The sequence below is a fragment of the Nostoc sp. TCL26-01 genome, from assembly GCF_013393945.1.
In the GTDB taxonomy this organism is placed as follows: Bacteria; Cyanobacteriota; Cyanobacteriia; order Cyanobacteriales; family Nostocaceae; genus Trichormus.
This window is the reverse complement of the sequence record NZ_CP040297.1, coordinates 3,013,915-3,071,585: the sequence shown is the minus strand read 5'-3', so window position 1 is coordinate 3,071,585 and position 57,671 is coordinate 3,013,915. Positions and strand designations below refer to the sequence as shown.

General features: G+C 43.8%; 47 protein-coding genes, 20 tRNA genes, 4 pseudogenes and 2 CRISPR repeat arrays (2 of these 73 only partly in view). Of the genes and pseudogenes, 29 read left to right on the top strand and 42 right to left on the bottom strand.

Translation table 11 applies throughout. The features are described from left to right. The 4 genes from FD725_RS13260 to FD725_RS13245 form a co-directional block, all read right to left on the bottom strand. Positions 1–56: the start of a hypothetical protein gene (locus tag FD725_RS13260; protein WP_179048557.1), read on the bottom strand. It extends 400 nt beyond the left edge of the window; 56 of the gene's 456 nt are visible here — the first part of the coding sequence; the start codon lies at positions 54–56; its stop codon lies beyond the left edge, outside the window. Between the two features lie 37 nt (positions 57–93). Beyond that, positions 94–787: a CRISPR direct-repeat array (repeat unit 36 nt; unit sequence GTTTCCAATTATTCCGAATTAACCCAATCGGTGGGG). A gap of 218 nt (positions 788–1,005) precedes the next feature. Further along, on the bottom strand, positions 1,006–1,281 hold the full coding sequence (gene cas2 / locus FD725_RS13255; protein ID WP_179048556.1) for a CRISPR-associated endonuclease Cas2: 276 nt from the start codon (positions 1,279–1,281) through the stop codon (positions 1,006–1,008). Positions 1,282–1,445: 164 nt separating this feature from the next. Then, the gene (gene cas1, locus FD725_RS13250) at positions 1,446–2,639 is read right to left on the bottom strand and encodes a CRISPR-associated endonuclease Cas1 (RefSeq protein WP_256871904.1); all 1,194 of its coding nucleotides are present in this window, start codon (positions 2,637–2,639) and stop codon (positions 1,446–1,448) included. A gap of 17 nt (positions 2,640–2,656) precedes the next feature. Beyond that, positions 2,657–3,592, bottom strand: coding sequence for a reverse transcriptase domain-containing protein (locus FD725_RS13245; protein ID WP_179048555.1), 936 nt, complete (start codon positions 3,590–3,592; stop codon positions 2,657–2,659). Positions 3,593–3,734: 142 nt separating this feature from the next. Here FD725_RS13245 and FD725_RS13240 point away from each other — a divergent pair, with 142 nt between their 5' ends. After that, a complete protein-coding gene (locus FD725_RS13240; RefSeq protein WP_179048554.1) occupies positions 3,735–4,769 on the top strand; it encodes a M48 family metalloprotease in 1,035 nt (344 codons plus the stop codon). 219 nt (positions 4,770–4,988) lie between these two features. On the opposite strand, the gene FD725_RS13235 is transcribed toward FD725_RS13240, so the two are convergent. The 7 genes from FD725_RS13235 to FD725_RS13205 form a co-directional block, all read right to left on the bottom strand. Beyond that, positions 4,989–6,461: a TIGR03985 family CRISPR-associated protein gene (locus tag FD725_RS13235; protein WP_179048553.1), complete on the bottom strand. Its 1,473-nt coding sequence runs from the start codon at positions 6,459–6,461 to the stop codon at positions 4,989–4,991. Positions 6,462–6,644: 183 nt separating this feature from the next. After that, positions 6,645–7,910: a CRISPR direct-repeat array (repeat unit 37 nt; unit sequence GTTTCCAATTATGCGCCTCCACATTGTTAGTGAAGAC). 327 nt (positions 7,911–8,237) lie between these two features. After that, positions 8,238–9,749, bottom strand: a complete 1,512-nt coding sequence (locus tag FD725_RS13230) for a hypothetical protein (RefSeq protein WP_179048552.1) — start codon at positions 9,747–9,749, stop codon at positions 8,238–8,240. A gap of 7 nt (positions 9,750–9,756) precedes the next feature. Then, positions 9,757–11,553, bottom strand: coding sequence for an RAMP superfamily CRISPR-associated protein (locus FD725_RS13225; RefSeq protein WP_179048551.1), 1,797 nt, complete (start codon positions 11,551–11,553; stop codon positions 9,757–9,759). A gap of 13 nt (positions 11,554–11,566) precedes the next feature. Further along, positions 11,567–11,953 carry a hypothetical protein gene (locus FD725_RS13220; RefSeq protein ID WP_179048550.1) on the bottom strand — a complete coding sequence of 129 codons (387 nt, stop codon included), beginning with the start codon at positions 11,951–11,953 and terminating at the stop codon, positions 11,567–11,569. A gap of 3 nt (positions 11,954–11,956) precedes the next feature. Next, the gene (locus FD725_RS13215; RefSeq protein ID WP_179048549.1) at positions 11,957–12,829 is read right to left on the bottom strand and encodes an RAMP superfamily CRISPR-associated protein; all 873 of its coding nucleotides are present in this window, start codon (positions 12,827–12,829) and stop codon (positions 11,957–11,959) included. Between the two features lie 352 nt (positions 12,830–13,181). Continuing rightward, positions 13,182–14,237: a type III-B CRISPR module-associated Cmr3 family protein gene (locus tag FD725_RS13210; protein ID WP_179048548.1), complete on the bottom strand. Its 1,056-nt coding sequence runs from the start codon at positions 14,235–14,237 to the stop codon at positions 13,182–13,184. Then, entirely contained in the window at positions 14,222–15,832 is a 1,611-nt protein-coding gene (locus tag FD725_RS13205; RefSeq protein ID WP_179048547.1) for a type III-B CRISPR-associated protein Cas10/Cmr2, read from the bottom strand. Before FD725_RS13205 ends, FD725_RS13210 begins: the two co-directional genes overlap by 16 nt. A gap of 930 nt (positions 15,833–16,762) precedes the next feature. Here FD725_RS13205 and FD725_RS13200 point away from each other — a divergent pair. The 15 genes from FD725_RS13200 (at position 16,763) to FD725_RS13125 (ending at position 29,095) form a co-directional block, all read left to right on the top strand. Continuing rightward, positions 16,763–17,080, top strand: a complete 318-nt coding sequence (locus FD725_RS13200) for a hypothetical protein (RefSeq protein ID WP_179048546.1) — start codon at positions 16,763–16,765, stop codon at positions 17,078–17,080. 102 nt (positions 17,081–17,182) lie between these two features. Further along, a complete protein-coding gene (locus FD725_RS13195; protein ID WP_179048545.1) occupies positions 17,183–18,760 on the top strand; it encodes a GMC family oxidoreductase in 1,578 nt (525 codons plus the stop codon). 82 nt (positions 18,761–18,842) lie between these two features. Further along, on the top strand, positions 18,843–19,274 hold the full coding sequence (locus FD725_RS13190; protein ID WP_179048544.1) for a cupin domain-containing protein: 432 nt from the start codon (positions 18,843–18,845) through the stop codon (positions 19,272–19,274). 111 nt (positions 19,275–19,385) lie between these two features. After that, positions 19,386–19,643: an SDR family oxidoreductase gene (locus FD725_RS13185; RefSeq protein ID WP_372726734.1), complete on the top strand. Its 258-nt coding sequence runs from the start codon at positions 19,386–19,388 to the stop codon at positions 19,641–19,643. Positions 19,644–19,682: 39 nt separating this feature from the next. Beyond that, a complete protein-coding gene (locus FD725_RS13180; RefSeq protein ID WP_179048543.1) occupies positions 19,683–20,360 on the top strand; it encodes a bifunctional 2-polyprenyl-6-hydroxyphenol methylase/3-demethylubiquinol 3-O-methyltransferase UbiG in 678 nt (225 codons plus the stop codon). Positions 20,361–20,471: 111 nt separating this feature from the next. Further along, a complete protein-coding gene (locus tag FD725_RS13175; protein WP_179048542.1) occupies positions 20,472–20,861 on the top strand; it encodes a DUF302 domain-containing protein in 390 nt (129 codons plus the stop codon). A gap of 199 nt (positions 20,862–21,060) precedes the next feature. Then, a complete protein-coding gene (locus FD725_RS13170; RefSeq protein WP_179048541.1) occupies positions 21,061–21,711 on the top strand; it encodes an MOSC domain-containing protein in 651 nt (216 codons plus the stop codon). Positions 21,712–21,766: 55 nt separating this feature from the next. After that, the gene (locus FD725_RS13165) at positions 21,767–22,636 is read left to right on the top strand and encodes an alpha/beta fold hydrolase (protein ID WP_179048540.1); all 870 of its coding nucleotides are present in this window, start codon (positions 21,767–21,769) and stop codon (positions 22,634–22,636) included. Positions 22,637–22,669: 33 nt separating this feature from the next. After that, positions 22,670–23,236, top strand: coding sequence for a ferric reductase-like transmembrane domain-containing protein (locus FD725_RS13160; protein ID WP_179048539.1), 567 nt, complete (start codon positions 22,670–22,672; stop codon positions 23,234–23,236). Between the two features lie 77 nt (positions 23,237–23,313). Continuing rightward, on the top strand, positions 23,314–24,339 hold the full coding sequence (locus tag FD725_RS13155) for a WD40 repeat domain-containing protein (RefSeq protein WP_179048538.1): 1,026 nt from the start codon (positions 23,314–23,316) through the stop codon (positions 24,337–24,339). A gap of 169 nt (positions 24,340–24,508) precedes the next feature. Beyond that, the gene (locus FD725_RS13150) at positions 24,509–25,582 is read left to right on the top strand and encodes an alpha/beta hydrolase (RefSeq protein WP_218653166.1); all 1,074 of its coding nucleotides are present in this window, start codon (positions 24,509–24,511) and stop codon (positions 25,580–25,582) included. A 111-nt stretch (positions 25,583–25,693) separates the two neighbouring features. Beyond that, positions 25,694–26,152 (top strand): DUF6130 family protein, encoded by a 459-nt coding sequence (locus FD725_RS13145; RefSeq protein ID WP_218653165.1) that lies wholly within the window; start codon positions 25,694–25,696, stop codon positions 26,150–26,152. Continuing rightward, positions 26,149–26,604, top strand: coding sequence for a hypothetical protein (locus tag FD725_RS13135; RefSeq protein WP_256871903.1), 456 nt, complete (start codon positions 26,149–26,151; stop codon positions 26,602–26,604). The genes FD725_RS13145 and FD725_RS13135 overlap by 4 nt, the downstream gene beginning before the upstream one ends. 149 nt (positions 26,605–26,753) lie before the next feature. Beyond that, positions 26,754–28,148 (top strand): mercuric reductase, encoded by a 1,395-nt coding sequence (locus FD725_RS13130; RefSeq protein ID WP_179048537.1) that lies wholly within the window; start codon positions 26,754–26,756, stop codon positions 28,146–28,148. Further along, positions 28,145–29,095: an L-lactate dehydrogenase gene (locus tag FD725_RS13125; protein ID WP_179048536.1), complete on the top strand. Its 951-nt coding sequence runs from the start codon at positions 28,145–28,147 to the stop codon at positions 29,093–29,095. The genes FD725_RS13130 and FD725_RS13125 overlap by 4 nt, the downstream gene beginning before the upstream one ends. Before the next feature lie 21 nt (positions 29,096–29,116). Here the strand turns inward: FD725_RS13125 and FD725_RS13120 are convergent, their stop codons facing one another. Beyond that, complete coding sequence (locus tag FD725_RS13120; protein WP_179048535.1) at positions 29,117–29,278, bottom strand: hypothetical protein; 162 nt, start codon at positions 29,276–29,278, stop codon at positions 29,117–29,119. A 319-nt stretch (positions 29,279–29,597) separates the two neighbouring features. Between FD725_RS13120 and FD725_RS13115 the strand changes: the two genes are divergently transcribed. Continuing rightward, positions 29,598–36,290 carry a filamentous hemagglutinin N-terminal domain-containing protein gene (locus FD725_RS13115; RefSeq protein ID WP_179048534.1) on the top strand — a complete coding sequence of 2,231 codons (6,693 nt, stop codon included), beginning with the start codon at positions 29,598–29,600 and terminating at the stop codon, positions 36,288–36,290. A 113-nt stretch (positions 36,291–36,403) separates the two neighbouring features. Here FD725_RS13115 and FD725_RS13110 read toward each other — a convergent pair whose 3' ends face one another. The 3 genes and pseudogenes from FD725_RS13110 to FD725_RS32455 all read right to left on the bottom strand — a co-directional run. Beyond that, the gene (locus FD725_RS13110; protein ID WP_218653164.1) at positions 36,404–37,483 is read right to left on the bottom strand and encodes a catalase family peroxidase; all 1,080 of its coding nucleotides are present in this window, start codon (positions 37,481–37,483) and stop codon (positions 36,404–36,406) included. An 11-nt stretch (positions 37,484–37,494) separates the two neighbouring features. Then, complete coding sequence (locus FD725_RS13105; RefSeq protein WP_256871902.1) at positions 37,495–37,905, bottom strand: peptidoglycan-binding protein; 411 nt, start codon at positions 37,903–37,905, stop codon at positions 37,495–37,497. 82 nt (positions 37,906–37,987) lie between these two features. Then, positions 37,988–38,236: pseudogene (locus tag FD725_RS32455) on the bottom strand (LuxR C-terminal-related transcriptional regulator); the annotation flags it as partial. A gap of 1,206 nt (positions 38,237–39,442) precedes the next feature. On the opposite strand from FD725_RS32455, the gene FD725_RS13095 reads away from it, so the two are divergent. The 5 genes from FD725_RS13095 (at position 39,443) to FD725_RS13075 (ending at position 46,110) form a co-directional block, all read left to right on the top strand. Continuing rightward, positions 39,443–42,019 (top strand): CHAT domain-containing protein, encoded by a 2,577-nt coding sequence (locus tag FD725_RS13095; protein ID WP_256871901.1) that lies wholly within the window; start codon positions 39,443–39,445, stop codon positions 42,017–42,019. Positions 42,020–42,026: 7 nt separating this feature from the next. Beyond that, positions 42,027–42,806, top strand: a complete 780-nt coding sequence (locus FD725_RS13090) for a DUF928 domain-containing protein (protein WP_179048531.1) — start codon at positions 42,027–42,029, stop codon at positions 42,804–42,806. 17 nt (positions 42,807–42,823) lie between these two features. Then, complete coding sequence (locus tag FD725_RS13085) at positions 42,824–45,085, top strand: CHASE2 domain-containing protein (RefSeq protein ID WP_179048530.1); 2,262 nt, start codon at positions 42,824–42,826, stop codon at positions 45,083–45,085. Positions 45,086–45,091: 6 nt separating this feature from the next. Next, positions 45,092–45,727 carry a response regulator transcription factor gene (locus tag FD725_RS13080; protein WP_179048529.1) on the top strand — a complete coding sequence of 212 codons (636 nt, stop codon included), beginning with the start codon at positions 45,092–45,094 and terminating at the stop codon, positions 45,725–45,727. 245 nt (positions 45,728–45,972) lie between these two features. After that, the gene (locus tag FD725_RS13075) at positions 45,973–46,110 is read left to right on the top strand and encodes a hypothetical protein (RefSeq protein WP_179048528.1); all 138 of its coding nucleotides are present in this window, start codon (positions 45,973–45,975) and stop codon (positions 46,108–46,110) included. A 289-nt stretch (positions 46,111–46,399) separates the two neighbouring features. On the opposite strand, the gene FD725_RS13070 is transcribed toward FD725_RS13075, so the two are convergent. The 23 genes and pseudogenes from FD725_RS13070 to FD725_RS12960 form a co-directional block, all read right to left on the bottom strand. Continuing rightward, positions 46,400–46,482: transfer RNA gene (locus FD725_RS13070), tRNA-Ser, on the bottom strand. Between the two features lie 89 nt (positions 46,483–46,571). Next, positions 46,572–46,645: transfer RNA gene (locus tag FD725_RS13065), tRNA-Ala, on the bottom strand. A 5-nt stretch (positions 46,646–46,650) separates the two neighbouring features. Continuing rightward, positions 46,651–46,723 (bottom strand) — tRNA-Arg (locus tag FD725_RS13060). Positions 46,724–46,729: 6 nt separating this feature from the next. After that, a tRNA-Val gene (locus tag FD725_RS13055) sits at positions 46,730–46,805 on the bottom strand. A gap of 5 nt (positions 46,806–46,810) precedes the next feature. Beyond that, positions 46,811–46,882, bottom strand: a tRNA-Gly gene (locus FD725_RS13050). Positions 46,883–47,004: 122 nt separating this feature from the next. Then, positions 47,005–47,078, bottom strand: a tRNA-Thr gene (locus FD725_RS13045). A 30-nt stretch (positions 47,079–47,108) separates the two neighbouring features. Beyond that, positions 47,109–47,184 (bottom strand) — tRNA-Met (locus tag FD725_RS13040). Positions 47,185–47,283: 99 nt separating this feature from the next. Then, positions 47,284–47,358: transfer RNA gene (locus FD725_RS13035), tRNA-Lys, on the bottom strand. Between the two features lie 4 nt (positions 47,359–47,362). Further along, positions 47,363–47,440, bottom strand: a tRNA-Leu gene (locus tag FD725_RS13030). A gap of 85 nt (positions 47,441–47,525) precedes the next feature. Continuing rightward, positions 47,526–47,599 (bottom strand) — tRNA-Pro (locus FD725_RS13025). Positions 47,600–47,707: 108 nt separating this feature from the next. Continuing rightward, positions 47,708–47,782: transfer RNA gene (locus FD725_RS13020), tRNA-Gln, on the bottom strand. 8 nt (positions 47,783–47,790) lie between these two features. Then, a tRNA-Gln gene (locus FD725_RS13015) sits at positions 47,791–47,867 on the bottom strand. Between the two features lie 5 nt (positions 47,868–47,872). Beyond that, a tRNA-Asn gene (locus FD725_RS13010) sits at positions 47,873–47,947 on the bottom strand. A 9-nt stretch (positions 47,948–47,956) separates the two neighbouring features. Then, positions 47,957–48,033: transfer RNA gene (locus FD725_RS13005), tRNA-Phe, on the bottom strand. A gap of 6 nt (positions 48,034–48,039) precedes the next feature. Next, positions 48,040–48,113, bottom strand: a tRNA-Arg gene (locus FD725_RS13000). A 6-nt stretch (positions 48,114–48,119) separates the two neighbouring features. Further along, a tRNA-Ser gene (locus FD725_RS12995) sits at positions 48,120–48,229 on the bottom strand. Between the two features lie 4 nt (positions 48,230–48,233). Continuing rightward, positions 48,234–48,314: transfer RNA gene (locus tag FD725_RS12990), tRNA-Tyr, on the bottom strand. A gap of 7 nt (positions 48,315–48,321) precedes the next feature. Then, positions 48,322–48,421 (bottom strand) — tRNA-Glu (locus FD725_RS12985). Positions 48,422–48,426: 5 nt separating this feature from the next. Beyond that, positions 48,427–48,497 (bottom strand) — tRNA-Trp (locus FD725_RS12980). Positions 48,498–48,500: 3 nt separating this feature from the next. Beyond that, positions 48,501–48,575: transfer RNA gene (locus tag FD725_RS12975), tRNA-Ile, on the bottom strand. Between the two features lie 308 nt (positions 48,576–48,883). Further along, positions 48,884–49,447, bottom strand: a pseudogene (locus FD725_RS12970) (HNH endonuclease). Between the two features lie 502 nt (positions 49,448–49,949). After that, positions 49,950–50,120 (bottom strand): photosystem II assembly protein Psb34, encoded by a 171-nt coding sequence (gene psb34, locus FD725_RS12965; RefSeq protein ID WP_179048527.1) that lies wholly within the window; start codon positions 50,118–50,120, stop codon positions 49,950–49,952. A 106-nt stretch (positions 50,121–50,226) separates the two neighbouring features. Continuing rightward, positions 50,227–50,394: a hypothetical protein gene (locus tag FD725_RS12960; RefSeq protein ID WP_179046227.1), complete on the bottom strand. Its 168-nt coding sequence runs from the start codon at positions 50,392–50,394 to the stop codon at positions 50,227–50,229. Between FD725_RS12960 and FD725_RS12955 the strand changes: the two are divergent. From FD725_RS12955 to FD725_RS12945, 3 genes and pseudogenes are all read left to right on the top strand, one after another. Further along, positions 50,358–50,822: pseudogene (locus FD725_RS12955) on the top strand (GMC family oxidoreductase); the annotation flags it as partial. The gene FD725_RS12960 and the pseudogene FD725_RS12955 sit on opposite strands and share 37 nt — an antisense overlap. A 26-nt stretch (positions 50,823–50,848) precedes the next feature. Further along, positions 50,849–51,028, top strand: a complete 180-nt coding sequence (locus FD725_RS12950) for a hypothetical protein (RefSeq protein WP_179048526.1) — start codon at positions 50,849–50,851, stop codon at positions 51,026–51,028. 189 nt (positions 51,029–51,217) lie between these two features. Further along, positions 51,218–51,451 carry a hypothetical protein gene (locus tag FD725_RS12945; RefSeq protein WP_179048525.1) on the top strand — a complete coding sequence of 78 codons (234 nt, stop codon included), beginning with the start codon at positions 51,218–51,220 and terminating at the stop codon, positions 51,449–51,451. An 82-nt stretch (positions 51,452–51,533) separates the two neighbouring features. Here FD725_RS12945 and FD725_RS12940 read toward each other — a convergent pair whose 3' ends face one another. Further along, complete coding sequence (locus FD725_RS12940; protein ID WP_179046226.1) at positions 51,534–51,890, bottom strand: hypothetical protein; 357 nt, start codon at positions 51,888–51,890, stop codon at positions 51,534–51,536. Here FD725_RS12940 and FD725_RS12935 point away from each other — a divergent pair. Further along, positions 51,867–52,067, top strand: a pseudogene (locus FD725_RS12935) (WD40 repeat domain-containing protein); the annotation flags it as partial. The gene FD725_RS12940 and the pseudogene FD725_RS12935 overlap by 24 nt on opposite strands. A gap of 66 nt (positions 52,068–52,133) precedes the next feature. Continuing rightward, positions 52,134–52,721, top strand: a complete 588-nt coding sequence (locus FD725_RS12930) for a Uma2 family endonuclease (RefSeq protein WP_179048524.1) — start codon at positions 52,134–52,136, stop codon at positions 52,719–52,721. 284 nt (positions 52,722–53,005) lie between these two features. On the opposite strand, the gene FD725_RS12925 is transcribed toward FD725_RS12930, so the two are convergent. Both FD725_RS12925 and FD725_RS12920 read right to left on the bottom strand, forming a co-directional pair. Continuing rightward, positions 53,006–53,908: a S1 RNA-binding domain-containing protein gene (locus tag FD725_RS12925; protein ID WP_179048523.1), complete on the bottom strand. Its 903-nt coding sequence runs from the start codon at positions 53,906–53,908 to the stop codon at positions 53,006–53,008. 249 nt (positions 53,909–54,157) lie between these two features. Beyond that, positions 54,158–54,907 carry a dienelactone hydrolase family protein gene (locus FD725_RS12920; protein ID WP_179051521.1) on the bottom strand — a complete coding sequence of 250 codons (750 nt, stop codon included), beginning with the start codon at positions 54,905–54,907 and terminating at the stop codon, positions 54,158–54,160. A 295-nt stretch (positions 54,908–55,202) separates the two neighbouring features. Between FD725_RS12920 and FD725_RS12915 the strand changes: the two genes are divergently transcribed. Next, entirely contained in the window at positions 55,203–56,186 is a 984-nt protein-coding gene (locus FD725_RS12915) for a GntR family transcriptional regulator (RefSeq protein WP_179048522.1), read from the top strand. A gap of 195 nt (positions 56,187–56,381) precedes the next feature. Here the strand turns inward: FD725_RS12915 and FD725_RS12910 are convergent, their stop codons facing one another. Continuing rightward, positions 56,382–56,933: an NUDIX hydrolase gene (locus tag FD725_RS12910; RefSeq protein ID WP_179048521.1), complete on the bottom strand. Its 552-nt coding sequence runs from the start codon at positions 56,931–56,933 to the stop codon at positions 56,382–56,384. A gap of 136 nt (positions 56,934–57,069) precedes the next feature. Between FD725_RS12910 and FD725_RS12905 the strand changes: the two genes are divergently transcribed. After that, positions 57,070–57,671 carry the 5' portion of a dipeptide epimerase gene (locus tag FD725_RS12905; protein ID WP_179048520.1) on the top strand. The gene runs 451 nt beyond the window's last position, so only the first 602 of its 1,053 coding nucleotides appear in the window; its start codon is at positions 57,070–57,072; its stop codon lies beyond the right edge, outside the window.

The following is a 57,671-nucleotide window of genomic DNA, read 5'->3' as shown; positions in this document are numbered from 1 at the left end:
CAATGTAGTCTACTTTCGGGGTTTTGGTTTGTAGCTTTAGTGCGTAAATGTGCCATCACAACTATACCGAAGGGATTTATGGAAGAGAAAATCGTTTCCAATTATTCCGAATTAACCCAATCGGTGGGGTATTTACAGGATTTAATGAAACAATAGCAGAGACAGCTGTTTCCAATTATTCCGAATTAACCCAATCGGTGGGGTTTTTATACTGTTTCCGGTAACGATCGTCAATTTTCGTTTCCAATTATTCCGAATTAACCCAATCGGTGGGGAGTTCACGTTAGTGCAATCTCTCCTGCAGGGGAGAGAGTTTCCAATTATTCCGAATTAACCCAATCGGTGGGGGATATTGCCTTTTCTAAATTGCCTGAAGCAATTTCTTGCTTCGTTTCCAATTATTCCGAATTAACCCAATCGGTGGGGAATTTGTTTTATGGCGCACGAGCGCCGTAAGACAACCGTTTCCAATTATTCCGAATTAACCCAATCGGTGGGGGCTGACTATAGAGGAGAACACAAAGATAGCGAAAAAGTTTCCAATTATTCCGAATTAACCCAATCGGTGGGGTTTGTTCCAACTAAAGAGGACTCTGTCCGCTTCAAGTTTCCAATTATTCCGAATTAACCCAATCGGTGGGGGAGGGGACTCTACAGAGAGCATCCCTGTAGAGATAATGTTTCCAATTATTCCGAATTAACCCAATCGGTGGGGCGAAGAACTCCGTCGGGATTTATCGGAATTGAAAACGTTTCCAATTATTCCGAATTAACCCAATCGGTGGGGAGTTCGTCTAGCAGCCCTTACCCAGTAAGGGTTTCAGACCGCAAATCGACACACCTCTAAAAGGCATTATAAAATCAACGGAAAAATTAATCAAACACATACGTCAAACCCTTACATAGCAAGTAATCGACACACCTCAACGAAAGAATAAGGGTTTGGGCGATTTGCTGAGGTGTGTCGATGGTCATGTTACAAAACCTGCTAGAATAGCCTCAAATCTAGATTACATAGTAGTTTGGAGGTGGTTGGGGTGTTTCACCACCAATTGTTAACACCCTCTCAACAGCTTCTTGAGATATCCAATAAAAACGCAGATTATCCTCCGCAGGTTTAACTAACTTTCTCACATCTATATAAAGTTGTCGCATTTCCTCCAAACTCAAAAAACACTCAAACACAGAAAACTGGACTCTTCGTCCATAACCTTCTAGAAAATTGGATAACTTCGTGCGTCTTTTGTCATTAGGAATATCATATACAACAACGACTAACATTTAGATAGATGAAGATTATGAGTGAATAAAACTATAAATTATTTTACTGGTATTATAAAACTATTTAACACAAACTCCATTATATTCTACCATAGAGTTTAGTATTATTAAACCCTACAGTATTTTTCTAAAAAATTAGCATTTTTCAATCAATTTAAGAGAATTTAAACAGGTCTTAAAAATGCTGCATAGGGAATATCCGATAATAAACAACGTTTATATCTTCTGACTTGTAATTGAATTGCATGACGGTATGTGACTTGAGATTGTAAATCGGGATGAGATGTTTCCTCATTCATCCTAGCTTCAAGTTTTTGAAGAAAAATCCGCCGTGATGATTGATTTAAATATACTCCTCCTGTACTATCTAAAATGTCAAAATCCTGCGGTTTAAACACTGAATTATTAATAATCTTCAAAACCAAACTATCAACTATGACAGACCGAAATTCCTCCATTAAATCAAAAGCTAAATAAGATTTTTGTCTTTCTCCATAGTGAAAATTACCGATATATGGTGAAAGTCCTTCGGCAACAATAAAACTCATGACATTATTCAATAACAGCGTATAACCAAAGCTTAAGAGAGAATTTATCGGGTCTGTAGGTGGTTGACGATTGCGGAGAGAAAATTCAAAATTGGGATTAGTAATTAACTGTCCAAAGGCAGGAAAATATCTTGCGGCTGTGATACCTTCATAACCGCGCAAAGAATCTAAATTATCAACTAATTCTAAGGCATCAATATCTTTACTAATGCCATATATTGCCTGCTCTACTGCTGCTATTTTGCGTTTGCGATTAAAGCGCATTAATAACTGCTTAGAATTAGTTAATTTTCCATAAACGATCGCCTTAGATACTTGAAACTGAAAATAGTCGTTATTGCGTCGTTCCATTTGGATGAGATGATTATCTATATTTGTAGATTCTTCACTAGCTAAATGTCCGTGATATTGACCCAGTTGGTTGAGAAACAGTACACCAATTTTTTCTTTTAAACAGGCATTAATCACGGGAGTAGAAAGTTGGATATTGCCAAAAATCATGATTTGTTCGACTTCACGAATTGGTATTTCCAGTTTTGTTTTTTCGCTGACATGAATAATAAAACGGAGGTGGTCTTTATAAATACTTGTTCCCTGTTCGAGCAGATAAATTGCAGCCATTTCCTGATTCCAAATATTTTTTTGTAAAGGACTATTTTTGTCATCACTATCATCAGAAATAATTTCTCTGTCTGTAGTGACATCTGTTTCTACTAAATAAGGTTGATGGAGGAATGCAATTTGATGATGATGTTGTTGTTCTTGTTCTAAAATTTCTAGTTCTTTATTTGGTTGTGTATCTAACTGCAATCTCTCAATTTGCGGTGCTAATTGATGCGGAGGCGTTTTTTTTTACGTTGCGTTGATTGTGGTTGAGGAACTGAGTTGTTTGTATATTTAGTGCGCTTTGTATCGATGGGAAAAATCGCATTATCTATAAATCCATGACCGAGAAAACAGAATCCATGCTCAAAATTAGTAATTCTAGTTTTTTCGGGATGTATCTCTAATCCCATACCAGCTAATAAATTAGTGATTTCTATTTTGGCTGCCAAAATTTCTGCTTGGGTACGTGCTAAAACTACAAAATCATCAGCATAACGCACGAGTTGTAAATTACTGGCGGTGATTATCTCATCAAACTCATGCAGGTAAATATTGGCTAAGATTGGTGAAATTACTGCGCCTTGAGGAATACCTTTTTGAGATAAAATTAAACCTGCATCGGTTTGTACACCAACCGATACCCAGGATTTAATCAAACATAAAATACCGGGATGGTCGAGATGTAGTCTAATTTCTTGTAATAAGCGGGAATGTTCGATATTATCAAAAAATTTGACGATATCAGCATCGAATACCCAAATATAACCTTCATCACGAAAATCAGCGATTTTTTCCACTGCATTCAGATAGGATAAATTGGGACGATAGGCAAAACTCGCACTCGAAAATTTCGCCTCCAAGACGGGATAAAATACATTTAACAGCGCTTGTTGGACGATGCGATCGCGTACTGTTGGTATTTTTAATTCTCGTAAATTACCATTACGTTTGGGTATGACAACTTGTCTGCAAGGTAGAGGTTCATAGCTACCATTAGCAACTGTATTGCGTAATTCATAGATATTTAATGCTTGATTACGAGCAAAATCATCAATGGTTTCTCTGTCGATACCCGCACAGCCGCGTTTCTCTGCAACTTTTTCCCAGGCTCGTTGAAAATTGTGCAAAGCCAGAAATTCACTAATTATTGCTTCCATAAAACCGATGGGATTGAGGATTTTTGATAGGAAGAATCTAGGTTTTAGTTTACTTCTGGCTTGGAAAGGCGAGTTTCCATAGGGATGATAAGTTACAGCATGGAGAATTTTCTAGCTGTAATTTATCTAAATGGAGTCCAGGATGAGATTTAAAAATGCTGGCGGTAATTTAGCTGTAATTGCAATTATGGCGCTATTTTGTTTAGCAGTTTTGATTTATGGTTTGTGTGCAAGCTATTACGGGTTACTGTTATTGCAACAGGGTGCATTAAGTTTTATTCTGGGGTTGTTTTTCTTGATTTGTATTGGGTTTCCTAGTATTTATTGGGTTGTCACTACAAGTTACCGATATTTTGCCGCAGTTCCTACTTACATTAATCAAAGAAAAATTCGGGTGATTAATCCATTTTTAGTAGATGAGAAAGGACTGTATTCGGATACGGAAAGATGGTTGTGTAGCACGATTAGAGATATTGCGATCGCTGAAAATATCACTAAAACTCCGGTAGTGGGAATTGAATTGTGTGATGATAATCCCAATGCTTATGCTGTTGGTGCTACTCGTTCGTATTCAATGGTAGTTGCAACTACAGGTTTAATTAAAAATTTAAATCGGGAAGAAGTCGCTGCGGTTATGGCTCATGAAATCGGTCATATTGCTAACTTAGATACGATGGCAAAAACCTTACTTTCTGCAACTTGGGGTGGGGTAATGGTGACTCTTTTTACACCCATGTTATTGGTTGTTTGGTATCTAGGTCGATTTGCTGCTTTATTAATGTTAATTGCGGGTTTAATCTATGGTTTGTTGGGCAATTGGCAACACGCAATAAGCTTTTTTGTTGGTGTTGTAATTTGGCTAGTACTAATGTTACTACCATCAATAACCCAATTTTTGGTAACATTACTGACCTTTTCGCACAGTCGTTGGCGAGAATATCACGCTGATGCTGTTGCGGCAAGACTCACTAGCGTTGATGCGATGGTATCAGCACTCGCAACCCTAGACAGACTTCCCTTTCAACCACCGAAAAAGAACCGTGAAGAAATGTCAACTTTATGGATACGAGTTGAAATGAAAGAAGAAGTCGGGGTTTTTCATTGGTTGAAACATAGCCATCCACCAATTCACAAACGAATTGAAGCCTTAAGACGGGGATCTTATATTAAAACATAGTACCGCAACCAAGTAAGTCACTCGCTGCGCTCGAATTCAAAATTCGTCTTAAAAAGTTTCCTGCGGCGGGAAACCCGCCTTCTCCTACGGAGACGCTACGCGAACAGAACTTTTCGCAAAATTCAAAATTACAATCCCCATAAATAAATTTAGGGGCTTGTATCCTTCTTTTCTTTAGTCAATTTTGTATTGCGGGCATCCTACCCGCTATGAGTGTACCTAACAATCGTAAAATGTAGAGGCTTCCCGAATATTCTTAGCAATATGTTTTCGTAATTCCATGGGTAATAAAACCTCGACATTAGCACCCCAAGCAAGCAAACGCATGATGATATTATTATCATTGGCGCGATAGATCACACTGTAATAAGCATCGTCAGGATTTTTTTTTACAATAGTATTTAATAATTTTTCTTCCTGGGGATTACTTGTATAGTGATGAATTATTTGTGCTAGTTTGGCAGGTGATATGATGTAAGTAAACGTGTTATGACGAAAGGTATTTTTGATGTAGCGTTGGTGATAATCGCGCTTAAATCTCAGCAACATGAAGCGAGGAGGTTTATTCATTTCAAATCCCCAAGCACTGCTGATTTCTCTTTCCACATCATCTGGCTCTGGTAGTTGATTATTGAGATATTTATCTAACATTTGTGGGGGAATGATTCGATTTGACCAATCCACAAAGGCAAATGATTTAATCCGTTCCAAACGATAAATATACCAATTCACATCACCTTGAGGGTTTAACCCATAACCACAAAGATATTTTGCCCTTTGCAGGTAATAAATACACACCGGATAAACTAGGCATTTTTTATCACCACAACGAGCGCTAGCATAGTTTAAAAATATTGGTTTAATTTCCCTACTTTGCCAATTTTCTTGTAGTTGCTCTTGTAAATTATCACTATTAAGCTGGTTATCCTCAGATAAAATATAATCTACGTGCAGAAATATTCGCCGAGTTCCGTAAACTTCCCCAGAAATTTTATCAGCGATCGGTGCTAATTTGGGGTCAAGAAAACTCAACATATCCAATGCTTGGGCTAAATCTGCCATTTCAGTGGGATTTAATTCGGGAAAAAATCCACTTGAATTTATTGGCTTTTTAGCAACCTTGGTACACAGCCAATCGGGTAATTTATCTACTAGATAGATAATATTTTGCTTTTTAAATAGAGATGTTTCGCATTTGAGATATCCTTTAGCTATCAAAGTATTGATATCTGCCTGTAGGCTTTTTCTCACTTTAGCAAATAGACGATGACAAATTACTTTGGTAACTGTTTGTGGGGATATATAAATATTGTTTTGTAATTCTTCCAGCCACTCATCAACATTAATATTATAAAATCGTAACCAATCGACAGTCGTTTTATAACAGGGGCAGAGGGGATGATGGGGTTTGAAGATTTCGTCATTTCTCTCCAACAAACGACCAAGAGGATGTCCCGATTGAAATGATGGTTGCAGATGGAATATGTCTTGATTAAAAAAGTATTCGCTCCATTCATTGAAGGTTATACCACTATAGCGATCGCACTGGCAATTTTTGCTTGCTTCTCCATAAAACCAATTGATTAGAATCCAGCGTCGCATTGCTGTAATTAGGTTTTGGCTTTGGTTGAGAGAACCATCGACTAATCGCTGGAGGATGAAAAAGTGGGGGAATAATTCGGGTAGAGGCATTACAAATTCCCTCTATTGTGCGCGCAATCGTACAAGCTGGGTTTATTCTTATTTATTTTTATTATTGTTGGAGAAGAGTAAGAAATCGTCTGTTTATGATGCGATTGACGAATTTTTATTAAAAAGTCTCCACGCTGTTATTGGAAACTTGAATAGATGGAAATTCTAGAAACAGACCTAGTTGTTTCCAATTATGCGCCTCCACATTGTTAGTGAAGACCACTCTGAAGGGCGGAACCAAGGCTTACCTGTTCGTCGCAGCCCGTTTCCAATTATGCGCCTCCACATTGTTAGTGAAGACTCCTAAAATGAGTCGCACTTCGGTAACAATTCCCGGTTTCCAATTATGCGCCTCCACATTGTTAGTGAAGACCCTTTTCCCCTGGCGCAAATCCATTATTCATTATTAAGGTTTCCAATTATGCGCCTCCACATTGTTAGTGAAGACCAGAAGTAATTGAATGGCGACAAAAAAAAGTTTAGTTTCCAATTATGCGCCTCCACATTGTTAGTGAAGACGATTTTGATATTTTTAGAAGCATCGGAGGCAGTGGGTTTCCAATTATGCGCCTCCACATTGTTAGTGAAGACACTTTATTATGTACAACAAAGAAACAAGACCCGGTTTCCAATTATGCGCCTCCACATTGTTAGTGAAGACAATTGAATACTTTGCACTCTGAAGTGTTGATGTTAGTTTCCAATTATGCGCCTCCACATTGTTAGTGAAGACAAAAGCTAAGGTAGCAATTCAAATGCTGCTTGGCGGTTTCCAATTATGCGCCTCCACATTGTTAGTGAAGACACGACAATAATCAACCAATTACAGATGAATACAGCGTTTCCAATTATGCGCCTCCACATTGTTAGTGAAGACGATGCCTAGATTTATTTGAAGAGCCTTTAGAGGAACGTTTCCAATTATGCGCCTCCACATTGTTAGTGAAGACTTCACGAGGATGTTCCGGACACCAGTGGGAGTCTTGTTTCCAATTATGCGCCTCCACATTGTTAGTGAAGACTTTTTTCTTGATAGGATTTATATCTCGACATACGTTTCCAATTATGCGCCTCCACATTGTTAGTGAAGACCTCATACTTGGGAATACATGGGATATTACAATCCTGTTTCCAATTATGCGCCTCCACATTGTTAGTGAAGACAATACATAAATATGCCCTTACCCAAAAATCCAACTGGGTTTCCAATTATGCGCCTCCACATTGTTAGTGAAGACCAAGAAGAACAGGAAGAACTTGAGCCAGAAATCCGTTTCCAATTATGCGCCTCCACATTGTTAGTGAAGACGCTCACTACTATCGTTGTCTCCTCCTTCGCCGTTTCCAATTATGCGCCTCCACATTGTTAGTGAAGACCCAAAGTCAAAATTTTCAACGGGCAGCGAACTTTTGTTTCCAATTATGCGCCTCCACATTGTTAGTGAAGACGGGTAGGATCGAGAAGACTTGATATACAAGGATTTCGATACCGATTTGCGCGGATCAGATTAAAAAGTAACGTTTGTGCGATCGCTTGTCAAGTCCTCCCTTCACTAAAATGACCTCAAATACTTTGCTGGTATGGATTACAGAGTTTGCGCGAACCTCATTTTCTCCTAAAAACCTCCAGAGCCATACCTGATAAGCCTTTACAGGTTATATAACAAGCGATCGATAAATACACCTGCTGGTTGACGCAGTTTTAGGTGGTATTTTAAGTAATGTCGTTGGCGATGAATCTCTATAAACTATAGGATAGCAAGCAAATTCAAATATCTACTCAGACAATAAATCACTAAAGCTTTGTAATTCATAGTCAATTAACGCTTGTTTTAAATCCTGATGTAATTGATACATAAGACTAGTTTTTTGTAAAGAAGTAAAGGTTTGGTTAGCAACAAAATTTAAACATTTTAAAACCTGATTTTTCCAAGTATCTTTATTGTTAGTATCCCAAGCCTCAAAAACTTCCTGCTCTTGCAAACCTAGTAATCTATGAAATAGAGGATTTCTATTATCTCGCGCCTTACCCCAAACTACACTCATAATGTGAGTATGATTTTGACATTCTGGTTTTGCTGTTTGCAATAATTGATAAAGTGATTCACTATAAAGACCAATCTTACCTTGATTTCTTAATTTATCTTGCATATTAGGATAAAGGCGATTGAGATAATTTGGTAAATCTCTTGATATGCTACTTTTAATGTCTGGTGAACCATCTGGTTTATATTGAATATGGTTTTTATACTCGTATTCAGCCCATTTGCAAATTAATCCTTCTACTGCTCGAAAACTGTGAAATAGTGCTTCAACAGTGTTACCTTGTTCCAAGCGTACCACAGCTAAATAAGCAGCTTCATAGCCAGTCCACCACCAAGTTTTTAAACGTTCTTGTGCTGCTTCTCCTAATCCTTTGGCAAACTCATCAAAATTTGCAAAATTCCATTGAATAGCTATTTTAAGTAATTCTCTAAGTTTTTTTTCTTGTGGACTAGCAGAATCCAACCAATAAGGTTTTAATAGACTCTCGACTCCAGAATAGTCAAACCGTTCTAATAAAACTTTTGCTTCTTGTAGTTGAATACCCCTTAAATAATTAGAACTAGTGATTAATCGGGTATTCTCTGGTTCATACTCATTTGATACCAGTAATTTTACCCTTTTACCAAATTTTGCCAGACTGACAAATTGAATTGCAGATGAAATCGCAGGTGTCCCAGCTTGATGACTGACGTATATATTATCAAGAGGTTTAAATTCTAAAGTCGATAATTCTTGCTGAACTAACTTTAGAGCTTGATCCCAATTATCTAAACCTTCATCTTTTGATGTAGGCTTAAGTTCTAAATACTCAACTTCCTTTATTTTAGGAAAATTAATTTGGAAATACTTGTTTAATATCGGTTTTAGGGTACAGGTATCTTTCCAATAGGGGGATTTTTTATCTGGATTTTTATAAGCAGCTTCCTGATTTGTGAGAATGACAATAATTCTGTCTGGCTGATTTTGACCTTGGAGTTTTTTAGAAAAAGCATCGAGAAGAGGGAAATATAGGTCTCCGTAAATATCATCATTTAACTGATTACCACAAATTACCCCCATCACTCTTGCAGGGACTGTCAAATTCATATCATCATCTTTTTTTACAGGCTGAAAGACATGATTTGTTCTTAATGCCTGACTTCCTGTGCGATATAAGTTATTCCATCTAGCTTTATCTTTAGCAAGAAAATCGTGTTTGAGTTGAACGTCACTATTTCCTGTGGTTACAATCCAAATATTCATATATATTTTAATTTCCTCCCCAAAGTTTGGTAAAATCATTATTTTTGCTATTTAAAAAAGTTAAGAATTCTCTTGCTTTCGGTAAATTATCTGGTGTAAAAATGGTTAGTAATTCAACATATTTATAATTTCCATCTTCATTTTTTTTATGTATAACTTTACCATCTACTTTGACGTAAAGAGGATACATCCTATGCCAAATTCTACTAACTTTGCTAAATCTTCCTATACTTCCAGTTAATTCTGTTCTCTTGATAAAATTCTCTTTATGAAACCATTCAACAGCTTGACTATCATCTTTACTTTCCGCAATTCTTCCCCAAACTTGCACTCTTTGAGGATGCCAAACTTCACGCCAATTGTTTACATAGTTATTTGTAGATGGTAAATTAAAGCAATTTCTCACACTATCGGGAATACTTGCTAAGAAAGTCTTGATATTATCCAATTCCCCTCTAGGTGCTGTAATACAATAGTCTGCTGATTCTGATGGTTTGTTAAATAACCAATGACAGCCAATCATCGGTTTATCATTCTTCTGAAAATATGATTGATAAAATAAATCATGGTGAACTCGTCGCCATGATTTCCCAAAACCACCTAGTAATAGAGAAAATTTAATTAAAAGAGTCAAAAAATCTCTTTCTTGTTCTGAGTATGATTTGACAGCGAAAATATCTAATCTCCCGGATTTTAAATTGTAGAGTGGCATTGGTCTACTTCTTCTACCATTAGAAGAATATTTATGTTCTCCAAAAGCTAAATTTTCAACTTGCAAATCAATACCAAATTTACCCACAATTGATCCACTTTCTTCATTACCTTGAAGAAATCCACCCCACAGTTCTTTTGTTAATCTTTGGGCTGTTACTTCATTTGTCATCCCTGCTAATAACCGCAAAGTGTGTCCGCGTAATGCGGCTTTAAACATATTCGGACGAAATTCTGGGATTTTATTACCTTTGTCATCTGATGTCAGTAATGTGGAAGTTAGCCCTTTTCCACTCAGATTAACTGATAAAATTACTTTACTACTATCTGCAACATTCTTAAATCGACCGTAACCTGCGCTAGTTCTAGAACCTAGTCCTTCAGATAATGCTAGTTCCCAAATTTGCTGTACTAGATTCCAATCTACATTATCTTTAAGGCTCGAAATACCAAATTTGAACCTGGCTTTATACAGCGATATTTGTACATTAGCACCAGTATTTATATTCTCGATAACTTGACGTTTTTCTTGGGAGTGAACAACATCTACTAAACGTTCTCTGTCTTTCCCCCAGGACATATCTACAGGATAACCACCATGAAAACGTAAAATTCCTGGTTTAGTTCTCTTGAGTTTTTTTCCGGCGATGATTTCTTCTACTTCTCCACCACAAAAATCAAGTACTTTGTCGGGAGCAATTTGTAAACAAGCACGTAAAAATGCACCTTTCATGCTTGAACCAGGATAAAAAGGTATACCTTTAGCACCTATTACAGGTCTAATTACATCTTCATCTTGTCCTGAATTAGTGACTAAACGCCAGCTAATTGTATAAGTTTTTTGCCAAGTGTCATCGCCTGTGGCAAGTTGTGGCATTCTGTATGTAAAATTCCCTCGACGCTGGGGTGTCGTTCGCACTACAGCTTGACGGATATTGACATTATCTTCTTGGCTATTTGCGTTAGGGGGACATCCATCTAACCATTCATTAACCCACTGAGTTGCAGGTACTGGATCTCCAGCATACTGGATTTTCCCTCTATCCTCGATTTGGGCGCGGTACATCAAAGGTACTAAGTCACTATCACTCATGTTCTTATTCTCCCTAATTATCGTCTTCAGTTTCGTCATTGCGAGTGGGCTTGTATCTCTGCGTCCACCACACCATAGAGTCACATAGTTGCGTTAAAATCGCTAATGTAACCTTGCGGTAGGCGAGGGGAAATACTTGTGAGTTCCATAAGTCTTGGGGATTATTAGGGACTGTAATATCAGCTTTTCCCATGATTTCCACAAGAGTAATCCAAGTTTCTTCCCAGTATGCAGATTTTCTCCCATCTAAACGTTTATGTTCTCCCCAAAATCGTTCTAACCCATAAGCGACGGTAGTACGCATTTTATGGACTTGATTCACGGTTTCTTTATCGTCGTTACGATATTTATAAACTAAATCGTGAGCAGTTTTATCTAAGCTAAAATCTTCCCAAGCCATATATTATTTTCCTATCTTGTTGCTAACTTGGCTATTGACACGAATATTGAATAATGACATTTCACAATGTCCAAATCCAACTGATTCTAGTCCTCCTAAATAAATATCATCTTTGGTTTTTTGTCTAGGAAAAGGTTCCCACTGTTCGCCATCTTTATCTGTTTTCAAACCAATGGGGAAAGCTAAGATAGTTTCTTCTGGTAATGCTTCAACTCCAAAAAAAGCTTTATTAGCATTACGTTTTTGGTCTTTTTCTAAAGCAACACGACTTTGACGGTATAACGCCATATCATGAATCATGGAAATCTCATCGTCACCAATTACGACTGCTGGGAATTCTTCATTATCTGGAAACCAACTGGATAAGTTGGCATGATGCTCAATAGTTAGAAAGCCAAAATTAAAGAATAGTTTGTTATTTGGTAGGGGTGTAAGGGATTGCGATCGCGTATATTTTTGTGGTATATCTAAACTCTCTTGTCCAGTTATGCGCCTGTAACGTTTAAGTAAACGCGGACAACTCACCCAAACAATTGGTTGTCCAGGACAAAATACAGGTAGCCAAACAATAGAAGCATATTCAAACTTTACTAATGACTCTGTTGTGCGGTCAGAAAAAGTGCGATCTACTGTATCATTCTCATTACGATCCGGTACATCATTACCGTACCATTTTCTCACTTTTTGTTCATCTCCTCCATAATTTTGGCGCATTTCTGCGCGCAATCTTCCCCGAATTGAACTACCAGGAATAATCCCCGTTTGGGTAAATTGGTCGCGGAAAATTAAGTTTAAATTTCCCCTTTCTTCTCCGGCTGTTGCTCCTACATGAAGTGGTGCTAAGGTTTTAATTATTCCGTGGGCTTGATGATACATTAAATTACTTCCTTCTAGTTTTTCTTAGGGGCATATAAAATTGGTCTTTCAGGCGCGATTCATCGCGTCTCTACATGAGGGTTTTTGGCTTAACTGAACTATATTTGATCTTCAACTCACGGAGGTGAGTTTTGTCTGTTTAGCCGCGACTACTAGTCGCCAGCGCTAGTATAGTAATCCGATTTGATTTCTGAATCACTCGTAGAGGTAAGGGACTGGGGAACTCGGGGCCCCCTCTGGGGATAAGGGGTAATGGGGACTGGGAAGAAAGAATAAAGGTGTACTGAGTTTTGTATGCGTAAGCACAGGCTACGCCAACAAAAATCAAATATGAGTCCTATATTTATGATTCCTAATCAACTCCTGTAATAGCCAGAGGTAAACACAAACCGCATCCCAATTGTTTGAGATAAAATCCTTCATTGGGAAACCATTCGTTAGGAAATCCTGGTTCATTTTCATCCCCCCACCAAGATTTATTTAAAGGTTCGTCAAACACGTAAACTGTACCCGCCGGAACTGCATAACGTCCCCTTCCTAAACGTCCCCTTCCTTTGTTATCTCCAACACGGTAACGGTAGGGGGAAGGTTTATCTGTAAGAATGTGACTAGGTTTGGGGAAAGTCGTATGCTGTGGATCGGGATAACGGCGGGAAAAACGAGTCGAACCCCATACTCCCGGTGTAATTAATGCACAACTACGTTGAATTTTTTGCCTTAATAACTTTAATATCCAACTTTCATCAGTAAGTTCTATAGAACTAATTTCTACTAGATGATTTTCACCACCAAAACAATACCAACCTTTGGGTATTTTATGGGTTGATAAATACACTAAGCAGGTTTCTTGGTTCTCATTATCACGATAATGATAGCCCATTTGTACCGAATTTTCGAGAAATAATCCGCCTTCTTCTTGAACACAACGCTCACTTTTAGTTAACTTTGGATGTAATATAGATGTATATTTCCAAGGGTCTTTGGCAGTACCACCATTACTGAGAATTGCTGCTGCTGAATCCTCCCAATAATTAATGGTTTGCCAACGACAATCTGGTTCTATTTCTTTTGTTGCTTCGGAACGATACCATTTATCATCTTGAATTCGCCATTCATCTGTTTGGTTTTCCTCTTGATTGATAATTTTCGTCCAAGGAATGGGAAGATAAAAGTATTCAGGATTATCTAATTCTGCCCAGAAAGGGCCAGCAACGTGTAATTCTTTTAATTGTTCATGCTCTATAAAAGGCTCAGTTTTATTAGCACCAAAAAACAAACCAGATAATGTAGATGCATCAGGAGGAAACTTGGCTCCAGAACGTCCCACCAAATTTTCTGGTGATAAAAATGCTCCTGCACTACCATAAAGAAATCCCAAAGGATTAATAATAATTAAATATCTGTACATAATTGCCAACCTACATTAACTAAGTCATTAATCCAGGAAATTATCTCTAAATACGAAGCATTTCCACCAACAATATGAGAGCTATGATTAATTAAATAATCTCTATTTTGGAAATAAATATCAAACAAAGCTAAAGCCAATGTATCATCGATGTTTTGTCTATTTGGGTTTAAATCAATCGCATGACGTGCTTTGAGTTGAGCTAAATCACTATAAATATGGTTCCAATTGGGCTTATATTTTTCATCCCTACCTCTCCGTTCCCACTTTTCGTAGGTATTACCATTTCTGTCTCGATAATTTTTCAAAATATGCAAATAGTCCCAAGGACAAGTCCATTGCACATATTGACCGCTATTAAACAAAACTCGAATTGTGATGCGATCGCGTCCACGAGATTTTGCTAATTTTTCAGCTTCCCGACAATGTTGTAATACATCCCGTTGGGGTACACTTCCCGCAACCCAGACAAATCCTACACTGAGAGTTATCGGTTCTTGATGTTGATTCCACCTATCATCCAAAGTCATTAACCACTCATAAGCAGTAAAAGCGGGAATTGGGTTTTGCGGTTTGGGACTATAAATCACTCCCAGAAAATCATCACCACCTGCATAAATAACTCGTCCCCGTATTCCTGGAACGTTATTGGTGAAATTTCGGGTAAAATCACGTCCCCAATTCCGCATTGCTTCGCTAACTCGTTTAAGTCCAATGTCACCTTGACTTTGTGCGATCGCTTGTAGATGATTCCCAACTTTATCTCCATCCCCCATAAACCAACCCGTCCACTGTCCTGGTGTGTTTGTATCGCGATCGGGTTTACGCTGGATTTCTTTAAATCCTTCAGTTAAGGATGACATCCCAAAACGTCTAGCAATGTCGGGTAATGTCACCAAACGCTTAGTCAGTTCAGGAATGCTTAATTTTTCCCTGGTGTCAATAAATTTACCTTCAATTTCTGATGTTGTCGTGCTTTCGGTTATTGTTGCAAGTTCTGTGTAAAACTCTTCAATCTTGTCCTTTTCAGCTTTATAACTAATACTCATTGGGTTGCGTTCTATTGCACCCAATCCCGGAAACACTATACCATCAGTACCCGTAAGACTGGAACTTTCACCAATCCAGTTAATCGCAATCCAATCACGATCCAGCTTATTATTTTCTAATTCTCTCATTACAGATGTAGGAGAATTTGCTTGCGCCCAAAATATTTCCCAACTATGATTAGCCCAACGATTCCAGTCATCATCCCAGTAATAAGGCCCCAAATGTCGCAGGTTATCATTCAGCCATTGTCTACAGTGGTCGATTACTTCTTTCCAAGCTGACAAAATTGTATCTCTTGCTTGCTGTTCTGGGAAATTACCTTTAATTAGAATCCGGTTTGGTGTTCCTTGTTCAATGTTAGGACTACCAGGAGAAATCACTTCTATACCAGGTATTTCCTTTGCTACATCAATTATTTTTGTACTTAAATAGGAAAGAAGTTCCGACGCACCATATAAATCCCTCAACTTCCGGGATTTTTCGATAAATCCCTGCACTGGTGCAAAGGTAATAGCAGTGTATGTGTCTTTTACTTCATCAACCATACTCTTACTTCAACACGTAAATAACTTGAACTACAATATTTACCACCAAAGAATCGTATAATGAGCAACTTAACTGCTACCCAAAATTACTGATTATCTTTATCTGTGTAACAATACGTAAAGAAAAAAGTAACAACGTAAAAAGAACTGGTTATCCGCACGCTCATAGTACCAAGTGTTGCAGAGATGACCTGAATTGCAACCTCCTCTCATGCGAATGACGAAAAATGATTTATAGTTTTGTCATGATTAACCAAAAGCATCATCTTCGGTTCATTTAGGATCGTGGATTAAATAACTTAGACAATTTATCTGCTTTAAAGTTTTGGTATTGGTAAACCCCTATCTAAAATAGCCTCAAATATAGAGACAGAGAGACTTTGATGCCAAACTTACTTTGAGATAATATGTGATTGGTCATTCGCACAAGCATTGTAAAATTATCATTTATATCCGACTAATACCAATTCACTAAAAATCTAATACAGATCCAAACACGGAAACCCTTGTAGGCTCAGGCTTTCTTAATTTTGAATTTTGAATTTTGAATTTTGAATTGGTATTAGATGTCAAATGGGTTCTATAAGCTGTACTCAAGTTCGTATCCAAATTCCAACTAAAGTTGGAGACAACCTTCCACTGCAAGATGGACAGGTTCATCAATCACTCGATTGTATAAAAATGTCAACCCAGAGTGGACGACAACAGAGGGTCAATTGTCTATATTAAGTCCATAGCAATGTTAGCGCTGTTGGGTTGTAAGGCTTAAGTTTGCTGAATACAAACCGAAAGATGACTTACAACCGTGATAATTGTTCTCTATTTGTTCCGCCTTCAACCCAGGATCATATCCAAGGAGCATTTAACGCTGCTGTAGTATTCGTTATGTATGGAGATAATGGCAGATAATGGCAGCTATTGTTGCTGCAAATGATTAAGGTTTATAACTTTTATACCGACAACAAGAACCAGAGATTTCAGCAATTTAGCAAGAATACAAAGGCGATCGCCATGATAGTTTTGACATGGAAAAAAGTTCAAAAATTGTTGCTATGGTTATTTGCATTAAGTGTTGTCGTTGGCATATCCATGTATCCAACATCAGCCACTTCCAAGGAATTACCTCAAGCGTCCAACTCTAAAGGAGCGATCGTTCTTGTTCATGGGGCTTATGCTGACGGTACATCATGGCAACACGTCATTCCATTGTTGAAGCAGATTGAAGCAGCAAGTACTGCGGTGAAGTAATCCCAATTTTAAGAGAAGCAATGAATAACTCAGCGATCGCTCTTTAAATCAGTTCATTCTTGACTCCATTTATCCATGTAGATAACAGAGGAAGAGAACTTTATGACTAATTATGATTACATTGTAATCGGTGCAGGGTCGGCAGGTTGTGTAGTTGCCAATCGTCTAACCGAAGACTGCGACACAACCGTCTTACTCCTCGAAGCGGGCAACCCAGCTACAAAACCAGAAATTCAAATTCCAGCGCAATGCTTTAGTCTAATAGGCTCTGAGGTGGACTGGGGCTATTTCTCAGAGCCGGAACCCTACTTGAATGACCGCAAAATGTTTTGTTCCCGTGGCAAAGTTTTGGGGGGTAGCAGTTCGATTAATTTCATGATGTATGTCCGGGGCAATCCTCACGATTACGATCGCTGGCAGGAATTAGGAAATCCCGGTTGGTCATACCTTGATGTCTTGCCCTATTTTAAAAAATCGGAGCAACAGCAGCGAGGCGCATCAGAATTTCACGGAGTTGATGGGGAGTTGAGCGTTACCGATTTGATGTCCCCTGCTGTGGTTTCCCAACGCTTTGTCGATGCCTGCGTGTCAAAGGGATACAACTACAATCCTGATTTTAATGGTGTACAGCAACAAGGGGTGGGACTCTATCAATTGACAGTCAAGGATGGTAAACGGCACAGTGCTGCGGCTGCTTTTCTTCTACCTATTTGCGATCGCCCCAATTTGACTGTAGTGACAGGGGCATTGGTGACGCGATTGCTAGTTGAGGACACTCGCTGTGTGGGAGTGGAATATCTGCATGAAGGTATGCTCCACCAGGTCAGAGTTAACCAGGAAGTGATTTTAAGTGCAGGTGCGCTTGATTCGCCCAAACTGCTAATGCTTTCTGGTATTGGGGATGCAGAATATCTGCAAGCGATGGGAATTTCTGTCGTTGCAGATTTGCCGGGTGTCGGTCAAAACCTTCAGGATCACATCCTCACTTGTGTCGTTCAAGAAACTACTCAAGATGTACACCCTGCTATTACCAGTAATGGAATCGAAGCCGGATTATTTTCCCATAGCCAGGGAAATGTGGAGGCCGCACCTGATTTGCAGTTCTTCTTCGGCCCAATTCAATTCTTGTCACCTGGTTATACCCCTGCTGATTTTGGATTTACGGGTGCAGTCTCTCTTACCCGTCTGCAAAATATTGGCAGCGTTGGTTTGCGTTCATCTAATCTCAACGATCCACCAACCATTCAAATGAATTATCTACAAAGTCAAGCTGATGTGCAAAAGCTGGTTGAGGGAGTTAAATTAATCCGCCAATTGTTTCAGAGCAATGCCTTTGATGATTTTCATGGTGAGGAGATTGCACCAGGTTCCGACGTTCAGAGTGATGCAGCACTCGAAGCTTACATTCGGGACACTTGCAGCACTGTATGGCATCCAGTCGGCACTTGTAAAATGGGCATTGACCCAATGGCGGTTGTCGATCCTCAACTACGAGTACATGGAATTCAAGGTCTTCGTGTGGTTGATGCCTCCATCATGCCCACGATTACCACGGGAAATACAAACGCACCGACCATCATGATTGGTGAGAAGGCAGCAGATTTAATTAAAGCGGGGTCTACCTCGCAGAGCATTCCCAATCAGCTTAATGTTCAAAATTTGGCTCAATTATCTATCTAGAAACGCCATGAGAGCCTGCTTTATCTGATCTGCAAGCTTGAGTGTTTGTAACACAATTTATTCATTTAAAAGGAGTACTTCCATGACAAAATCATTCTGGCTTATGGGTTCTTACCTGACCATCGTCGCCGACCACACCACGACTGATAGTAAATACGACCTGGTTGAGGGTTATTTCCCTCCTGGTTCCCAGACTCCACCCCATCGCCATACACGCTATTCCGAACAACTCTACGTGTTGGAAGGAGAATTCACTGTCTGGATTGGTAAGAACAAGGTGGTTCTAAAGACGGGTGAAAGTGCCTTGATTCCGATGGGCGCTCCCCATGTCGTTGCTGCACTCAGCGATCAACCAGCTCGCGGGTTAGTCGTTACTTCGCCCAGTGCCTTTGCTCACTTTGTTGAAGCAACAGGGACGCTAAACGAGAATGAGGCACCTGACCTGGAATTGGTCAATCGCATCGCTAACGAAATTGGCGACGAAATTCTGGGTGCGCCTGGAGATATCCCTTAGAGAATGTGATGAACTTCTATAGAAGGTACGCCAGCTTTCAGTGTTTACAGCGCCACCAAAGCTGCTGTGCGTTAGCGTAGCTCGCCGAAGGCATCGTTTGCTCGGAATTGGATACTCGACCTTAAAGAGCGCAAGATCCGAGTAAATGCCATTAGCCCTGGTGTGGTTCCGACTGCTGGTTACGATCTTTTGGGACTGAATGACCAGCAGTTGCAAGAATTCATAGACAGCCAAGCTAGCGTTATCCCACTGGGACGAGTCGGCAAACCCGACGAGATTGCTAAAGCTGTCGTCTTCCTTGCATCCGATGACAGCAGCTTTGTCAACGGCATCGAACTCTTCGTCGATGGGGGCATGGCGCAGATTTGAAGCGTCTCAACTTTGCCACTAAACAGCAGTGTCAGTTTTATGTTTGAACAACAACCTCAAAATTTACAACTTCATGTCCAACAGTTAGCTAACGAAGCGCTACAAAAAGCAGAGCCATCAGCTTGGTTTGAAGTTTTGTATGCCGAAGCTCAAGGCGACACAACACAAATTCCTTGGGCTAAGTTAGCTCCACATCCTTATCTTTTAGAATGGTTGACGAATCATCAACAGTTTGTTATGGGTCAAAAGGCATTAATCATCGGTTGTGGTTTAGGGGATGATGCCGAAGCTTTAGCTCATCTGGGATTTGAGGTAACTGCTTTTGATATTTCTCCTACTGCGATCGCTTGGTGTCAGCAACGATTTCCTGATTCTTTGGTCAACTATGTAGTTGCAGATTTATTCGTAGTTCCCGCACAATGGCATCAAGCCTTCGACTTTGTGTTTGAGTGCCGTAACATTCAGGCTTTGCCGCTAAATGTGCGCTCTGGAGCTATTTCTTCAGTTGCCTCTTTTGTAGCTCCCGGTGGCACACTTTTGCTGATTACCCATGTTCGGGATACAGAAGCAGAACCAAGTGGCCCACCTTGGGCATTATCAGACTCAGAACTGGAACGGTTTGAAAGTTTAGGATTACAACAAGTAGAAAAGGTATTATACCAAGAGTCTGAGGAATTTGATGTTAAGCAAGTGCGGATCGAATATCAAAGATCATAATTCGACAGCAGCTTTGTGAACGGCATTGAGTTATTTGTCGATGGCGGTATAGCACAGATTTGAAGTGTCCTAAAAATATCCATCACCAAAACCGTTGAGGAGTTCGGTGCTATGAATGCAAATAACGGCATCATCAGTCAGCCCAGCCCATATTCAGTAACCGAAACCATCGATCGCTTAGAAGCTATCCTTCAGGCAAAAGGCATCACCATTTTTGCCCGCATCGATCAACGAGCTGAAGCCAAAAAAGTTGGACTCAGCCTACATCCAACACAGTTATTGATATTTGGCAACCCTGAAGCCGGAACACCGCTTATGGTAGCAGAACCGACGATCGCTTTGGATTTACCCCTGAAAGTACTGGCATGGGAAGCGGCTGACGGCAAGGTGTGGCTGAGTTACAACGATCCTGATTACTTAAAACAGAGGTTCTCTCTCTCCCATGAGTTGGTCAAAAACATCGCGATCATTAAACCTTTAATCAATCAAGCACTCCAATAAGGGACTTCCAACTAAAAAAATATCCTATCGCTTTGGAGGCAAGGGAGCAGGAAGTAGGGAGCAGGGGGAGGTAAAGTCGTAGTGAAGTTCAGAAATTGGATAATTTATTTTTTGGAGATCGCTAAACAACTTATTCATTTTTTTGATATCCCGTGTTTGCTGCTGTAATTGAATGCAATCCAAAACTTTGGAGTTAAAGATGAAGCTCATCTCTGTCAACGTCGGACTACCGCGTGAAGTGATCTGGAAAGGAAAAACAGTTAGTACTGGAATTTTTAAAGAGCCAGTTAGCGGAAGGGTGAGAGTGCGATCGCTCAATTTAGACGGCGATAAGCAAGCGGATCTCACTGTTCATGGTGGAGTTGACAAAGCCGTGTATGTCTATCCATTCGAGCATTACGATTACTGGCGCAGTGAGTTACCTGATACAGAGTTAACACCAGGCATTTTTGGCGAAAATTTTACAGTCACAGGATTGAAAGAAGAAGAATTGAACATTGGCGATCGCTTCCAAATCGGCAGTGTGGAACTCATGGTGACTCAACCGCGCTTACCCTGCTACAAACTAGGGATTCGCTTTGGGCGATCAGATATGGTGAAACGATTTCTCGCCAGTCGTCGCACCGGATTTTATTTTCGGGTTTTGCAAGAGGGCGAAGTAGGAGTCGGAGACACTTTAGAGTTGGTGAGCCGGGATACCAACAATATTACGGTTGCTGATATCACTCAGCTTTATGTTCGTGAGCAAAACAATCCAGAGTTACTGCATCGTGCATCTCAACTGCAAGCGTTACCCGAAGGTTGGCGGGACTACTTTCAGGAACAGATCCGTCGTTCGGATGTGAGATAGATCAACCTGTCGTCAAACGCCATCATGTCACTTTTATCACTTATAAGGTAATCCCATGACTACATATCGCACCGTTTCGATCGATGGTTTAGATATTTTCTACCGTGAAGCTGGTTCCCGTGATCATCCAACGATTCTGCTATTGCACGGCTTCCCAACTTCTTCTCATATGTTCCGTAATCTCATACCTGCCCTTGCTGATAAATTCCATCTGGTTGCACCTGATTATCCTGGCTACGGCAACAGTTCTGCGCCTACAGTAAATGAGTTTGATTACACGTTTGATAATTTGGCTGAGATTGTGGAGAAATTCATTGCGGCGATCGCTCTCAAAAAGTATAGCCTTTATGTGATGGATTATGGCGCACCGATTGGCTATCGCATTGCCGCTAAATATCCAGAGCGTGTGCAGTCTCTGATTGTACAAAATGGCAATGCTTACGAGGAAGGTCTGCGGGAATTCTGGGAACCAATCAAGGCATACTGGCAAGAGCGATCGCCACAGAATGCGGAAAAACTCAAATATCTTTTCACTCTAGAAGCAACTAAGTGGCAATATACCAACGGTGTTCGTAATTTAGAAGCAATTAGCCCTGATACCTGGACTATTGATCAACATTTCCTTGATCGCCCCGGAAACGAAGAGATTCAACTGGCGCTGTTTTATAGCTATGGCACGAATCCACCATTATATCCCCAGTGGCAGGAGTATTTCCGCCAGTATCAACCTCCGACCCTGATTGTTTGGGGCAAGAACGACTACATCTTTCCTGCTGACGGTGCTTATCCCTACCAGCGTGACTTGAAAGACGTTGATTTTCATCTACTCGATACCGGACATTTTGCCCTGGAAGAGGATGGGGATGCGATCGCAAATTATATCGATCAATTTCTCACATCACGACTGCAATCCGTTCTCACTTGATCGGTGGAAATGATGAATTAAGGAGGATTGGTCATGGCAGTAATCGATACAGCACCGTTAGAAAACAGCCTGGGATTTCTAGCTTTAGGAGCTTATACTCTCACCTTAATGCCCACGAATCTCAGAATCATTTTTCCTCAAACTAAACAAGCGAAGCTTCCCAAATGGTTGTTAAAATATCGACGACTTATCGGTATTCTCGCTTTCTGCTTGGCTTTGTTTCACGCTTTCCTCTTAGTGAAAAAGAGAGACGTTGATTTTTTAGATATTAATACCTATTGGATTTATATCCAAGGTATATCTACCTTCATAATTTTTACCCTATTGGCAATTACTTCTAATGACTGGAGTATCAAAAGACTGAAAAAAAATTGGAAGCGATTACATACCCTGACTTACTTAGCTATGTTCCTGCTCACTTGGCACGTTTGGGACAAAATGTTAGAGCATTGGAGCTATTTAACCCCGATTGGACTAGTAGGGATTGTCGTGACAACCCTTTTATTTCTGATGCGACGCTGGATTGAATTTCGGAATAAACAACAAAAAGCGAAACCAAAAGTGTTCTCATCTCAAATTCCAGAAAAAATTACTTCCTAGTACAGCTAGTCTCCGACACCGTTACGCAGTGAGTGCAAGTCAGATTATTCTCCCACTCGCACAAGGAATGTCCTGTTATGAGATTGAAACAAATTACCTGGAAATCTTCAGCAGCATTGGCAATCAGCACCCTAACGATCTTGGTTGCTAGTAGCAGTTGTGCTAGTCTATTGTCTTGCTTCCGAAACGCTAGTGTTGCTACTACATCTGTTGCAACCACTCAACCTTTACGTTCTGTCCAAGGAAATTCAACTTGGGTTTATGCGATCGCCATCAGCCCTGATGGACGCTTCCTCGCCAGTGGCAGTTACGATAAAAAAATTAAAATTTGGGATCTGTCTAGTAACACTTTACTCTATACTTTAGAAAGACACGGCGATGCAGTGGTAAGCCTTGCCATCAGTCCAGATAGCAAGCTGCTCGCTAGTGGCAGTTGGGATAACCGGATTAAACTTTGGAATTTAGAGACAGGGCAACTGCTTCGTACCCTAGATGGTCATACAGATGATGTAGAAGCCGTTGCCATCAGCCCCAACGGCAAGTGGTTAGCCAGTGGTAGTGCTGACACAACCATCCGCATCTGGAACGTGCAGACTGGCGTACAAGTTCATCAGTTATCGGATGGAAAGTGGGTAAGAACTGTTGCTTTTAGTCCGGATGGGCAGACCTTAGCTAGTGGCAATGAGGGCGGTACACTCAAAATTTGGCGGCTCACGGATGGTGCTGTTCTAGAAACTTTGAATGCTCATTCACAAGCCGTGCGCTCAGTGACTTTTAGCCCTGATGGACGGACTTTAGCGAGTGGCAGTGCTGATGAGACAGTCAAACTCTGGCAAATGCCCACTGGTAAATTGTTGCACTCCCTAGTTGGACATTCAGGAGTTGTGTGGTCAGTGGCTTTCAGTGCCGATGGTAAGAGATTAGCTAGTGGTAGCAATGATAGCACTATCAAGTTATGGGGGTTGCCTGAAGGCAAACTCTTGGAGAATTTGATCGGGCATGAGCGAGGCGTGAGGTCAGTAGTTTTCAGACCGCATGGAAACATGATAGCCAGCAGCAGTGCCGACAAAACCATTAAACTCTGGCCTCTTCCTCAAGAGTGACAAGAAGTTTCCATCAAACAAGATCAACTATTTCTGATTTTGTTAAACGGTTTGAATTCAAAAGAGTAAACGTATGACCACTTATCGCACAGCTGCGGCAAGCCGCAAAGCGTCTACGCTGGAAGCCGGCGCTGATACTTTTCGCTGCGTCTCTGCGTGAGATTAAAAAATGTGGTTCATTTACCTGAAAATACCTGTAACAGTGCCATCTCAACAGATTGTTTACAATTCATTAAAGGAGAATCTCATGGTTACTCAAGCAAACTCACAAGCAGCAAAAATTCTCGAAGTTGCGGATGATCCACGTCTTTCCAAAGGAACGAAGGAATTTTTGCAAGTGCTGAATTCAGGGGGTGTAGCGCTGGAGAAACTCACTCCAGTCCAAGCACGTCAAGTCCTTGTAGATGCACAGGCTTCCGTTTCAGTAGACCTTTCAGGCATTGAAGAGTCCCAAAAGACGATTACTGCTGACGGTTATTCAATTACGCTCAATATTGTACGACCTGAAGGAGTCAAAGGCACGTTGCCTGTTTTCATCTTTATTCATGGTGGTGGTTGGGTGCTAGGTGATTACCCGACACACAAGCGCATGGTTCGTGATCTGGTTGTACTTTCAGGGTTTGCAGGTGTCTTTGTCAACTATACTCGCACGCCAGATGCTCAGTACCCACAGGCAATCAATGAAATTTATGCTGCGACCAAATGGGTTGCCGAGCATGGCGAGGAGATTGGGGTGGATGGCAAGAATCTGGCAGTCGTTGGCAACAGTGTCGGCGGTAACATGACAACTGTCACTGCTTTGAAAGCGAAAGAAAAAGGAGGGCCACACATCAAGCTGCAAATCCTGATGTGGCCCATTGTAGATGCGGATTTTGAAACGAATTCTTATCACGAATTTGGCGATCGGCGTTTTCTGACTGTACCAACGATGAAGTGGATGTATGATATGTACATCGCTGACCCCCAAAAGCGCAAAGACATTTATGCTTCTCCCCTACAGGCGACAGTTGAGCAACTCAAAGGCTTGCCTCCAGCGTTAATTGTGGTTGCAGAGAGCGATATCTTGCATGACGAGGGCATAGCCTATGGACGCAAGCTTGATGAAGCTGGGGTTGAGGTGACAACTGTGCAGTATAACGGCATGATTCATGACTTCGGACTACTGAATGGTTTAGCCGAGTTGCCAGAAACCCGTTCTCTGTTTGTTCAAGCTGCTGCCCAATTGAAGAAATATCTGCAATAGGATGCAAGCAATGTTTTTGGGGAAGGGAAAAGACGCTCTTCCATCGCTTTGCTGCTTACCGAGTTATACCAATTCGCAACGATGCTCCGCTAAGGTAATTAACAAACTTAGATGCAGCAAAGCTTTCAGGGTTTGCATCTGTATCAGATTTTTTGTGAAATGGTATTATTTGTTATGAATAGCCACACACCGAGCGCTAGGGACATTATTGGGGCATCACCGTTGATTGCGATCGCCAACGAAGCCCCACCCAAGCTGATTGTCGATCCACCGCTTCCCGAACCACTAGCCCAGGGTCGCGTCTTTATCCAGTACCGGACGGAGAATTTGCGTGTGTTGCCAGTGTTTGGCAAAGATGCCCTCGAAGTATCGCCGCACATTGGTCATATCCACATCACTGTTGATGACGCGCCGTGGCACTTTGTCGATGCCAGTGGGGAAACGATTATCCTGGTTGGACTGGAACCTGGTACGCACAAGGTGTTGATCGAACTAGCTGATCCCACACACAAAGTAATCACCAGTGAAACAGTGACATTCGCGGTTCCCGATTCTCAGAAATCATCATGAAAAAACTAGACGGAAAAACCGCAATTGTGACGGGTGGATCTAAAGGAATTGGTACTTTAATTGCCAAACATCTGGCAACCGAACTTATGAAAAAATTCGCGTTATTTCTTGCTCTGCCAATCAGTATCTTAACTAATTTTTCTTTAAGAGCTTCTGCTGATTCTACTGCTGACCTCATCCTGAGTACAAAATGCCGGGGTGGTTATAACATCAATATTTGGCAGAAATATAATTCCGGTGAACTGCTCTATCGCGCCACCAGTCCCAACGGTAATTTACGTTTGGGCAAAGGAACTAGTCAAGCGACAGAAGGCGTTCGAGTGTATAAGTTTCGGAATAGAAATTATCAATATTGGGTGTGGGATGGCACGTTAGATAATCCGCAGTCTGGAACTTTAGAGGTGTATAAAAACAACCGTATCTTGATGAAGCAAGCTTGTAGAAAAAGTTGAATCATAAGCGCGGGTGTTATGCACTTTTTGAAAACCCAGCTAGGGTTACGCTCGCCAAATACGTTATTGCTAAAACCCTCTTAGTCAGTTTTTTCGGAAATTCATAACACTTTTTAGAAATCGTATTCACCCGATCAAACTCAAAAGATATGGAAGTGGACATTCAACACTATGACGACATTATTATCGGCGGCGGCAAAGCGGGTAAAACACTTGCCCCGGCGCTAGTCGCTGACGGACGTAAAACCGCTCTGGTTGAACGCAGCTTAAACATGATTGGTGGCGGGTGCATTAATATTGCCTGTATTCCTACTAAAACTATGGTGGCGAGTGCCAATGTCGCAAACACAGTGCGAAACAGTGCCGTTTATGGTGTTAAAGCTAATACACCCATCGTTGATTTATCAGAAGTAATCAAACGAAAACGAACAGTTGTGCAATCTGCGCGGGAAATGAACTTGCACAATTTAGAAACGGCGCTGAATAATAACTTGATCATTGGTACAGCTAGGTTTGTTGCTCCTAAAACAATTGAAGTGACGACATCTGAGGGGAACACTCGCGTACTTACCGCCGAACGCTTATTTGTCAATACAGGCACACGACCGTTAATTCCATCTCTACCCGGACTCACTGAAGTTGAGTTTTTAACAAGTGAGTCCATTATGGAGCTAGAACATCTGCCTGAACACCTGATCGTTCTCGGTAGTGGCTATATTGGTTTAGAGTTTGCCCAGATGTTTCGGCGCTTTGGCTCTGGCGTTACTGTCATTGGGCAAAGTGAGCAAATCCTGTCACAGCAAGATCCAGATATAGCGATCGCAATTCAAACCCTGTTAGAACAAGATGGGATTGAATTCTTTTTGAAGGCGAAGGTGTTGAGAGTTGATCACACTGGTAATAAAACCATCCTGCAAATCCAAGTAGCTGATCGTCAAATCACCCTCCAAGGGTCGCATTTGCTCGTCGCCGTTGGTCGTGCGCCCAATACTGATAGCTTAAATTTAGCTGCTGCTGGTGTGGCAACCGATACACGCGGATTTATCCCAGTCAACGATCGCTTAGAGACGAACATTCCAGGGATTTGGGCGTTAGGCGACATCAACGGCAACCCACAATACACTCATATATCCCTCGATGATTATCGCATTATCAAAGCTAATTTAATTGATGGGGGCAACCGTAGTACACGGGATCGATTGGTTCCATCTTGTCTATTCATCGATCCAGAACTGGCTCATGTAGGTTTGACTGAAACTGAAGCACAGCAACAAGGATATACTATCCGCGTGGCAAAGGTGGATGCGTCAGCCGTTCCGAGAGCGAAAACACTCGGTCAAACTGATGGACTTCTCAAGGCGATCGTGGATACAGATACAGGTCGTATTTTAGGATGTACCTTGTTATGTCATGAAGCAGGTGAAGTAATTTCAACGGTGCAGATGGTGATGCAAGCTCAGATGCCGTACACCGTTCTGCGCGATGGTATTTTGACTCATCCCACGATGACCGAAGGGTTAAATATATTGTTTTCCAAGTTATGATTAGTAAAACATCTAAAGTCGGTATTATTGGTGCAGGTAATGTAGGTGCAGACGTTGCAAATGCTTTAGTTTTACTCGCTAAATGTGTCAGGGTTGTCCTTTTTGACCGAACCTTATCAAAAGCTGAGGGGCAAGTATGGGATATCGAAGACAGCATTCCTCTACTTAAAGAGATGGAGATTATACCATCAAATCAGTATGAAGATTTAGCTGATTCAGATATCATTATTGTGACTGTTGGGGTGCAGGCAAAACAAGGACAGACCAGATTAGATACATTGAGCGACAATGCAGAGATTATACGTTCGACAATCAAAGAATTGGATCGAGTTGCACCGAATTCAATCATAATTATCGTTAGCAATCCAGTGGATGTACTCACGCGGATTGCGATCGCTACTTCCACTAGAGCAGAAAACCTAATTTTCGGTTCGGGAACGGTTCTTGATACTGCTAGACTGAGATATCAACTGGGAAAGCGACTGAATGTTGCAAAACTTGACGTTCATGCTTATGTGATTGGAGAGCATGGAGACAGTGAATTTGTCGTTTGGTCTAGTGCATTTATTGGGGGAATTCTCTTAACTGAATTTCCCATACCACAAGGAGCAACGCTAGAACAAATTCAGCAAGAATACGCACAGTTAACTCGTAAACGAGGCTATAACATTTTTGAACGCAAAGGAAATACAAGCTATGGTATATCAACAGTAGTTTGTCAGTTAGTTGATACTATCCTGCGAGATGAAAAGCAGATATTTCCAGTATCGGCTAGAGCAGATTCTAACTATGGAGTTGGCAGTGAAGTTGTGCTTGGACTTCCATGTATCATTGGCTCAACAGGTATTGAGCGCCAACTGCTGTTATCAAGAAATGCTCATGAACAAAGCTTATTGGAAGAATCAGCCAACAAACTCAATGAAGCTTATAATTCTTTGCATAATTAAAATCAATTCAATGTCATGCTCTTATTCCTTTAAAGTTTTGAGTGCCAACTTGCGGCAATGTGGTTTTCCTTCCAAGCGAATTGCATACGGTAAGTTCGACGTTGGTAACTGTTTGTCGATTTGAGAAAGCAATTGCTGATAAGTCATTTGTCCACTCAAACGAAGCGATCGCTCTTTACTCATACCGTTTCACTTTAAGGTTGATACATTTAGGCAGGCAGGGGAGCATTTTAGCTGATTGACAAAGTGTACTTTTTCTTAACCTGTCACGAATGATCCATCTCAAAATAGCAACCTGGCTCCAACTAAAGTTGGTATTAGAGTATGAACTAAAGTACAGCTTATAAGTTAACGCAATCATGCTAATCTGCTGATATTGCCTGGTCTAATGCATTCGTTTCTTGTGTTTTGGCTTAAGCAATTACCCCCAGGGGAACGGCTTTGCACTGCACCAAGAGATTCACTCCCCTACTAATCGTAACAATGGCATGAGAGTAGCAAAATGAATCGATCGCATTTTAAAGCATGGGTTTTAATGGTTGGTAGCTTGGGTGTATTGCTCTGTGTCCAGCCGATCGCAGCTCAGGTGATTCCCGATGCAACGCTGCCTGCGGGGGAGCGATCGCAAGTTTCAGGCAATCCCGATGTGCAAATTGATGGCGGAGCCAGACGAGGCGGCAATTTGTTCCACAGCTTCAGCCAGTTTTCAGTGCCAACTGGTGGTTCTGCCTTTTTCAACAATGCGGCTGATGTGCAAAATATCTTCAGTCGCGTCACGGGTGGGTCAATTTCTAATATTGATGGCTTGATTCGAGCAAACGGGACGGCAAATCTGTTTTTGCTCAACCCGAATGGGATTATATTTGGCCCGAATGCTTCACTGAATGTTGGCGGTTCGTTTGTGGGGACGACGGCGAATGCGATCGGTTTTCCTAATGGCGAGAAGTTCAGCAGTGATGCGACACAACCGTTACCGAGTCAGTTGCTGACGATTAATCCCAATGTATTGTTTTTCAATCAACTGGCAGCACAGTCGATTATTAACCAATCAACTGCAAACAACGGAATAGGATTACAAGTGCCAGCAGGACAGAGCTTGTTGTTAGTGGGTGGCGATGTCCGTTTAGAAGGCGGACAAATCACAAGTCCCAGTAGCCGAGTGGAGTTTGGTGCCGTTGCTGCACAGGGAATTGTAGGGCTGAGTGAGAGTGAAACGGCAGGTGATTGGCGGTTGAGTTTTCCCAGTACTACAGCGCGGTCAGATATTACCTTCAGTAACGGCGCTCAAATTAACGTTCGTGGTGGAGGTGGCGGGGGGATTGCGGTTACGGCTCAGAACGTGGCTCTGAGCGAGGGCAGTAGACTTCGATCTGGGATTGACAATGGCTTAGGCTTTGCTGGTGCGCAATCAGGGGACATTCAACTTGACGCAACAGATAGAATAGACATCACTGATGGCAGTTTCATCGCCAACGTAGTGCGTCCTGGAGGGATAGGTAACATTGGCGGGATCAACATCTCCACCGGGTCGCTTGCTCTCACAGGGGGAGCAGTACTGAATGCCGGCATGGATGGACAGGGAAATGCGGGCAGTGTGAGTATTAATGCCCAGGATACGATCTCTTTGGATGCCAGTGCTGTATTCAATAACGTGGGACAGACTGGCGTTGGCAATACTGGGGGTATCAACATCACTACTGGGTCGCTTGCTCTCACAGGGGGAGCAGTACTGCTTGCCAACACGGATGGACAGGGAAATGCGGGCAGTGTGAGTATTAATGCCCAGGATACGATCTCTTTGGATGGCAGTGCTGTATTCAATGCTGTGGGACAGACTGGCGTTGGCAATACTGGGGGTATCAACATCACCACCGGGTCGCTTGCTCTCACACAGGGGTCTCAATTGGTTGCCAACATGGATGGACAGGGAAATGCGGGCAATGTGAGTATTAATGCCCAGGATACAGTCTCTTTGGATGGCAGTGCTGCTGTATTCAATGCTGTGAGACAGACTGGCGTTGGCAATACTGGCGGGATCAACATCACAACCAGGTCGCTTGCTCTCACACAGGAGTCTCAATTGGTTGCCAACATGGATGGACAGGGCAATGCGGGTAGTGTGAGTATTAATGCCCAGGATACAGTCTCTTTGGATGGCAGTACTGTATTCAATAGCGTGGGACAGACTGGCGTTGGCAATACTGGCGGGATCAACATTACCACCGGGTCACTTGCTCTCACACAAGGGTCTCAACTGGATGCCAGTACAGATGGACAGGGAAATGCGGGCAGTGTGAGTATTAATGCCCAGGATACAGTCTCTTTGGATGGCAGTACTGTATTCAATGCTGTGGGACAGACTGGCGTTGGCAATACTGGAGGTATCAACATTACCACCGGGTCGCTTGCTCTCACAGAGGAGTCTCGACTGCTTGCCGGTACGAATGGACAGGGAAATGCTGGCAGTGTGAGTATCAATGCCCAGGATACAGTCTCTTTGGATGGCATTGTATTCAATAACGTCGGACAGACTGGCGTAGGGAATACTGGGGGTATCAACATCACCACCGCGTCGCTTGCTCTCACACAGGGGTCTCAACTGCTTGCCAGCACTAATGGACAGGGAAATGCAGGCAGTGTGAGTATTAATGCCCAGGATACAGTCTCTTTGGATGGCAGTACTGTATTCAATAACGTGGGACAGACTGGCGTTGGCAATACTGGTGGTATCAACATCACCACCGGGTCGCTTGCTCTCACACAGGGGTCTCAACTGCTTGCCAACACGAATGGACAGGGAAATGCGGGTAGTGTGAGTATTAATGCCCAGGATACAGTCTCTTTGGATGGCAGTACTGTATTCAATAACGTGGGACAGACTGGCGTTGGCAATACTGGGGGTATCAACATCACCACCGGGTCGCTTGCTCTCACACAAGGGTCTCGACTGCTTGCCAACACGAATGGACAGGGAAATGCAGGCAGTGTGAGTATTAATGCCAAGGATACAGTCTCTTTGGATGGCAGTACTGTATTCAATAACGTGGGACAGACTGGCGTTGGCAATACTGGGGGTATCAACATCACCACTGGGTCGCTTGCTCTCACACAAGGGTCTCGACTGGATGCCAGTACAGATGGACAGGGAAATGCGGGCAGTGTGAGTATTAATGCTCAGGATACAGTCTCTTTGGATGGCATTGTATTCAATAACGTGGGACAGACTGGCGTTGGCAATACTGGGGGTATCAACATCACCACCGGGTCGCTTGCTCTCACACAAGGGTCTCAACTGCTTGCCAACACGAATGGACAGGGAAATGCTGGCAGTGTGAGTATCAATGCCCAGGATACAGTCTCTTTGGATGGTAGTGCTGTATTCAATAACGTGGCACAGACTGGCGTTGGCAATACTGGTGGTATCAACATCACCACCGGGTCTCTTGCTCTCACACAAGGGTCTCAATTGGTTGCCAACACGGATGGACAGGGAAATGCGGGCAATGTGAGTATTAATGCTCAGGATACAGTTTCATTTGATGACAGTGCTGCTGTATTCAATAGCGTGGGACAGACTGGCGTTGGCAATACTGGTGGTATCAACATCACTACCGGGTCGCTTGCTCTCACACAGGGGTCTCAACTGCTTACCAACACGGATGGACAGGGAAATGCGGGCAGTGTGAGTATTAATGCCCAGGATACAGTCTCTTTGGATGGTAGTGCTGTATTCAATAACGTGGCACAGACTGGCGTTGGCAATACTGGGGGTATCAACATCACCACCGGGTCGCTTGCTCTCACACAAGGGTCTCGACTGCTTGCCAACACGGATGGACAGGGAAATGCGGGCAGTGTGAGTATTAATGCCCAGGATACAGTCTCTTTGGATGGCATTGTATTCAATAACGTCGGACAGACTGGCGTTGGGAATACAGGCGGGATCAACATCACCACCGGGTCGCTTGCTCTCACACAAGGGTCTCAATTGGTTGCCAACACGGATGGACAGGGAAATGCGGGCAGTGTGAGTATTAATGCCCAGGATACAGTTTCATTTGATGGCAGTGGTGTATTCAATAACGTGGCACAGACTGGCGTTGGCAATACTGGTGGTATCAACATCACCACCGGGTCGCTTGCTCTCACACAGGGGTCTCAATTGGTTGCCAGTACAGATGGACAGGGAAATGCGGGCAGTGTGAATATTAATGCCCAGGATACAGTCTCTTTGGATGGCAGTGCTGCTGTATTCAATAACGTGGGACAGACTGGCGTTGGCAATACTGGTGGTATCAATATCACCACTGGGTCGCTTGCTCTCACACGGGGGTCTCGACTGCTTGTCGGTACGAATGGACAGGGAAATGCGGGTAGTGTGAGTATTAATGCCCAGGATACAGTCTCTTTGGATGGCAGTACTGTATTCAATAACGTGGGACAGACTGGCGTTGGGAATACAGGCGGGATCAACATCACCACCGGGTCGCTTGCTCTCACACAAGGGTCTCGACTGGATGCCAGTACAGATGGACAGGGAAATGCGGGCAGTGTGAGTATTAATGCTCAGGATACAGTTGTATTTGATGACAGTGGTGTATTCAATAGCGTGGCACAGACTGGCGTTGGCAATACTGGTGGTATCAACATCACCACTGGGTCGCTTGCTCTCACACGGGGGTCTCGACTGAATGCCGGCATGAATGGACAGGGAAATGCTGGCAGTGTGAGTATCAATGCCCAGGATACAGTCTCTTTGGATGGCAGTACTGTATTCAATAACGTGGCACAGACTGGCGTTGGCAATACTGGGGGTATCAACATCACCACCGGGTCGCTTGCTCTCACAGGGGGGGCTGCCCTGAATGCCGGCATGGATGGACAGGGAAATGCAGGCAGTGTGAGTATTAATGCCCAGGATACAGTCTCATTTGATGGCAGTGCTGTATTCAATAGCGTGGCACAGACTGGCGTTGGCAATACTGGGGGTATCAACATCACCACCGGGTCGCTTGCTCTCACACGGGGGTCTCAACTGCTTGCCAGCACTAATGGACAGGGAAATGCGGGCAGTGTGAGTATTAATGCCCAGAATACAGTTTTATTTGATGGCAGTGCTGTATTCAATAGCGTGGCACAGACTGGCTTTGGGAATACAGGCGGGATCAACATCACCACCGGGTCGCTTGCTCTCACACAGGGGTCTCAACTGCTTGCCAACACGAATGGACAGGGAAATGCGGGTAGTGTGAGTGTTAATGCCCAGGATACAGTTTTATTTGATGGCAGTACTGTATTCAATACCGTAGGACAGACTGGCGTTGGCAATACTGGGGGTATCAACATCACCACCGGGTCACTTGCTCTCACACGGGCGGGGCAACTGATTACCAGCACGAGTGGACAGGGAAATGCGAGCGACATCATCATTCATGCCCGCGATCAAGTTTCTATAGATGGTGAATCTTTAGATGGTGCAATTGGAAGTGCTATTTTCTCACGAGTGGAACCAAAGGGGATTGGTCGAGGTGGAAATTTGGTGATTACCACTGGCTCGCTGTTTTTAACCAATGGTGGCGCTGTGAATACTGCCACAGATGGACGGGGAAATGCTGGTAGTGTCACCATTCAGACGCAAGACTCCGTACAGATTCGTGGCAGAACCGCTATCAACTCCGTAATCCGAAGTGGGGTGTTTACCACAGCAACACAAGGATCGGTGGGAGATGGAGGAGATGTCACCATCACTACAGGATCACTCTCGGTTTCCGAGCAAGCACAAATCATCACGGATGTTCGATCGCAAGGCGATGCTGGCAATATCCAGATTCAGGCAAGTGGTACTGTTTCGTTTGATGGCGGAGATGCCATTAGTACCCTTTCATCAGGGGGAGTGGGCAAGGGAGGCAATATTGACATTACAGGGCGATCGCTCTCCCTTCTCAATAACGCTCAACTCTCAGCTTCTACCTCTGGTGATGGAGACGCAGGCAATATTACCGTCAGCGCCGAAACGGTGGGCGTGAGTAGTGGTGGGCAACTGCTTACCACTACCTCAAGTAACGGTCGCGCAGGCGACATCACGGTGAATACGCCTGACTTGCAACTCAGTGGCGCAACCAGTGGTTTATTTGCTGGCACCAACAGCATTGGAAATGCAGGCAATTTGACCGTTCAGCCACGCGGTAACGGACAAAGTGTGCGGGTAAACCTCCAGGATGGCGCACAGATTTCTGCCTCCACTTCCAACAGGGGGAAGGGAGGAGATTTGACCATTACTGCCCCAGAATCCATTACGTTGACCGGGAATGGTTCGGTGATTGCTGCTGGAAGCGGAAGCAGTGGAGCAGGCGGTAACTTAAATCTGCGAACAGGCACGCTGAATATTCAAGATCAAGCAGAAGTCACGGTCAGCAGTGGCGGAACGGGGAGCGCAGGGAACCTGTTTGTCGATGCCGATCGCATCTTTCTCAATAATCAAGGCCGCATTCGCGCTGACACGACGGGCGGTGGCGGGAATATTAATTTGCGATCGCCCTTCATCTTCTTACGCAACGGCAGTAACATCACCACCAATGCCACTGGAGCCAATATTCCCGGTGGCAACATTGGGATTGATGCCCGATTTCTCATTGCAGTGTTAAACGAAGATAGCAACATCAGCGCCAACTCTGAGGACTTTCGCGGCGGTAACGTTCGCATCAATGCTGTTGCCCTCTATGGCATTCGTCCCAGTCTGGTTTCCACCTCATTGAGCGACATCACAGCGACAGGTGCAACGTCTGCGTTGAGTGGCACGATCAATGTGATTACCGCAGGCATTGACCCCACTGCTGGATTACTGGAATTGCCCACTGACTTTGCAGACCCGTCAGGATTAATTGCTCAAGGATGTCCTGCCAACCAGGGTAACTCCTTCGTGATCACAGGTCGCGGGGGATTGCCACCCACACCAGAACAGCAATTAGACGATGATGCAGAGTGGAGCGATCGGCGCAGGCTGGTTGTGGATCAGCAGGTAGATAAAAGAGAACACACAGACACCCTCTTTGCGTCCTCCTCTCCCTACACCTCCATCATCGAAGCTACCGGAATCCAAGTAACTCCCACTGGAGAGGTGCTTCTCACTGCCAACTCCTCTAACGCAGTGATGCAGAATCGGTTAAATCGATCAGCTGTCTGTCCAGGAGGGTAAAGTAGTCATATCATGTCTGCCTAATTAGTTATAATTCCCGCATCTGTGCAAAAAGCGTAGAAGCTTCTTTCCCCCTGTCCCCTGTCCCCTTGCGGACTAAATAATATCAGTCGTCACAGGTCACGTATCCTTCTTGTGTGGGATATAGCGTAGGAAGGTGACCGAAAGAGAAGAACAGGGTCATCAGTCGGTGCAATCCCGTCTGCCATAATTAGCGGATCATAGTTGATATTATAACTGCCAGCCAGGTTCGATGGCATTGCTGATGTTAGTGTGAGAGTGCCAGCGTTCAGTTCTCGATGTTTCCCCGACCAGAGAAGCGTCGAATTGGTTTCAGGATCACCAGGTTCGCTGATCGTGACGATCATGTCCCAGTTGATTGGACTCAGGCGCGTGCGCTCTATTAGCGCCTGCTCCAGAAAATTGGGCGGCATCGATGACAACTGTGCATTTGAGAGATGTTTCTCGCCATCTTGGGGAACAAAACGGAATTTGACAATTGTTGTCTTGCCTGCATCATTGATGAACTTGAAGGCATGGATGCTGTAGTATGCACAGTTGGCATAGCTTGGTGGTGGATTGTTCTCCTGCAAGAATTGGGCTTGCAGCGCGTTGTCCGGGTGAGAAGCCTCGAACTGCTTGAACTTCGCCATGTCCGGTTTTCCGGTAGCAGGATCGATCGCCAGTGCGATGAACTTGTCCAGAAACGTTTGCGGTACAGCAGCAAAGAACATCGGTGTACTCAGCATCGTCATGTGATGTAAGCTGCCATCTGGTAGCCGGAATTCGAGCGCCAGACCGCGCGGACTTTTGTCAGCATCAGATACCATTGGGTCACCACCCGCTATAGAGAAGCGGGCGACAACATCGAATTGTTCTCCAGAGAACAGTGGCGATCGTGAGATTTCTTTGACTTTTGGATTACCGACAAACGTGCCCAAGGCACCCACCCCTTTTGTGTGATTTTTTCGTTGACCAGGGTGTGAGCCGTAGGCATCCTCAAGCGCATCCATAACCTCTTGCGCGGTAGCCTCGGTCTGCTTCTCGGAGGATTGGCGAACAGATTTAGCAACAGCGGCTGCGGTCGCCGATGCCACGACTGGTGCAACGAAACCTATAGCAGCAATTCGACTGGCTGATATCAGGAAGTTTCTCCTGCTATAAACCTTTCTATTTGACATTTGCTTCTCCATGAGTTGACACCTTAGTATTTCCAGGGGAGCGGCGATCGATAGGGATTCTCCCGCATATCCAGCACTTCCCAAGTCACAGGGTTGACCCGTCCAGTAACAGGGATGTTATAGCGTCGTTGTAAATCTTTGACCGCAGACTCTGTAATGACACCAAATACGCCATCGACAACGGCACCACTCGGATTTCCCAACCTGACTCCGGCAGCATTCAAGAACCCATTATCTGAGAGAATTTTCTGCAACAGTTGCACACTTCTGCCGCGATCGCCTTGTCTCAAAGTCGGTAGTGTGATGTCTGTGTAGGCAGTGGCGATCAGCATGGGAGAAGATGGGACTGTGGGAGTAGCGATCGCTGGACTCGTTTGCAGAAACCCAACGATCCCCATTGTTGCTGCAATAGATAGAGCAATTTTATTAAACATGGCAATAATTAAAGTGTTCTTTTTGTACTTTTTGTGCAATTGCACTAAATGGAACTTCTCGAAGCCGTATGATAAATCCTATTCAGTGAATCAAACCAGAACGGAGTGCGCGAATTGCTGCCTGGGTGCGATCGCTGACACAGAGTTTTCTCATAATATTGCGAACATGGGTCTTGACTGTACCTGTGGTGACATATAACTCTCCAGCAATTACGGGGTTACTGTGTCCATCAACAATCAATTGCAACACCTCCAACTCACGCTCAGTCAGCGCTTCAATATCAATAATCTCCTTGTATTCTGGTTCGAGCGCCCGGATTGCTATAGTTTCCGAGCAACCAGAAGTTACGGTTTGGGTGGGATTGATGCCATCTGCTGGAAAAGGATAAGTATGTTGAAGCAATCCAGCAACTTCTTGTGCAACAATAATCAGGGCATAATTGATAGGATAACCACCGGAAACATCAACTTGAGTTGAAACTTTTAGAGGCTCAAGATGATCTTTGAACAGAAACGGCAGCGATGTCATAGCACTGTCCTCATTAATGAAATATGAATTGATTACTGATTCAACAATTCGATGGAGGTCAACCGATTTTCCTCGAAAGGTGAGAGTGAGCAGTTTTCGCCCCCAATTGTTGGCTAATATGATTTTTGTTTAGCTCTAACTGCTGGAACAGGCGAGCCATTAGTTTTACCTCTTCTTCAATTACGCGAAGCAACAAGAGTTACCATGCATTACTCTATTTCCAGAAACGGGATTAAATCTCATCGAAAAGATAGCTGTGTTTACATAATTTCAATATAGGCAATCGACTTTCACCTGTCATCCACTCAGGGTTTACACTTCTTCTCAATAGAGCGATTGATGAATCAATCCATCTCACAATGGCAGCTTGACTCCAACTAAAGTTGACATTCACACTTGAACTAAAGTACAACCGCCAAACTGACAAGTAGCGCTAACTTACGAAGCTGAGGTGCTGTTGTTTGACAAAGAAAGGCAGAAGGCTCCAAGGAAAGAAATGCTATTGACCTCTCCCCGGTCTAAAGACGCGGGGATTCTAATTTGAATTTTGAATTTTGAATTGGAGCGTTCGCGTAGCGTCTCGTAGAGAAGCGACTTGACTAGATTGGTTCAAAAAAATTATTTTTAACCGCAGAGGCGCAGAGAACGCAGAGGGAAAAAGATGAAAATTTGGTTTTGTCAGCCAGGGATCTAGGACTTGTGTGTAGACTGCCTGCGGGAGAGTGAACGCAAGTTACGGGCAATTTCCACATTCAAAATAAGCTAACTTGCTTATTTTGCCTGGTATTTTACTGTAGAATTTGCGATAACAAGACGAAACAAGCTATAAAAATTTACTTCCATAACTACATCGCCTGATATCAGGATCGGCAGGAGTCGTACAAACGGATGAATGAGGAGTATCGGGATAGACGAATTGATCAAAGGCGGTGGGGATTACGGTATCTCTTCTTAGCAAGAGGATGGTTTCGCTGCCTTCAATTTGCGCTGATCGGACTGCTCATTTTTATGAGTTTGCATATTGGCATAGCGATCGCCGCAGATAAAACGAGTGATGATCTGAAGGTGGAGCAGACAAGACAATCGCCCCACATCACACTCCAAACTTCGCCAGCCCAGCTTGTGCAGCAGGCGGAAGACCATTATCAGGTAGGGCAACTAAGAGAGGCGATCGCCCTTTGGCAACAGGCTGTATACCGTTACAAAACAGCAGGCGATCGCCCGAATCAAGCACTCGTGTTGAGTTTTCTGGCCACTGCCTTTGAAGATTTGGGACAGTGGACACAGGCGAATCAGGCGATCAATCAAGCCATGTCGCTGGCAAGTACCCAAAACTCCAGTCTTGATCGCTTACAGGTTCTCGCTCAAGTACTCACCATTCAGGGGAGGCTGCAACTGGCTCAAGGTAAAGCCAGCGAAGCATTAGCAACCTGGCAACAAGCGGAGGCTGTCTATCGCCAAGCCCGTGATCCGATTGGCATCCTCGGTAGCCAGATTAATCAGGCAAGAGCTTTACAGTCACAGGGACTTTATCGCCGAGCCACAGCAGGGCTGTTGCAAGTAAAACAGTTGTTGCAAAGCCAACCAGACGGGCGTTTGAAGATGACGGGGCTGCGAAATCTGGGCAAAATGCTGCGGCTGGTGGGCAATCTGGATCAATCTGGTGTGGTCTTGCAGCAAAGCTTGGCGATCGCTCAGAACCTGCATGACAAAACGATTGCATCCGATATTAGCGGCATTCTCTTCAGTTTGGGCAACACAACTCGCGCCCAGGGAAAAACGGAGACTGCCCTGGATTATTATCAAAAAGCGATCGCCACAGCTCCTTCACTAACCGCGAAAACTCAGATCCAACTTGCCCAGTTAAATTTGTTGGTTAACAGCGATCGACAAACACAGACTCAGCTCCTATTTGCCCAAATTCAATCCCAGCTTGCCCAGTTACCGCCCGGTCGTCTAGCAGCGTATGCCCGAATTGATCTGGCTCGCAGCTTAGTCAAAATGGGGAAATGGGGAGATGGGGGAGGTTTACGCTCCCAATTGCTGAAAACTTCTGCCGAGGAACTGGCGATCGCGATTCAACACATTCGGGCTGCAGGTGATTCTCGTGCTGAATCCTATGCCCTTGGCACTTTGGGTAATTTGTATGAAACCACCCATCAATGGCAAGATGCTCAAACCCTGACCCAACAGGCGCTCAGTCTGGCTCAATCGCTGGATGCCTCCGAAATTGCCTATCAATGGCAGTGGCAACTAGGAAGAATTTTCTGTCAGGATACGCAGCCCTGCTCGGCGACTCTTAATTTGCAAAATGCCACAATCGCCTATGGTTCAGCAGTCAAAATGCTGCAATCGCTTCGCACTGACCTGGTTGCGGTTAACCAAGATGTGCAATTTTCATTCCGAGAAAGTGTCGAACCCGTTTATCGCCAATTTGTAGAATTGTTGTTGCAATCGGCAGGCGATGCACCCAGCCAGGAAAACCTGAAACAGGCACGGGAGACAATCGAAGCCCTCCAGTTAGCAGAACTTGACAACTTCTTCCGAGAAGCTTGTACCAATGCTCGTCCAGTAAAAATTGATCAAATTGATCTCCGCGCGGCAGTCATTTATCCCATCATTTTACCCAGTCAATTTGCGGTGATTTTGGCATTGCCCAATCAGCCATTGCGCTATTACAAAACATCTCAGCCGCAAGCGAATGTCGAAGACATTTTGACCCAGATGCGCCAATCGCTCAGACCGACTGCCTTTGTCGAAGATTGGTTGCCTGCGGCTCAACAGGTCTATGATTTGCTTTTGCGTCCGCTTGCGGCTGAACTGGCCAGCAGTGAGATCAAAACGCTTGTATTTGTGCCTGATGGATTGCTACGTAGTTTGCCAATGGCAGCTTTGCACGATGGTCAACAGTATTTAATTGAGAAATATAGTATTGTATTAACACCTGGTCTACAATTGCTCCAACCCCAACCGCTAGAGCGTCAACAGCTTCAGGGACTACTAGCAGGATTAACACAAGCACGGGAGGGCTTTGCGGCATTGCCCAATGTTGGGGTTGAGATTAATCAAATTCAGTCAGAAATTCCGGCACAAGTGCTGTTAGATCAATCGTTCACGGATCGATCGTTTAAACAGAAAGTTGAGTTCACACCTTCACCGCTCGTTCATTTGGCAACCCATGGTCAATTTAGCTCAAACGCTGATCAAACCTTCATCTTGACCTGGGATGGACGGATTAAAGTCAAAGAATTGGATCAACTGCTGCGCTCTAGAGAAGGAAGAATTAACCCAATCGAACTGCTGGTACTGAGTGCTTGTCAGACGGCAACCGGAGATAAACGAGCGGCTTTGGGGATGGCAGGAGTGGCAGTGCGATCAGGGGCACGCAGCACCCTTGCTTCCTTGTGGTCAGTTAGCGATCGCTCCACCGCCTCTTTGATGATTGCGTTTTACCGTGAGTTAGGCAAGCCCGGAGTCACCAAAGCTGAAGCCTTGCGTCGCGCCCAGGTCGCATTATTACGTCAAGACGATTATACTTCGCCCTACTACTGGGCACCGTTTGTGCTTTTAGGAAATTGGTTGTAAAAACGTTATGTCTGACCCCAAAACCCTGTTGTATCGTCTTCCCATTGGCATGGCTCTCACGTTAGAACTAGCGATCGCTCCCGGCATTGCTGCGCCAACATCATCCCCATCCCTCTTTGCGAGTCAGTCTACCATCCAACTCGCGCAAACTAGCCCACCACCGCCACCGAAGAATCCGGAGCGATCATCGCCAGGGGGACGGCGCGATCCATCTAACTGTCCTCAAGATGCGGCAGCAGCACCAACAGAACTCATACTGACTGCCCTTAGCCCAACGATGAAACCAGGCTTGACATTAGCAGAGCATCCCACGTTTCTTGTCTATGCGCCCAAAACCAGCGCCAAGAATGCAGAATTTAGTCTTCGTAATCGAGAAGGTCGCGGCGTTTATCGCACAACAGTGGCTTTGAGCAACACTCCCACCCTCATCAGCCTCACCCTGCCAGCCGAGACACCGCCTTTAACCGTGGGACAGCCTTATACCTGGTCATTTGCCATCATTTGCAATCCCAGCGATCGCTTGGACGATCGCTTTGTTACAGGCATGGTGCAACGCATTGAACTCGATTCCGCTCGTTTACGCCAAATTCAGCAAGCATCGCCCAAAGAACAGGTGGCGCTTTATCAAAAAGTAGATGCCTGGTATGATGCACTTACCGTTCTATATCAATTGAGACAGAAACAATTCAATGATCCAAGCATTAACACTGCTTGGCGTGAACTGTTGCAATCAGCAGGAATCAATACCATGATTGATAGCAACCCAGAGCAAGGAAGCCCGCGTTGAGAGATCGCGTTTATTCTATGTGGACGACTCTGAAACAGCAAATTTGGCGATGGCGTGGGGTCTTGATCACGGTTCCCAGTATTGGCGGAGGTTTGTTGCTTTTGCGCTTAACCGGAGCGCTCCAGTTTATGGAAGTAGTGGCGCTGGATCAGATGTTTCGCCTGCGTCCCCCAGAAAGAATTGATTCACGGATTGTTCTGGTGACGATCGATGAGTCCGATATCAAACAGCTGGGAAAATGGCCGATGTCGGATGCAGTGCTGGCTCAGATCATTTCATCGATCAAACAACAGCAACCCAGAGTCATCGGATTAGACATCTTTCGAGATTTACCTGTAGAACCCGGTCATCAAGCCTTAGCCAACGTCTTCACCACGACTCCTAACTTAATTGGCATTGAGAACGTCATTAAAGCAGCAGATGGTGATATTATTCCCGCCCCATCGCTGTTAAAACAGCGAGATCAAGTCAGTGCCAGTGATCTGCTGTTAGACACAGATGGTCGAGTACGTCGCAGCTTGTTGTATTTGAGAACTCAGGACGATCGCTCGATCTTTACTTTGGGCGCACGTCTGGCATTTTTTTACCTGGACAAACAAGGGATCTTCCGCCAACCCCTTGACCCTGATCAGATACAGTTTCGCCTGGGTCAGGCTGTGTTTACACCGTTGCAACCAAATGATGGCGGTTATGTGGGCATGGATGCAGGTGGGTATCAAATTCTATCCAACTTTCCCAAATTCCAGCCAGGATTTCGCACCATCTCGATCACAGAAGTCTTACAGGGACGGCTACCACGCGATTTGGTGCGTGACCACATCGTTTTGATCGGAGTCACCGCAGAAAGTTTGAAAGACAAGTTTTTTACTTCCTACACCACCGACTCTACTGCCGTACCTGCTGGGGTTGAGGTTCATGCACTGTTAGCCAGCCAACTGTTGAGCGCGGCGTTAGATGGGCGACCGCTCCTGCACACCTGGTCAGAGCCAATGGAGTCCCTGTGGATTGTTGTTTGGTCAACCATTGGAGCCGTCATCGGTTGGACAGCTTCATCACCTCCACAAACCATATTAAAAGTTGTACTGTTGGGCATCGCTCTTGGCGGTGGTGCTTACATTCTTTTTCTCATGGGTTGGTGGATCATCATCGTGCCGCCGTTGTTAGCGCTGGTGGGATCTGCCATCACTAGCAATGTCTACCTGCTATGGGAAAACCTGAAGGAGCACGCTTGGACTTTGGAACAAAAAGTTGAAGAGCGAACCTTAAACTTGGAGCAAGAAATTGTGGAACGAAAACAGGCTCAAGAGACGTTAAGCCAGCAGAAACAGCTTTTACAAACGATTGTGGATCATATCCCGGTGATGATTACACTTTACGACGCAACGGGGCATGTTGAGTTTGTCAATCGTCAGCTTGAGCAAATTCTAGGCTGGTCATCTGCCGATTTGCAGCAGATTGATCTCATCGCTGAATGTAGTTCTGATCCAGAACAGCGACAGCAGATTCTAGACCACATGTTAGTTGCCACTGGCACTTGGCTTGATCTAAAAATCAGGACAAAAGACGATCGCTTTGTCAATACCGCCTGGGCAAATGTTCAGCTTGATCATCGTTTATTTGTGGGGATTGGGCAGGACATCAGCGATCGCAAACGTGCCGAAGAAGCTTCCATTCTGGACGAGCGCAACCGGATGGCACGGGAAATACACGACACTCTCGCGCAGGCTTTTACGGGCATTCTGCTGCATATTGGAGCCGCAATGGAACTGATCATCAAAAAACCAGATAAAGCAGAAGCACACTTGGCAACTGTGGATGAATTAGCCCGGATGGGGTTGGCAGAAGCGCGGCGATCAGTGACGGCACTGCGACCCAAACTATTGGAAGAGGGCAACTTATTTAATGCTTTAAAACGCTTAACTAATCAAATGAAATTATCTACGCACACCCATCTCACCTGTGAAATCATCGGTACTGCCTATTCTTTACTACCCAATGTGGAGAATCATTTGTTACGGATTGGACAAGAAGCTTTAACCAATGCCATTAAATATGCTCACGCCACTCAAATTGACGTTGAATTAGTTTGCGAGGAGTCACAGTGTCTATTACGCATTAAAGACAATGGACAGGGATTCGACATTGACCAGGTCGCTGCCAGTAAAGGATTTGGGCTATTAGGTATGAGTGAACGGGTAGAGCAAATTGGAGGTGAGTTAGTCATCCAAACCAATCCAGGTCAAGGTACAGAAATTGTTGTCGTTGTGAATCGGGAGTAGAACCTCATGTCCCCCATACCCCACACCCCAATTCGGGTTCTGATCGTGGATGACCATGCCATTGTCCAGCAAGGATTAATTGCCATCATTAACGAAGAATCAGATATGGTGGTAGTTGGTCAGGCACAAAATGGAATTGAGGCGATCGCATTATTTCGCCAAGAGCAACCAGATATCACTTTTATGGACTTACGGATGCCCGAAATGGGAGGCGTTGAAGCAATTACAAGGCTTTGTGCTGAATTTAACACAGCACGCATCATTGTCTTAACCACTTACGATGGCGACGAAGATATTTATCAGGGCTTACGAGCTGGGGCAAAGGGCTACCTGCTCAAAGATTCTAAACCCAGCGAGCTGCGAACCGCGATTCGCACTGTTCATGGCGGTCAGCAATATATTCCACCTCCTGTTGGCGCTAAATTAGTGCAGCGCCTGAACAATCCAGAATTGACTGATCGCGAATTAAAAGTTCTGCAATTAGTTGCTCAAGGCATGAGTAATTTAGAAATTAGTGTTGCTTTGACGATCACTGAAAATACTGTCAAATCGAATATCAACCGCATTTTAAGTAAGTTGGGGGCAAAAGACCGCACCCAGGCAACCATTATTGCCTTGAAACGAGGGCTTACCAGATCATAAGCCTCTCCGTTTACGGAGATAAAAAATAAGAATTCGGACTTCTCCTAAAGGTGACAGCAACTCCTCTAAGAATTGCTTGGCGAACTGGTCGTGCGGTTTTATGGTCATATTTTAACAGCTAACCGTGTTATATTAACGTGAGTTCGATGGAACTAAAAAATGGCAGGAGGTAGTGCAGGTCAATCTTTTGGGTAAATATCAATCAAAGGTTTTTTAGGCAAATAGGTATAAGTAGCTAAACCAGCTTGGATGGATTAGCCGCAGGGATTGACATTTTAGAATTGAAGCGTTTAGAAGCAAGCGGAATTCCCACAAACTTGGCTTTAGAACTGATGGCGATTATGCCATTTTTAGAAACAAACACAGTTTTCCGAAATTGTTAACGCCCCAGTAGTAGTAACTATCAGAATACTCAAGTATAAATAACTTCTATAAATAACCAGGGGAATATAACCCCACAAAAGCCCGGTCACAACAACTGGGTTTTTTGGTGGAGGTACAGATAATACAGAGCGATCAATGTCTAAGACGGTCTGCGCCCACGCATCCAGCATGGGGGAAACTCTTACTGGCATTGAACCAATTGAAAAGCTAATCCACCAGGGAGGTACTGCCCCTCCTATTTCTGTGTTATCAGCACAGCGCCTCACTTTTCGGCATAAGAGTGGAAAGCGGAAGATGGAAGAATCGAACTCCTGGGTGTTACCCCACCCCGGTTTTCAAGACCGGTTGCCAACCATTTAGCGGCATCTTCCATATAAGGGGTATCTGAGGAGGCTTGAACTCCCTAATGACTGGTTCCACAAACCAGCGCCGCGACCGCTTTGGCTTCAGACACCATCAGTGGATACTGGTCGGATTTGAACCGACATCTTTCTGCTTGCAAGGCAGACGCTTTCCCAATTAAGCTACAGACCCATAAGCAGGAGAGGTAGGACTTGAACCTACATTGGTCGATTTAGAAGATCGATGCCTTATCCGTTAGGCGACACTCCCATAAATTGGTAGCCCCGACAGGGTTTGAAAGAGCGACTTCCTCTTTGTAAGAGAGGCACTCTCCCCACTGAGTTACAGGGCTAAGAGAGCGAGTGATGGGATTTGAACCCATGCGCTGAGTGTGGCGCACTCAGATGCTAGCCATTACATCACACCCGCATTTAAGAACCTTGAGGTTCAGAGCGATCGACGAGACTCGAACTCGTACCGTGAGTTTGGAAGACTCTGATGCTGCCGTTACACCACGATGCCTACGGCGGGCGAAGCCATCGCATTAGTCAAGCTGGTGACAGGAGTTGAACCCACAACCTACTGATTACAAGTCAGTTGCTCTGCCATGTTGAGCTACACCAGCAAAAGCAGACGGCGGGGACAGTCTGTATACTGGACGCGGGGGTGAGAGTTGCACTCACCGTTTGCAGCTTATGAGACTGCCGAGCCACTGTTGCTCTATCCCCGCATACCCCTGACAGGAATCGTAGCTTGCTTCCCGAAGGGTACCTGCAACAAACCCGGTTTAAGCGGGCTACGTCTGCCAATTGCGTCACAGGGGTTTGATTTGGTGGGCGCTACAGGGGTCGAACCTGTGTCAGCCTGATTAAAAGTCAGGAGCATAACCGTTCTGCCAAACGCCCAAGTTGGTACTCCCAACAGGATTTGAAAGAGCAAAAATTCCGTCCCTCAAACGGAAGCGTTTACCAATTTCGCCACGGGAGCATCAGTACCCTTGACAGGACTCGAAAGAGCAAAACACTCGGTCTAAACGAGCGACGGTTTCCAATTACGTCACAAGGGCAAATGATCGGAATGGTAGGATTTGAACCTACAACCTTCAGCTCCCAAAGCTGCCGCGCTACCAAGTTGCGCCACATCCCGTTGGTACACAAAAGCGGGAGTTGAACCCGTACATAGACTGTTTTTGAGACAGCCGCCTCTTCCAGTTGGGCTACAGGAGTATAATTTGTCTGCTCTATGAAAGCAGAACTGGGAAGGCAGGAATCGAACCCGCGAGATCCTGAGCCAAAATCAGGTGGCTTTGCCAACGTCGCCTACTTCCCATTAAAATTTGGCTGCCGAGGTTGGAGTTGAACCAACATCTCTATGATTCAGAGTCATAGCGACTTTCCCAGTCGTCCACTCGGCAATAAATGGCTGCCCCAGTAGGACTTGAACCTACAACCCCCGCGTTAACAGCGCGTCGCTCTGCCATTGAGCTATGGGGCAATGTGCCAGTCCCCCAGGTCGGAATCGAACCGACGACCTCTGATTTTTCAGACCAGCGCTCTCTACCAAAACTGAGCTACCAGGGGATAAGGCGAGAACAGAGAGACTTGAACTCTCAATCTTCAGTTTCGTAATCTGAGATGTTATCCAGTTACACCACGTTCTCATAAGGCGGAGAGAGAGGGAGTTGTTGGCGAAGCCTTCCCGAAGGGTACCCACAGTGAGATGATGAATCTCACAACTGTTTAGCAAACAGCTTGCCCTGCCAATAGCAATCTCTCCATGATGGGTCGAGTAGGATTTGAACCTACAACGCGATCGCGGCTGTTTTACAGACAGTTACCTACGCCAATAGGTGAGCCGACCCATAACTTTGGTAGTGCAGACGGGACTTGTTCGCGTTAGCGTTCTCGAAGAGTACCCGTTAATTACACGCTTGAAAGACGTGTCGCTCGGCCACTTCGCTTCTGCACCATCAACGCACAGACAAGGATTTGAACCCAGAACAACAGTTTTGGAGACTGTGGTGTTGCCATTACACCATCTGTGCATTTGGTAGCAGTGGCGAGAGTTGAACTCGCATATACCAAGTTATGAGCTTGGGGCTTTGCCGTTAAGCTACACTGCAATACTTGAAGTCCAGGGCGAGAGTTGTTCGCGTCAGCGTTCCCGAAGGGTACTCGCGGCTTCCTGTTCGACAGACAGGCACTCTTAACCAACTGAGTTACACCCCCACATTGAGTGGCAATTATTCAGTTTTCATGGTTCTGATAGTGTTCGCTTTGTGCCTTTTTGGGAGGCTTGATTGCTTCACTACATTTATACTACATAAATACTACAAAAGTGTCAAGGGCGTACTACAAACTTTTTTGAGAAATGAGAGGGCAAGGGTTGCTTAATAGCTGTATTGCCCTCTGTGACTAACGTTGAAGTAAATTACTCGTTCTCGCTTAGGCGTTGCATATTCCAAAACTGTTCAGCAAATGCTACTGCTGGATGAATTGGGGCTTTAGGCTTGGTTTTTAGTATCATTCCAGCTTCGTGAGGTAAGCGTAGACGCGAAGCGGCTTGTCGTCAGACATCGCTCTTAATTGAGTTACACCGTTCACACGCTGTTACAACGTTGTCCCAGGTATGCTGTCCACCTTTGGAACGGGGAATTACATGGTCAAGCGTTAAATGCTTGTTGCTGCCGCAGTATTGACAGGTGTGGTTATCTCGTCTCAAAACCTCACGACGGTTTACAGGCGGTACTTTCCAGTGGCGTTCGGGATTACCAACAGTTAAGCGGATGTGTTCGGGAACTTGTAGTACGACGCTGGGAGAACGTACTTCCCACTGCTTTGTAGTACCGAAACTCAAAGATTCTGCTTGACCTGTGACTAACAGTACTATTGCGCGTTTAATGTTGATGCGTGCTAGTGGTAGGTAGTTCTTGGAGAACACTACGACGGAATTTTGTAATATGTGTGGTTGCTGAAAAGGTGGTTGAGCTTCCATCAGTTAATTCACTCCTAAAAAAATAACCCCCGCCTCTGGTGAAAAGAAGCGGGGGTCAGGTAGTTGATACTTTTTGCCCTATGTGGGTGCTATGAGACATTTGCACCTCCCGCTTTGGATAATTTGATCTGGATTCAGCCATCTTTTACCGCCGGCAAACCGATATATTCCCTCAATTGCAAACAGCGCGAATATTCTGCCTAAACCCTTGGGTTGGCAATGCATCGCGCTACTAATTGTTGAGGAAAATCTGCTGCTCATGGAAGATTTGTAGTATTTGTAATTCAGATTAATTTCAATAATACAGTTGTAGTATGTTTTTGTCTACTGTGTGGTTCTGGTGGAAAGGCTAACGAGCAGTCTGCTTCTGTTAACGAGTGATGTTTTACGACAAGCCCCTACCCTCATCCATGCACAGCAAAAAACCCCAGCGAAACTAACCGGGGTTGATAGGAGAAGTCCGAATGACGATGAGATACAGCGATACCGAAATCTAAAAATCTTAGTTAACGCTTAAGGCTACCAAAACTAGAGTAGTGACAATTAAAGTAGCGAACACACCCTGTACAACGTATTTGCGTTGTTCCCAAATTGCGGGGTACTCAGCATAGTACATCTGGGGTTCAGTTGCGTAGTTATTGAGAACGCCGTCTTCGTTAATGGTGGTATACATAATCTTTTCCTGTATTTGTTACTTTATGTAAACTACTTTAACAATATTGTTACAAAGTGTCAATATAACTTGACAAAAAATAGTAGATGACTGTAATCAGAACTGCTTATCTGGGGAATTTTCTTAGAGGATAGTAATTGAGCGAAGTACTGGAGGCGATGAAGCTCGTTCCACCGTAGGCGATCGCTTGCGTCATAGATATTCTTAGAGAAAATGGTGCAAAGATGCGATAGCAGGATGTGTAGTGGTATGTACGATCGCTTTCTTCAGACATCGGCGGCGGCGGCGGCCAGCGTAGGTGTGTCTGCGCTCCGTACTTCTGCTGCTGGTGTTGACGAGTATGTTGAGGCGATAGTAATTGGTAGTGGTTTTGGCGGTGCAGTTGCATCATTGCGCCTTGGTCAGGCTGGAATTGAAACAGTTGTATTGGAACGGGGACGACGATGGCAAATTACTGATGCAGGCAATACCTTCTCTACAACAGATAACCCAGATAGTCGTGCTGCGTGGCTGAGTTCCACTACGGTTTTACCCCCACCAGTTCCAGAAATCCCCATTGATGTATTTACTGGCGTTCTTGATATTAAGAGAGGTAATGGTATCAATGTATATCGAGGCGCAGGTGTTGGGGGTGGTTCGCTTGTTTACGGTGCTATCACTTATCAACCGACAGAAGAACTATTCTATAAACTGTGCGTTCGCTGATTTTGAAGCAGTAAAAGGAATTAATGGCTTTATCGTTGATGGTTCGCTTATTCCCGGTTCAACAGCCTGCTCTAATCCCTCACTTACTATTGCAGCTTTGGCAGAACGCAGTCTGGATCACTTTCTCAACCGGATTCCTAGACATAGAAAAATATAACCTGGCGATCGCAAAAATTCTAGAAATTAATCAGGCGATGTCGTAGACAAGATAGGTAAAACACTCAAGAGAAGTCACCTTGCGGTTGGTGATTGCACTCTTGGATTTTTGGCATACTACCAGTTATACACCCTGCTTTTTCTTCTAAGAAATTTTATGGTAGTAATTTACACAAATCGCTTTCATCTCTAAAATAAGAAGCGATCGGTCTAACGAACGATAAATTACACTTTTTATGAAGCATCAGATTTGCGACTTGGAAGCAACTCCAGAATGGCTCACCCTTGAATCGATTGATTATATTGTCGAGTGTTTGGAGGCTTGCAAATCGCCGGAGATGCTGGCTGATTTACGGGCAATTTTCCCAAGGGCTGCGCTACGCTCGGCAAGCATCAAAGTCAGTAAGGCGCAACGTCAAAGGATTGTTAATTGGTTGCAGGTGTTGAACCAAGAGGAAAAAGCTGCATAAGTTTTTCAAAAGAGGAAAAGCGATCGCTTATTGCTTACCTTTTCTCATTTCCTGCCAAGAAAAAGCCTCAAGGGGTCGCCCATCATACCAAAGGTTGCTGAGTGGGGAATAGAGGCAAAGATTCTCTTAGTGAGTGAAACGAATCCTTTTGAAATAGTTCATTTATATTAGCTTTGAGTGCTGCGATTGCCTCTTCTAAAGTTTCACTTGGGTCTGTATCTACTAAGTGAGCGTCCCCCACATCAGCACTTGACCAGAGATAGCTGTGCATTCCTATAGTTAAACATCCTTGCCATTTATCCTTATGATTCTCATCACTTCCGTTATCGCGGTAAGTGAGAGGCTTCTTGCTGTTTAACGTAACGCGAAAGTCCCCACCTTCAGCGTAGCAAGGTGGGTGGGAAAATGCTGGCCAGTTGCCTTTAGCTCTGATGGGCAAATGCTGGCCAGTGGCAGTAATGATGAAACAATTAAGCTGTGGGATGTGCAGACGGGGGAATGTTTGAAAACATTGAGGAGCGATCGCCCCTACGAAGGTATGAACATTACGGGTGTGACGGGTATTACAGACGCACAGAAGGCAACGTTGCGGTCATTAGGAGCTGTTGAGAGTTAAATTACAACACAACTTACAGTTTATTAAAATGCTAATAAGGTTTTGAATGGTTAAATGGTAAAAGCGATGATTGCACAAGTTGACGAAAGTAAATATTATACTTCTGAGGAATATTTAGAACTAGAGGTTAATTCCCAGGAACGTCATGAATATATCGATGGTGAAATTATCGTTATGACTGGTGGTACACCAAATCACAATAAAATTGCTCTGAATTTGAGTGCGGCTTTAAATTTCGCAATGAAGCGTCAACCCTATCAAGTATTTGTCACTGATCAAAGGTTGTGGATACCTGCCAAGGGGATTTATACTTATCCTGATGTGATGGTTGTTGATGGTGAACCCCAATTACAAACAGGACGAAAAGACACTATTACTAATCCTTTGATAATTGCTGAGGTGTTGTCAAACTCCACAAAAAGTTACGATAAAGATGATAAATTTGCGGCTTATCGTACTCTGGCAAATTTTCAAGAATATATTTTAATTGACCAATATAAAATGCATATAGAGCAATATTTTAAGACAGATAACAAGCGGTGGATTTTCGTCGAATATGATGATTTAGATGAAACAATTTCTTTAAACTCTATTACTTTTACAATGGCGATCGCTGATATTTACGATAAAGTTAATTTTGCACAAGAAACTTAATCCCAGCAAAAATGTTTCAAGTCTTAACATCTGGTGCGTTAACCTTACCCTCCGGGAACGCTTTTAGTGAACAAGGCGGGAAACCCGTTTCTACTGTTGGAAATGCTCAATCCTGAATCAACAGAGTCTAAAAGGAAACAACACCACGCTCGTAAGAGCAAACGTGGTGTGCCGGGTAACTTGGAAATTCAGTTGGATCTGTTTTTTCCCAGATCACAACAATGGCAAAATAGTGCCTCGTTGTGAATCTCTTCACCGACCTTCGGTTGAGGGAACTGTTGCCTTTATTCAGTCACTTTATTAGCGGCGCGATGAGCGCGTGCTTCGGCGGAAGCCATGACTTCGGCAAAATTTTCTAATACTTCTCCAGGGAAGTTTTCTAAGGCTCTGGTAGAGATAGCCACTCGACCTTTGCCTTCATCTAAGTCAATAATGACGGCTTTAACTTCTTGACCGATTTGAAAGACTTTTTCTAGAGACTCAATGAATTTTTGACTGACTTGCTTGATGTGTAATAAAGCACTGAGTCCATCTAAATCAACAAACACACCAAACGGTTTAATGCCAGTGATTTTACCTTCTACTAACTGACCAATTTCTAACTGACTAAAGTTGCTAGAACGAGCGACTACACGCTGAGAAAGGATAAGTTTTTTGTTATTCCGGTCTACTTCCAAAAACCCAACAGTCAGGGTTTTACCTTTGAGTGCTTCTAAATTATCGCGCTCTGTCAGGTGCGATCGCGGAATAAATCCCCGTAAGGTTTGAAAATCGACAGTCACACCACCTTTATTCACACCCGTGACTTTGACATCGACAGTCTGGGCATTTTCCTGCATTTGTGCTAGTTTCTCCCAGATATGCTGAATTTCTAACTGCCGTCGAGAAAGAGTAACTTGACCTTCTGCATCCTGCTCACGGATAATCAAAAACTCTAGTTCTTCCTGCAACGGCAGTACCTCCGCTAAATCGGTTACTGCTCTCAAAGAAGCCTCATCACGGGGAATGTACGCTGACGACTTGCCACCAATATCAACATAAGCTCCATCGGGGTCAAGTTGAAACACCTTGCCGGAAACAACTTGTCCTTTCTGAAACTGGTAGTCGTGATTTTCTAGTGCTTTGGCGAAATCGTCCATTGTAAAAGACGAGTTAGCTTTTTGAGAAAGTTTCGATTCGGAGTTCATGACAATTGAAATTGAATTATTGTTATTTGATTGGATACCAATGGATCTTTTAATTCGTAATTCGTAATTCGTAATTCGTAATTCGTAATTCTCGCCAAAGGTGAGAAGCAAGCTACGTAATTCTGAAGATTGTACTTGTGATGATGAATTACAGACTAAAAATTCAGAATTATTTATTAACGTCCAATTGGTACTAGTGTGGGGATTAAGAGTCTGTAACTTTATATAAGCAGGTAGACTAGCTCCTACTTACGCTGCCAGAACAGTCCCAAACAGTTGTTTTACTTGTTCCCAAGCATCAGCTGCCGCTTGAGGATGATAACTGGCACGACGGTCACAGAAAAATCCGTGGTCAGCTCCATCGTAGCGGAACACACGATGAGAAATGTTGTATTTTTCTAACTCTGTTGTGATCGCCTGGACGTGTTCTGGGGGAATACTGCCATCTTCCGTACCAAAAAAGGTATAGATTGTGCCTTTAATTTCTGGGGTGCGGTTAATTGTAGGAGTTTCACCGCCTGGTGTGCGAGTGGGAATTCCTGCACCGTAGAAGGAAGCTGTAGCTTGGATATCTGGTAAAGTGGCAGCAAGATAGGCTACATGACCACCAAAACAGAAGCCGATACAGCCAAAGCCTTCTTTTTTGACTTGGGGTAAGGTTTTGAGGTAGTCTATTGCTGATTGAATATCACTTAATAACTCTGGTGCTGTGGTTTGCTCCCAAGCATATTTTTTGCCAACTTCTACGTCTGCTAGAGTGTATCCTGTTTCAAAACCAGGAGCAAGGCGATCAAATACAGCTGGAGCGATCGCCACATATCCTAACTTGGCAATCCGCGCTGTCACATCTCGAATATGCTCATTTACACCAAAAATCTCTTGGATTACCACAACTCCAGGGTAAGTGCCAGGTGCTTGTGGTTGTGCTAGATAAGCTGATATCTGCACATTACCTGATTGGAGTTGAACTATGTTTGTGTCCACTGCTAGCTCAGTCATCATAATTTTTACCCGTGTTGTCTGGTGAAGACCTGTGATTTTTTGATATAACTATGTCAGTATGTTTAAGCTATTCCCAAAAAATTATCAACTACCAGAGGTGAAGAGGCTCAAAGCTAAAAACTAGAAGCTAGTGTTTTTTATAGGTTAAAGCTCCGCCAATATTAACACTACTCAGCAGTTAGCGAGAAGTTGCAAGGAGAGTTTCCCTCCGGGCAAACTTCTCCCAAGGGGAGACGCGAAGCGCGAACGGTGACTCACCACTATTTTGCATTGCTTATCAGGAGGTTGGGTGATGATTCAATTCCGTATTCAGCCAGACAGTGAGATTCCCGCATCAACCCAACTATTTAATCAAATTCGGTTTGCGATCGCATCTCGACAATATCCACCTGCATACAAATTGCCCAGCACCCGCGCATTGGCGATGCAAACGGGGTTACACCGCAACACGATTAGCAAAGTCTATCGTCAACTAGAGGAAGATGGTTTTGTTGAAAGTCTAGCAGGTTCGGGTATTTACGTCCGCGCTCAAGGTCACGAGGGTGGTAGCAGGCTACAATCGCCCATTCTCAAGCAACATCCAGAAGCATCAAAAGTCTTACAGCAAGCCCTTGATGAATTAATTACACAAGGATGTTCACTCAACCAAGCACGGGAAATATTCTTAGCAGAGATTGACTGGCGCTTGCGATGTAGTGCGCGGGTATTGGTAGCCGCACCAGCACAAGATATGGGTGTAGGGGAGTTAATGGCTTATGAACTAGAAGAAGAATTAAAAATCCCTGTGCAAATAGTTGCCATTGATGAATTAACGACAGTGTTAGAGAAAACTACCTCAGCTACCGTGGTGACTAGTCGGTATTTTATTCATGATGTGGAGGCGATCGCTGCACCAAGAGGTATACGTGTCATTCCTCTGGATATTTACGACTACAATAAGGAAATCAACCTGCTGAAAAACTTACCCAAAGATAACTGTGTAGGCATAGTCAGTCTCAGTTCAGGCATTGGTCATCAAGCAGAAGTTATTCTCCACGGACTTAGAGGTGATGACTTATTAATCATGACTACCCAACCAAAGGATACTTATAAATTGCAAGCAATAGTGAAGCGGGCTGAGGTAATTATTTGTGATCAAGCTTGTTTTACCACCGTGCAAGCAGCAGTACAACTTGCCTCGGAAGATATTATTCGTCCACCCAAATTAATCAAGGTGGAAAATTACATCGGTACAAATTCCATTAACTTATTAAAGAGAGAACTAGGCTTGGGTTAAGGAACTTACTGGAATTTCTATAGAAATCCAATAGGCAATAGTCAATGGTCAATGGTCATTAGTCAATGGTCATTAGTCAATAGTCAATGGTCATTAGTCAATGGTCAATAGTCATTAGCAATTCTTACTCCCTCACTCCCTCACTCCCTCACTCCCTCCCTCTTTACTCAGCACTCAGCACTCAGCACTCCCTCACTACTCAATCAAAAACTGTAACCCTAACAATAGAGCTGCAATAGTTCCTACTACCAAAATTTCCCCTTGGGTAATTTTCTCTAACACTGACTCCACAGGAATCAAAATTACTTCAATTTCTTCTGTAATATCTAAATTTTGTTCTCCGAGCTTGACAACATTCTCAGCTAAAAATAAATGAATTTGATTAGTATCCTTACTAGGATTATCATATAATGTGGCAATTTTCGTCAGGTTTTCCGCTACATAACCTGTTTCTTCTCGCAGTTCTCTGATTCCTGCATCTGCCGCACTTTCTGTATTTGAGTCAAATCTGCCGGCGGGAAGTTCCATGAGAATTTTTTCGATGCCATGTCGATATTGGCGGACAAAAACAACTTCTCGACTAGCAGTAATTGGCAAGACTAAGACAATATCTGGTCTAATATTCACAAAATAGTCATCGATAATCTGACCACTAGGTAGTTGAATCTCATCTTGCCTGACTTGACACCATTGATGATTTAAAACCATATTTGATTTTAAAATTTGCCATTTTTGTAATTTACTCATAGATTCATTTATTTACGAACTGTTATGTAATATTTTAGCTACTTAATCTGAATGTAAAAAAGTATAACAGATACCTCAAATCAGCTAGAATTTACAACTACACTATTTTTGCTCTAGCTAAAAATTGAGCAGGGTTATGCAAGTAGCAGTCAGTTTGTTTACAGTCAATAAAAGATTTCCCTTAACTATTAGTCGTGGTACTACGGCAAAGACCACGAATATCTGGGTGAAAATTTTACATGATGATATTGAGGGATGGGGGGAAGCATCACCATTTGGTGTAGGTAATCATGGACAATCAACTGATATCATCAAAGACTACTTGCAAAAACTGGTGTCAATCTTACAACCATTTAGCCCTCTACAGCGTCAAGAAATTGAGCAAGTATTCACACAATATCAGATTCCCTCAGCAGTCAGGGCAGCTTTGGATATGGCCATGCACGACTGGCTAGGTAAGCGTGTGGGTTTACCTATGTGGCAAATTTGGGGACTCGATCGCCAGCTGATTGTCCCCACTTCCGTCACAATTGGGATTGGGACACCAGCAGCAGCCAGAGCTAGAGCCAGAGACTGGTTAGAATTTACCGATGTGCGTCTGTTTAAAGTCAAATTAGGTAGTCCAGATGGTATAGAAGCAGACAAGCAAATGCTGTTAGCTCTCCAGCAAGAAGCCCCAAACCAAGAATTTTTTGTGGATGCGAACGGCGGTTGGAGTTTAGCAGATGCTCTAGAAAT

Coding starts and splice junctions, on each gene's coding strand:
- cas2 (WP_179048556.1), bottom strand. CDS start 1,281: ATGTTAGTCGTTGTTGTATATGATATTCCTAATGACAAAAGACGCACG.
- FD725_RS13245 (WP_179048555.1), bottom strand. CDS start 3,592: ATGGAAGCAATAATTAGTGAATTTCTGGCTTTGCACAATTTTCAACGA.
- FD725_RS13240 (WP_179048554.1), top strand. CDS start 3,735: ATGAGATTTAAAAATGCTGGCGGTAATTTAGCTGTAATTGCAATTATG.
- FD725_RS13235 (WP_179048553.1), bottom strand. CDS start 6,461: ATGCCTCTACCCGAATTATTCCCCCACTTTTTCATCCTCCAGCGATTA.
- FD725_RS13230 (WP_179048552.1), bottom strand. CDS start 9,749: ATGAATATTTGGATTGTAACCACAGGAAATAGTGACGTTCAACTCAAA.
- FD725_RS13225 (WP_179048551.1), bottom strand. CDS start 11,553: ATGAGTGATAGTGACTTAGTACCTTTGATGTACCGCGCCCAAATCGAG.
- FD725_RS13220 (WP_179048550.1), bottom strand. CDS start 11,953: ATGGCTTGGGAAGATTTTAGCTTAGATAAAACTGCTCACGATTTAGTT.
- FD725_RS13215 (WP_179048549.1), bottom strand. CDS start 12,829: ATGTATCATCAAGCCCACGGAATAATTAAAACCTTAGCACCACTTCAT.
- FD725_RS13210 (WP_179048548.1), bottom strand. CDS start 14,237: ATGTACAGATATTTAATTATTATTAATCCTTTGGGATTTCTTTATGGT.
- FD725_RS13205 (WP_179048547.1), bottom strand. CDS start 15,832: ATGGTTGATGAAGTAAAAGACACATACACTGCTATTACCTTTGCACCA.
- FD725_RS13200 (WP_179048546.1), top strand. CDS start 16,763: ATGATTAAGGTTTATAACTTTTATACCGACAACAAGAACCAGAGATTT.
- FD725_RS13195 (WP_179048545.1), top strand. CDS start 17,183: ATGACTAATTATGATTACATTGTAATCGGTGCAGGGTCGGCAGGTTGT.
- FD725_RS13190 (WP_179048544.1), top strand. CDS start 18,843: ATGACAAAATCATTCTGGCTTATGGGTTCTTACCTGACCATCGTCGCC.
- FD725_RS13180 (WP_179048543.1), top strand. CDS start 19,683: ATGTTTGAACAACAACCTCAAAATTTACAACTTCATGTCCAACAGTTA.
- FD725_RS13175 (WP_179048542.1), top strand. CDS start 20,472: ATGAATGCAAATAACGGCATCATCAGTCAGCCCAGCCCATATTCAGTA.
- FD725_RS13170 (WP_179048541.1), top strand. CDS start 21,061: ATGAAGCTCATCTCTGTCAACGTCGGACTACCGCGTGAAGTGATCTGG.
- FD725_RS13165 (WP_179048540.1), top strand. CDS start 21,767: ATGACTACATATCGCACCGTTTCGATCGATGGTTTAGATATTTTCTAC.
- FD725_RS13160 (WP_179048539.1), top strand. CDS start 22,670: ATGGCAGTAATCGATACAGCACCGTTAGAAAACAGCCTGGGATTTCTA.
- FD725_RS13155 (WP_179048538.1), top strand. CDS start 23,314: ATGAGATTGAAACAAATTACCTGGAAATCTTCAGCAGCATTGGCAATC.
- FD725_RS13150 (WP_218653166.1), top strand. CDS start 24,509: ATGTGGTTCATTTACCTGAAAATACCTGTAACAGTGCCATCTCAACAG.
- FD725_RS13145 (WP_218653165.1), top strand. CDS start 25,694: ATGCAGCAAAGCTTTCAGGGTTTGCATCTGTATCAGATTTTTTGTGAA.
- FD725_RS13135 (WP_256871903.1), top strand. CDS start 26,149: ATGAAAAAACTAGACGGAAAAACCGCAATTGTGACGGGTGGATCTAAA.
- FD725_RS13130 (WP_179048537.1), top strand. CDS start 26,754: ATGGAAGTGGACATTCAACACTATGACGACATTATTATCGGCGGCGGC.
- FD725_RS13125 (WP_179048536.1), top strand. CDS start 28,145: ATGATTAGTAAAACATCTAAAGTCGGTATTATTGGTGCAGGTAATGTA.
- FD725_RS13120 (WP_179048535.1), bottom strand. CDS start 29,278: ATGAGTAAAGAGCGATCGCTTCGTTTGAGTGGACAAATGACTTATCAG.
- FD725_RS13115 (WP_179048534.1), top strand. CDS start 29,598: ATGAATCGATCGCATTTTAAAGCATGGGTTTTAATGGTTGGTAGCTTG.
- FD725_RS13110 (WP_218653164.1), bottom strand. CDS start 37,483: ATGGAGAAGCAAATGTCAAATAGAAAGGTTTATAGCAGGAGAAACTTC.
- FD725_RS13105 (WP_256871902.1), bottom strand. CDS start 37,905: ATGTTTAATAAAATTGCTCTATCTATTGCAGCAACAATGGGGATCGTT.
- FD725_RS13095 (WP_256871901.1), top strand. CDS start 39,443: ATGAGTTTGCATATTGGCATAGCGATCGCCGCAGATAAAACGAGTGAT.
- FD725_RS13090 (WP_179048531.1), top strand. CDS start 42,027: ATGTCTGACCCCAAAACCCTGTTGTATCGTCTTCCCATTGGCATGGCT.
- FD725_RS13085 (WP_179048530.1), top strand. CDS start 42,824: ATGTGGACGACTCTGAAACAGCAAATTTGGCGATGGCGTGGGGTCTTG.
- FD725_RS13080 (WP_179048529.1), top strand. CDS start 45,092: ATGTCCCCCATACCCCACACCCCAATTCGGGTTCTGATCGTGGATGAC.
- psb34 (WP_179048527.1), bottom strand. CDS start 50,120: ATGTATACCACCATTAACGAAGACGGCGTTCTCAATAACTACGCAACT.
- FD725_RS12960 (WP_179046227.1), bottom strand. CDS start 50,394: ATGTCTGAAGAAAGCGATCGTACATACCACTACACATCCTGCTATCGC.
- FD725_RS12950 (WP_179048526.1), top strand. CDS start 50,849: ATGGCTTTATCGTTGATGGTTCGCTTATTCCCGGTTCAACAGCCTGCT.
- FD725_RS12945 (WP_179048525.1), top strand. CDS start 51,218: ATGAAGCATCAGATTTGCGACTTGGAAGCAACTCCAGAATGGCTCACC.
- FD725_RS12930 (WP_179048524.1), top strand. CDS start 52,134: ATGATTGCACAAGTTGACGAAAGTAAATATTATACTTCTGAGGAATAT.
- FD725_RS12925 (WP_179048523.1), bottom strand. CDS start 53,908: ATGAACTCCGAATCGAAACTTTCTCAAAAAGCTAACTCGTCTTTTACA.
- FD725_RS12920 (WP_179051521.1), bottom strand. CDS start 54,907: ATGACTGAGCTAGCAGTGGACACAAACATAGTTCAACTCCAATCAGGT.
- FD725_RS12915 (WP_179048522.1), top strand. CDS start 55,203: ATGATTCAATTCCGTATTCAGCCAGACAGTGAGATTCCCGCATCAACC.
- FD725_RS12910 (WP_179048521.1), bottom strand. CDS start 56,933: ATGAGTAAATTACAAAAATGGCAAATTTTAAAATCAAATATGGTTTTA.